The sequence below is a fragment of the Komagataeibacter intermedius TF2 genome (assembly GCF_000964425.1).
GTDB lineage: Bacteria > Pseudomonadota > Alphaproteobacteria > Acetobacterales > Acetobacteraceae > Komagataeibacter > Komagataeibacter intermedius.
This window is the reverse complement of the sequence record NZ_BANF01000041.1, coordinates 1-44,224: the sequence shown is the minus strand read 5'-3', so window position 1 is coordinate 44,224 and position 44,224 is coordinate 1. Positions and strand designations below refer to the sequence as shown.

General features: G+C 57.3%; 38 protein-coding genes and 3 pseudogenes. 25 read left to right on the top strand and 16 right to left on the bottom strand.

Going from position 1 to position 44,224, the window contains the following annotated elements:
• A pseudogene (locus B7449_RS19730) lies at positions 1-100 on the top strand (IS5-like element ISMex42 family transposase); the annotation flags it as partial.
• Positions 101-209: 109 nt separating this feature from the next.
• A pseudogene (locus B7449_RS22805) lies at positions 210-533 on the top strand (IS701 family transposase); the annotation flags it as partial.
• Positions 534-654: 121 nt separating this feature from the next.
• Here B7449_RS22805 and B7449_RS08235 read toward each other — a convergent pair.
• The 5 genes from B7449_RS08235 to B7449_RS08215 form a co-directional block, all read right to left on the bottom strand.
• Entirely contained in the window at positions 655-1,221 is a 567-nt protein-coding gene (locus tag B7449_RS08235; protein WP_235721155.1) for a MarR family winged helix-turn-helix transcriptional regulator, read from the bottom strand.
• A 188-nt stretch (positions 1,222-1,409) separates the two neighbouring features.
• The gene (locus B7449_RS08230) at positions 1,410-2,090 is read right to left on the bottom strand and encodes a DUF2848 domain-containing protein (RefSeq protein ID WP_039735335.1); all 681 of its coding nucleotides are present in this window, start codon (positions 2,088-2,090) and stop codon (positions 1,410-1,412) included.
• 11 nt (positions 2,091-2,101) lie between these two features.
• The gene (locus tag B7449_RS08225; RefSeq protein WP_199858369.1) at positions 2,102-2,440 is read right to left on the bottom strand and encodes a cupin domain-containing protein; all 339 of its coding nucleotides are present in this window, start codon (positions 2,438-2,440) and stop codon (positions 2,102-2,104) included.
• A gap of 66 nt (positions 2,441-2,506) precedes the next feature.
• Positions 2,507-3,943: a 4-hydroxyphenylacetate 3-hydroxylase family protein gene (locus B7449_RS08220; protein ID WP_039735333.1), complete on the bottom strand. Its 1,437-nt coding sequence runs from the start codon at positions 3,941-3,943 to the stop codon at positions 2,507-2,509.
• A complete protein-coding gene (locus tag B7449_RS08215; RefSeq protein WP_048883555.1) occupies positions 3,940-4,464 on the bottom strand; it encodes a flavin reductase family protein in 525 nt (174 codons plus the stop codon). The genes B7449_RS08220 and B7449_RS08215 overlap by 4 nt, the downstream gene beginning before the upstream one ends.
• 333 nt (positions 4,465-4,797) lie before the next feature.
• Here B7449_RS08215 and B7449_RS08210 point away from each other — a divergent pair, with 333 nt between their 5' ends.
• From B7449_RS08210 to B7449_RS08180, 7 genes are all read left to right on the top strand, one after another.
• Positions 4,798-6,174 carry a carbohydrate porin gene (locus tag B7449_RS08210; protein WP_048883554.1) on the top strand — a complete coding sequence of 459 codons (1,377 nt, stop codon included), beginning with the start codon at positions 4,798-4,800 and terminating at the stop codon, positions 6,172-6,174.
• 61 nt (positions 6,175-6,235) lie between these two features.
• Positions 6,236-7,111, top strand: coding sequence for a branched-chain amino acid ABC transporter permease (locus B7449_RS08205; protein ID WP_039735331.1), 876 nt, complete (start codon positions 6,236-6,238; stop codon positions 7,109-7,111).
• Entirely contained in the window at positions 7,015-7,947 is a 933-nt protein-coding gene (locus tag B7449_RS08200; protein ID WP_307150521.1) for a branched-chain amino acid ABC transporter permease, read from the top strand. The genes B7449_RS08205 and B7449_RS08200 overlap by 97 nt, the downstream gene beginning before the upstream one ends.
• Positions 7,944-8,717, top strand: coding sequence for an ABC transporter ATP-binding protein (locus tag B7449_RS08195; RefSeq protein ID WP_048883553.1), 774 nt, complete (start codon positions 7,944-7,946; stop codon positions 8,715-8,717). The genes B7449_RS08200 and B7449_RS08195 overlap by 4 nt, the downstream gene beginning before the upstream one ends.
• A complete protein-coding gene (locus B7449_RS08190) occupies positions 8,714-9,433 on the top strand; it encodes an ABC transporter ATP-binding protein (RefSeq protein WP_039735328.1) in 720 nt (239 codons plus the stop codon). Before B7449_RS08195 ends, B7449_RS08190 begins: the two co-directional genes overlap by 4 nt.
• Positions 9,351-10,646: an ABC transporter substrate-binding protein gene (locus B7449_RS08185; RefSeq protein ID WP_158003686.1), complete on the top strand. Its 1,296-nt coding sequence runs from the start codon at positions 9,351-9,353 to the stop codon at positions 10,644-10,646. The genes B7449_RS08190 and B7449_RS08185 overlap by 83 nt, the downstream gene beginning before the upstream one ends.
• Positions 10,647-10,689: 43 nt before the next feature.
• Positions 10,690-12,072, top strand: coding sequence for an amidase (locus B7449_RS08180; RefSeq protein WP_039735347.1), 1,383 nt, complete (start codon positions 10,690-10,692; stop codon positions 12,070-12,072).
• Positions 12,073-12,501: 429 nt separating this feature from the next.
• Here the strand turns inward: B7449_RS08180 and B7449_RS08175 are convergent, their stop codons facing one another.
• Positions 12,502-12,897 (bottom strand): nuclear transport factor 2 family protein, encoded by a 396-nt coding sequence (locus B7449_RS08175; protein ID WP_039735326.1) that lies wholly within the window; start codon positions 12,895-12,897, stop codon positions 12,502-12,504.
• Positions 12,898-12,990: 93 nt separating this feature from the next.
• On the opposite strand from B7449_RS08175, the gene B7449_RS08170 reads away from it, so the two are divergent.
• Positions 12,991-13,803, top strand: a complete 813-nt coding sequence (locus B7449_RS08170; RefSeq protein ID WP_082084804.1) for an AraC family transcriptional regulator — start codon at positions 12,991-12,993, stop codon at positions 13,801-13,803.
• 181 nt (positions 13,804-13,984) lie between these two features.
• Here B7449_RS08170 and B7449_RS08165 read toward each other — a convergent pair whose 3' ends face one another.
• Positions 13,985-14,950, bottom strand: a complete 966-nt coding sequence (locus B7449_RS08165) for a LysR substrate-binding domain-containing protein (protein WP_199858368.1) — start codon at positions 14,948-14,950, stop codon at positions 13,985-13,987.
• A gap of 98 nt (positions 14,951-15,048) precedes the next feature.
• Between B7449_RS08165 and B7449_RS08160 the strand changes: the two genes are divergently transcribed.
• Complete coding sequence (locus tag B7449_RS08160) at positions 15,049-16,395, top strand: D-serine ammonia-lyase (protein ID WP_048883552.1); 1,347 nt, start codon at positions 15,049-15,051, stop codon at positions 16,393-16,395.
• Between the two features lie 307 nt (positions 16,396-16,702).
• Here B7449_RS08160 and B7449_RS08155 read toward each other — a convergent pair.
• Positions 16,703-16,995, bottom strand: a pseudogene (locus B7449_RS08155) (IS5/IS1182 family transposase); the annotation flags it as partial.
• Positions 16,996-17,048: 53 nt separating this feature from the next.
• The gene (locus B7449_RS08150; RefSeq protein WP_242407790.1) at positions 17,049-17,900 is read right to left on the bottom strand and encodes an aliphatic sulfonate ABC transporter substrate-binding protein; all 852 of its coding nucleotides are present in this window, start codon (positions 17,898-17,900) and stop codon (positions 17,049-17,051) included.
• Between the two features lie 43 nt (positions 17,901-17,943).
• Between B7449_RS08150 and B7449_RS22065 the strand changes: the two genes are divergently transcribed.
• The 5 genes from B7449_RS22065 to B7449_RS08130 all read left to right on the top strand — a co-directional run bounded on the left by B7449_RS22065 (position 17,944) and on the right by B7449_RS08130 (position 23,440).
• Complete coding sequence (locus tag B7449_RS22065) at positions 17,944-18,108, top strand: hypothetical protein (RefSeq protein WP_199858373.1); 165 nt, start codon at positions 17,944-17,946, stop codon at positions 18,106-18,108.
• Between the two features lie 43 nt (positions 18,109-18,151).
• On the top strand, positions 18,152-19,018 hold the full coding sequence (locus B7449_RS08145) for an ABC transporter permease (RefSeq protein WP_082084803.1): 867 nt from the start codon (positions 18,152-18,154) through the stop codon (positions 19,016-19,018).
• Positions 19,015-19,752: an ABC transporter ATP-binding protein gene (locus B7449_RS08140; RefSeq protein WP_048883551.1), complete on the top strand. Its 738-nt coding sequence runs from the start codon at positions 19,015-19,017 to the stop codon at positions 19,750-19,752. Before B7449_RS08145 ends, B7449_RS08140 begins: the two co-directional genes overlap by 4 nt.
• 324 nt (positions 19,753-20,076) lie before the next feature.
• Positions 20,077-21,204, top strand: coding sequence for an LLM class flavin-dependent oxidoreductase (locus tag B7449_RS08135; protein ID WP_039735324.1), 1,128 nt, complete (start codon positions 20,077-20,079; stop codon positions 21,202-21,204).
• A 46-nt stretch (positions 21,205-21,250) separates the two neighbouring features.
• Complete coding sequence (locus B7449_RS08130; protein WP_039735323.1) at positions 21,251-23,440, top strand: TonB-dependent siderophore receptor; 2,190 nt, start codon at positions 21,251-21,253, stop codon at positions 23,438-23,440.
• 227 nt (positions 23,441-23,667) lie between these two features.
• Here the strand turns inward: B7449_RS08130 and B7449_RS08125 are convergent, their stop codons facing one another.
• From B7449_RS08125 to B7449_RS08115, 3 genes are all read right to left on the bottom strand, one after another.
• On the bottom strand, positions 23,668-24,231 hold the full coding sequence (locus tag B7449_RS08125; RefSeq protein WP_141654797.1) for a flavin reductase: 564 nt from the start codon (positions 24,229-24,231) through the stop codon (positions 23,668-23,670).
• Positions 24,221-24,919, bottom strand: a complete 699-nt coding sequence (locus B7449_RS08120; protein WP_039735321.1) for a peroxiredoxin-like family protein — start codon at positions 24,917-24,919, stop codon at positions 24,221-24,223. The genes B7449_RS08125 and B7449_RS08120 overlap by 11 nt, the downstream gene beginning before the upstream one ends.
• 98 nt (positions 24,920-25,017) lie before the next feature.
• On the bottom strand, positions 25,018-25,911 hold the full coding sequence (locus B7449_RS08115) for a LysR substrate-binding domain-containing protein (RefSeq protein WP_048883550.1): 894 nt from the start codon (positions 25,909-25,911) through the stop codon (positions 25,018-25,020).
• Between the two features lie 145 nt (positions 25,912-26,056).
• On the opposite strand from B7449_RS08115, the gene B7449_RS08110 reads away from it, so the two are divergent.
• The 5 genes from B7449_RS08110 (at position 26,057) to B7449_RS08095 (ending at position 31,011) form a co-directional block, all read left to right on the top strand.
• Entirely contained in the window at positions 26,057-27,145 is a 1,089-nt protein-coding gene (locus B7449_RS08110; protein WP_039735319.1) for an LLM class flavin-dependent oxidoreductase, read from the top strand.
• 73 nt (positions 27,146-27,218) lie between these two features.
• Positions 27,219-27,818 carry a cysteine dioxygenase family protein gene (locus B7449_RS08105; protein WP_039735318.1) on the top strand — a complete coding sequence of 200 codons (600 nt, stop codon included), beginning with the start codon at positions 27,219-27,221 and terminating at the stop codon, positions 27,816-27,818.
• Positions 27,815-29,434, top strand: a complete 1,620-nt coding sequence (locus B7449_RS08100; RefSeq protein ID WP_039735317.1) for a rhodanese-like domain-containing protein — start codon at positions 27,815-27,817, stop codon at positions 29,432-29,434. Before B7449_RS08105 ends, B7449_RS08100 begins: the two co-directional genes overlap by 4 nt.
• 151 nt (positions 29,435-29,585) lie before the next feature.
• Positions 29,586-29,717: a hypothetical protein gene (locus tag B7449_RS23510; protein ID WP_264996658.1), complete on the top strand. Its 132-nt coding sequence runs from the start codon at positions 29,586-29,588 to the stop codon at positions 29,715-29,717.
• Between the two features lie 469 nt (positions 29,718-30,186).
• On the top strand, positions 30,187-31,011 hold the full coding sequence (locus B7449_RS08095) for a transporter (protein ID WP_373321524.1): 825 nt from the start codon (positions 30,187-30,189) through the stop codon (positions 31,009-31,011).
• A 1,155-nt stretch (positions 31,012-32,166) separates the two neighbouring features.
• On the opposite strand, the gene B7449_RS08085 is transcribed toward B7449_RS08095, so the two are convergent.
• The 4 genes from B7449_RS08085 to B7449_RS22060 all read right to left on the bottom strand — a co-directional run bounded on the left by B7449_RS08085 (position 32,167) and on the right by B7449_RS22060 (position 35,584).
• Entirely contained in the window at positions 32,167-32,670 is a 504-nt protein-coding gene (locus B7449_RS08085; protein ID WP_039735316.1) for a YciE/YciF ferroxidase family protein, read from the bottom strand.
• 108 nt (positions 32,671-32,778) lie between these two features.
• Entirely contained in the window at positions 32,779-33,057 is a 279-nt protein-coding gene (locus B7449_RS08080) for a hypothetical protein (RefSeq protein ID WP_039735315.1), read from the bottom strand.
• Between the two features lie 707 nt (positions 33,058-33,764).
• Complete coding sequence (locus tag B7449_RS08075; protein WP_373321519.1) at positions 33,765-35,216, bottom strand: sugar porter family MFS transporter; 1,452 nt, start codon at positions 35,214-35,216, stop codon at positions 33,765-33,767.
• A gap of 161 nt (positions 35,217-35,377) precedes the next feature.
• On the bottom strand, positions 35,378-35,584 hold the full coding sequence (locus B7449_RS22060; RefSeq protein WP_209426714.1) for a hypothetical protein: 207 nt from the start codon (positions 35,582-35,584) through the stop codon (positions 35,378-35,380).
• A gap of 695 nt (positions 35,585-36,279) precedes the next feature.
• Between B7449_RS22060 and tkt the strand changes: the two genes are divergently transcribed.
• From tkt to zwf, 4 genes are all read left to right on the top strand, one after another.
• Positions 36,280-38,397 (top strand): transketolase, encoded by a 2,118-nt coding sequence (tkt, locus tag B7449_RS08065; RefSeq protein WP_048883549.1) that lies wholly within the window; start codon positions 36,280-36,282, stop codon positions 38,395-38,397.
• A gap of 92 nt (positions 38,398-38,489) precedes the next feature.
• A complete protein-coding gene (locus tag B7449_RS08060) occupies positions 38,490-41,357 on the top strand; it encodes a bifunctional transaldolase/phosoglucose isomerase (protein ID WP_039736250.1) in 2,868 nt (955 codons plus the stop codon).
• Positions 41,358-41,471: 114 nt separating this feature from the next.
• Complete coding sequence (gene gnd, locus B7449_RS08055) at positions 41,472-42,473, top strand: phosphogluconate dehydrogenase (NAD(+)-dependent, decarboxylating) (RefSeq protein WP_039736249.1); 1,002 nt, start codon at positions 41,472-41,474, stop codon at positions 42,471-42,473.
• A gap of 94 nt (positions 42,474-42,567) precedes the next feature.
• The gene (zwf, locus tag B7449_RS08050) at positions 42,568-44,100 is read left to right on the top strand and encodes a glucose-6-phosphate dehydrogenase (RefSeq protein WP_039736248.1); all 1,533 of its coding nucleotides are present in this window, start codon (positions 42,568-42,570) and stop codon (positions 44,098-44,100) included.
• Positions 44,101-44,224: the final 124 nt, after the last annotated feature.

Sequence of the window (44,224 nt, the reverse complement as noted above, 5' to 3'; positions counted from 1 at the left end):
CAAGGAGTGCCGCGCTGTCGCAACCAGATATGAAAAAACAGCAACGTCGTTCCTCGCCGTCATCCACATCGCTGCCGCAGCAGACTGGATCAAGCCATAACAGGCCCTAGTCCTGAGCAGAGGGGCTGAGGTGCAACTGGCACTACGCCATTTACTGCATCCCATCGGCCCGCATGTAGTCCAGGGTGGCGTCCAGACAGGCCGTTACCTTGCCGGGTGAAGCGGGCCAGCGTTCCACCGGCGAACGGAAATACGACCTGTCCAATCTGTCTGCCTATACATCCCTCAGGCTAATGGCCGCTGCGATTACGACCCGATGAGTCTGCGAACAGGCACATCGGCAACTCAGGGAGGAACCGGGCCTCGATCACTTTGAGGGGCGATCATGGACAGGCTGCACCGGCACGCCCTGATATCCATGTTGGCCTGCGCCCTTCTCCAGTCTCGGCGCCTCACGGCGGCAGGATGGAAAAAAGAGTCACCAGTCCTCTTCCGCAGCCCGGCCTGCCAGCCATACGACAGGCCATTCCTGATCGCATCCTGTGACTACCCACCGGGGTAATACCCGCACTGTGGAAATTTTCTACCCCAGACCCCGCGACGCATTCTGCCAAAGTAGTGCCATGCAGGGCTGATCATATTCCAGGTTTCAATTCATTTTCGGTCAGATTCTTGGGGCTCAGGAGCATCCATTAGTCGTAGGGAGGCGTTGGAGCCGTGCAGCAGAAGTGGCAATATTCTCCTGAGTTGCTGCATTTGTTCATGGGTAATATCACGAAAGATTGTATCATTAACCGGAACCTGAATTTCGGTCAGTTTTTTAAGACTTGCACGGCCTTTGGCTGTCGTATGAAGTAGAATACGTCGGCGATCATGCGGGTTGACTTCTTTTTTTACCAGTCCCGCCTCAACCAGCTTGTTGACTTCAATCGTGACGAATGCCCCGCTGAGATGGATGTGCTCGGCAATCTGTATGATGCCGACTTCTTCGATTTCCATATGCGCAATGGAAATCAGAATAGTGTATTGCGTGCCGCTCAGACCAATATGCCGTCCAAGACGACTGCGATTTTCTTGAATCCGGGCCGAAAATGCCAGAATATTGTGCAGCATTTCACGGAAAATACGATCTGATCCATTAACCAGAAGTTCAGGCCGCGATACCGTCAGGGGATGCGCCTCGTCAAATGGTTCAGTCAGGACCGGAGAGTGGTCACGCATTTTGGGTCCGGAAGTTTTTTTCGCTTTCATTCTGACGTGATAGCATGCCGTATTTTCCTGTCGATCGAAAAAGCAGGACCAGAGCTATTTTCGGAAAGGCGGAAAAAAGGAAGCGTAAAATCTGGATTGGGTATTTCTGGTATATTCATGCATGGTCCCAATCCAGTTAAGCCATGCTGCATGGCCCCTTATGAAACGACGGGCAACATATCCAGATCATAGGCATGTCTTATGGACCGCTTGAGGACAGGATCCTCCAGTTCCATTTCGAAACGCTGGGCAGGGCGAATGCCGCCTTTTACGGACAGGGTCCCGCAGAACATCATGTCGCCTGGTGTAAATGCGATTGTATCTGGCAGGTTATCCACCAGATTATCCGGCGCGCGCAGGCTGTTGACCGGACCTTCCTGGTAAAGGACCCGCATGCCATCAATCGTAGCCCAGGAACGCATGATGAGCATATCCCAGTGGTCGGCGACATCCTCCCATTTCCACAGAACCCTTGATACCGGCTTGCAGCAGAGCTGTTTGGATAGCGCAATTCCGATTGTTTCCGCTTCTCGATCCGTGTGGTCCGAGCCAATGCCGACCCACCACCCATCAGCTAGGGCAAGTAGAACAGGCTCAACCTCACCCGATGACGTGCTGCCCAGAATCTGCACCCGATCCGCCTGCAGGAGCAGGTCCCGTGCCACACGGTAATAGACCGGCACAGACGATGGGCGAGGAACCCCGATTGCTTCAAGTTCCACGATATGTTCTTCAATCGCAGCCATGTCTCGCCCCGCCCAGCCCGCTATGATCAGCCGGTTGGGTGCGCAGGTGATATGGTCCTGCCCGTCTTGCGTCATGCGTGTAAAATGCAGCATGCCCCTAGCTCCTATGCCGGATCGTAGTAATGAATTTCCAGAAGAAGGCAGCCGCCATTCGATTTGAAAGGGCCATGTACCGCACCGGGTGGCCGCACGGCATAGGTATTGGGACCGAAGGCTTCGCCGCCTTCGCCATTTTCATCATTACCTACGGTCAGGTCACCGGAGATGAGATATACTTCCTCCCAATAATCATGCACGAAAGGTTTTGTTGTGTAGACACCGGGTGAAAAGCGCAGGAGGCGGGTGCGGCTGCCTTTTTTACTGACTTCATCCAGTGCCCCGGACAGGACCTTTTCTCTGACGTCCACCTTGTATGCTGCGGGGCGTTCCCATCCATTGTTCATGTCAAGGGTATGGAATTCGTCATGTGCCTTGTTTATAGCCATGTGTTTGATCTCCAGTTGTCAGGTTCAGTAAGAAGCCAGCATGGTATCGACGCGGGTGGCAGAACCATTCCAGTCAAAGGTGCGGAAGGAATGGTTTTTCGGCACATAACTGGCGCCTGCGTAAAACATTTCATACTGGGTATGGCGCGATCCGAATTCGGAGCCGATGGCGTCCCACATCAGCTTGAAAAATTTGACCCGGTCATGCGCATCCACAATGGGGGAGGACTGGCTTTCGTTGATCCATTTCATGATTTCAGGATTGTCAAAATCCTTTATGGATGAAGGCAGCATGATTACGCCGCCACCGGCCAGATTACGCAGCTGTTCGATAAAGCGTGGATACAGTTGCTGCGTAAGCGTCTGGGCAGCATAGAGGGAATGGCGATCCGGGATGAAGTATGGGCCAACTTCGCTGCCCTTGGCTTCCATGCCAGCCACCATGGCATCAAGCATACCCACTTCGGCTGCAAGTTGTCCCAGTATTTCCCGAACCTGGGGAAAGCGTGCCGTGCAGTTGATTTCCGTAGTGCGATGCGCCAGGCCAACCAGGAACAGCAGCTTGGTTTTAAGGCGGATCATGGCCTGATAGTTCTGGTACACATGCGCCGGTGTCGCCATGAACTGCTTCTGGCACATCTCGCGGTTATCAATAATGAAAACCCGCTCCCACGGTATGCTGACATTTTCGAAAACCAGCACGGCATCATTTTCGTCAAACCGGCTGGACATGGGATAGTCGAAAACCGAACCGGTCCCTGTTTCATAGGATTTACGCGACAGGATGCGCAGGCCCGGTGCATTCATCGGCACCACGGCAGAGAAGGCCAGGGCTTCATCACCCACAGGTAGGGGCTGGATGCAGGTGACCAGCACCTCATGTGCCATCACACCACCGCTGGCCAGCATCTTGGCGCCGTTGATGACAATCCCGCTGCTGTCCTGGTCCACGATGGATGCGGCCAGGCGTCGCCTGCCGGCCGTTTCTCCTGATGCCGGAAGTTCCCCCTGCGGGTTAATGATGACATAGCTCAGGAAAATATCATTGCTGGAAGCATAATGATAGTAATCACCCAATGCTTGCGCCCGCTTGGGGTCGTAGGCATTAAATATATCGCGGCCCATATACATGCCAGCAATACAGGATGCGACATGATCGGGGGAGCGGCCGAAGAAGCCTGCATGTAGCTGTCCCCATGCCTCAAGTGCCTTCCGCCGCTCGACCAGGTCATTATAGCTTTTAGGCAGTTGCCATATACGGTTGATTCTGTCTTCATCAGTATTCTGGCATGTCATGAGGCGTTCATTCTGTGGAGATGATGAAAAATCGTACATCCGCGCCACTGTGTCTATGGCGTTACAGAAAGCAGGGTGGGTCGTTACATCTTCAACCTGTTTCCCGTCGATATAGACAGTGCGCCCATCCTTCAGGGAATCCCGGTATTGCTGCCCAGTTTTCATACTACTTTTTTCTCCTGTTGTGCAGGTAGCAGATCGTTGAACGGCACAGTTGTATGGTACTGGCCATTATAGAAAATAAGGGGTCTGCATCCCTCTGATGTCAGGATTTCCTGTATTTCACCAATAAACACGACATGGTCGCCTGCCCCATGCGCGGCATAGGGGCGGCAGTGCAGGACCGCCAGGGCGTCCGACACGCCACGCATGCTGTGGCCACACATCTCGGTCAGTTTTATTGCACGTTCTTTCAGTCCCGTGTTCCGCCCGAACATGTCGGATAATGGAGCATGGTGCAGCCCCAGAACATTCACTGTATAGGCATTCGCGCCGGACAGGATATCGCAACTGCGCGCCCCCTTGCGTACGCTGAACAGGATCAGTGGCGGGTCGAGCGATACAGTATTGAACGAGGTGGCCGTAAATCCGAAGGGTTCGCCGGTAATGTCCCGCCCTGTGATGATCGTCACGCCTGTAGCGAAGCGTCCCAGCACATTCCGAAGTTTTTTCTGATCCAGTTTCAAGAACGTCTCCTGTGCAGGCAGAAGGAGTGATTTGACATATAGCTTTGTATGAAAGCCATTATGAATGTGTCAACAAAATTCATGCCGGATTCATAACATGATATTTATTCTGTATAATTACCGTATATTGGCAGTATGTTACGAAAAATATTTGAGAATCTTCAAGATTCAAGTTGACATCAAAAAGAACCAATTATTACGATCCCATTGCAACATAGCTTTCATAAAAAGGTGTTAGAGATCATGGGTGCCAAGATTTGCCTACCTACACCGTTACGACCACGAAACATAACCGCGGTCTGCTCCGCGTTTGCCCTTCTGTCGGTTAGCGGCATGTCCCATGTGGCATGGGGGCAGACCGAGGACGAACAGGAGGTCCCCCAGTACACGGCTGAGAAAGAGCCCGAAGTCTCCCCGGTCGTTTCCTTTTCTCGCTATATTGGTCTTCAGGGAATTACGCATAACCTGGCGAACAGGGGCATATATTTTAACGGATATTATGCGGGAACGTCCTATTCGCAGGCATCGGGTGGTCGAAAAAAGGGAACTGCCTTCCTGCATGACTTTGCCTATGGCATGGATCTGGACCTCGAAAAACTGGTCCATCTGCATGGCGGGCAGATCCATATCGGGCTGGATTCACGTTTCGGCACGTTCAACGCGGGCGGCCTGAATACCTTTAATGGAAGCGCCATGGACTATCAGGGTGGCGTGACGGGACCAAGCAACAATACGCGACTGTCGGAATTTTCATATGAACAGAATCTTTTCAATCGGATCATCAACATCCGTCTGGGCCGTATCGCACCGACCAAATACCTGACCAACCTGCCGACCGACTGTCAGTTTGTCTCTTTCGTATGCGGCAATCCTGGAGGCTGGAGCTTCAATGCAAACCAGTCACACTGGCCGGTTGCAACGTGGGGTGGCATGCTGACCATCCGCCCGGCGACGAACTATTATATCCAGACGGGCGCCTATGCGGATAATTCGTGGGGATTTACACGGACAGGATTCCCCTTTTCGGGGAACTGGTCGGAAGCCCATGCCAATGGCACGTTCATCCCGGTCGAAGGTGGCTATTCCTCGACGTATGAAACGGAAGCCTATCCTAAAAAATATGTAGTCGGCTTTTATTATGACTCCCATAATTTTAGCGATGCCTACCTCAATACAGCGGGCAAGCCGCTCCTGACCAATGGCGGCACGCCCATGAATGATGGTGCGCATACGGAAGTTTATGGTGAATTCATGCAGACGGTATGGAAACCCAACCGTAAATCCCATGAGGACCTGCAGATATTTGGCGGGGCATATATTGGTTCATCCGGTCACCCCACTGTCAATGCTTACTATACGCTTGGTGTTCTCAAACATGGCCTGCCGCGCCGCCCGCATGATTACATGGGGTTGATTGGTGTTGCTTCGGTCTTCAATCAGCGCGTGACGGCCGCACTCGATACGGCGGTGCAGGTCAATGGTGGCAGGGGCAATTTTGCACGCAGCACGGAAGGGGTCGAGTTTACTTATGGTGCCGAAGTCCTGCCTGGGGTTCTGTTCCGCCCCTATATCGATGCGGTTTTCCATCCTGACCAGGAACTCTATGCCTATGTGCCCGATCCAAAGATCCACTATTCTGTAGGTGGGGGCGCGCAGATCATGATCCGCTTTAACGAAGCATTTGATCTGCCCGAAATCAAGCCGCTGTGATGGAGAGTGTGCCGGCGCGGGATGAATGCTGCCATAATGGAATACTGCATGGGAAACATGAATGATGTTGATGCAGCAGATCGTGAATGGTGCTCTGTTGGGTGCGGTCTACATGCTTGTTGCGCTGTCTTTTACAATAATGATTGGCGTACTCAATTTTCTGAACTTCTCCCTGCCGGGACTGTTCGCTCTGGGGGGCATGCTGACATGGATATGCCTGCATGCGGGGTGGGGGCCTGTATGGGCAATGGTCCTGGCACCGGCAGCTGTTGTCGCGGTTGCGCTTGTAACGGAATGGCTGGTTTACTGGCCTTCTCGCCTGCGTGACCCGACGCTGCCGCTGGTTAGTTCGCTTGCCTTTCTGGTCCTGATTGAAAATCTTCTTGTTGCCATCTGCGGTTCCGACCAGCAGGCGCTCCCACCTGTCGTGACCGGCCTGAACATTCATGTGTCCGGTCTGGTCATAAGCGGAATACAGGTGGGCAGCCTGCTGCTGTCCATCGGGGTTGTCATCTGGCTTTCATGGTTCCTGCGTGCGACCGGTATGGGGCGACAGATACGCTGCATGGCGGAAAATACCGAGACAGCCCTGCTGCTTGGTTTCAATATCGTGCGTCTGGTCAGGATGCTGTTCATTATCAGTGCTCTGCTATCCGCTGTGGCTGGCATCCTGTTTGCCTGTAATTACCAGCAGGTTTCGCCCTTCATGGGCGAGGAAGTCGGCTTCAAGGGGCTGGCTGCCATGATTATTGGTGGCGTAGGTAGTATCTGGGGAGCCGTTCTCGGGGGTATGCTGCTGGGAATGGTCGAGGTTGCTACCATTTCCTGTGCTGGGGCGGAATGTGTCAATATTGTTGTTTACGGCATTCTCCTTCTTCTTCTTGTCATGCGACCAGCGGGACTTCTTGGTTGTGCCCCACAACAGGAAAAATTGTGATGAGTGGATACTTTTCGGGCCTTCTCATAATATTCTGCTTTAACCTGATCGGGGCCAGTGCGGCATATCTATCATTACTTGCAGGCCAACTAACGCTGGCAACAGCGGCCTTCATGGGGGTCGGGGCTTATGCTACGGCCTATATGTGCAATACATGGAACCTGCCTGTTGCTGCCGATATACTTGCAGGTGGCCTGGCTGCAACCGCGCTGGGTGCATTGGCGTCGTTTCTGACGCTAAGGGTTCGTGGTATCTATTTTGCCCTAAGTACCTTTGCGCTGGGTGAAATCATCCCGGCCGTCTTTCTTGATATGGATAGCGTGGGTGGGGCATCCGGTTACCCCCTGCCTGCCTATATATCACCCGCCGTTGTCTATGCGGCCAGTGCGGCTGTACTGGCCGTGATCGTGTATCTGGGCTGCACGCGTTTTACATTATACCTGACAGCCATCCGTACGGATCCACTGGTCACCAGCCTTATGGGCGTGCCAACCCGTGGGTTGAGCATTGTGGCCTTTATCATGGGGGCCGCAATTGCAGGTCTCGGGGGCGGACTGTATGCGGCTTCCTACAGTTTTGTCGAGGCGCAGCATTTCAGTATCATGCTAAGCATATACTACGTTTTGATGGTACTACTGGGCGGGATCGAAACGCCATTCGCCCCTGTTATCGGTGCTGCAGCATTTACATTCCTGCCTGAAATCTTCAGGGCTTCGGAGCAGTGGCGGTATGCGATCTTTGCCGCCGTGCTAATTGCATGCATGCGTCTGCGCCCTGATGGGGTACTGACGGCGCATCTTCTGTCACGGCTTACCCGCAGGGGGGCACAATCATGACGATGGCGCTTGTTCTTGATAACATTACCAAATCATTCCACCAGAACAGGGTTGTCGACAACCTTGACCTGACTGTGCACCAAGGACAGGCGATTGCCCTGATTGGCCCCAATGGGGCGGGCAAGACAACGGTATTCAATCTGATCAGTGGTATTTATCCATTGGATCAGGGCAGAATTTACATTGATGGAACAGATGTAACCAATATTTCGTCTGGCCGCCGTATTCGCGCAGGCGTCGCGCGTAGCTTCCAGAATGTAAGGCTTATGCCATATCTCAGTGTTATGGATAACCTGTTGCTGGGGCAGCATCTACAGGCATCCGGTGTGGGCACATTGCTGGCGCCTTTCCGGCTCATGCCCCATAACCGGTGGCGTGAGGCTGCACGTGAGGCGCTGGAAACCTATGACCTGACCGGAATGGAAAACAAACCGGTGGGTGCGCTGCCGTATGGCATCCGCAAGCGCGTAGACCTTGTGCGTGCGACACTGACGGGCGCGCGCCTGCTTTTACTTGATGAACCTGCGGCCGGACTGAACCCCAGCGAGACGAATGCGCTGCGTCAGCATCTGGACCGCATGCGCATCGATGGCATGACCCTGGTGGTTATCGAGCATGACATGGGTTTTATCGAACGTGCCTGTGATCATGTGGTGGTCCTGAACTTTGGCGCGAAAATTGCCGAGGGCACATTGGCGCAGGTGCAACGCAATCCCCTTGTCCAGCAGGCCTATATCGGCACCACGGCGCAGCAGGAGGTGATGGCATGACCCTGCTTGATGTTTCCGGTCTGTGTGTACGTTACGGGCGTATCGAAGCATTGCATGATGTTGGCCTGCAGGTCAGGGAAGGGGAAATCGCCACTGTTCTGGGCGCTAATGGTGCGGGCAAGAGTACGTTGCTGCGTACGGTACTGGGTGCTGTCCGGCCGGACGCAGGCGAAATTACTTTTGCGCAGCAGGCGATAACTACACTTTCCATCATGCAGCGGGTCGCATGTGGCATAGTGCTCGTGCCGGAAGGGCGCCGGATCGCCATCTCCATGACCATAGAGGAAAACCTCCTGCTCGGCGCGCATCGCCGCAGTGACAGGCAGGTCGTTCGTATGGAAATCGATAACCTGTATGATCGCTTTCCAAATCTTGCTGCCCGCAGGCATGGTCTTGCGGCAGGGTTGTCCGGTGGTGAGCAGCAGATGCTGGCGATTGGCCGGGCCATGCTGGCCCGGCCGCGCCTGCTGATGCTTGATGAGCCATCACTTGGTCTTTCACCATTATTCGTGCAACGCCTGTTTGATCTGATTGTGGAGATCAATCGTAACGGGACGACCATCCTTCTGGTGGAACAGAATACCGCGCAGGCGCTACGTGTTGCCACGTGCGCCACCGTATTGGAACTTGGCCGTGTCGTCATGTCAGGCGATGCAGCCACACTTACGAACCATCCTTATCTTCAGGCCGCCTATCTGGGGCATGGTCAGACATAGACCTGCGCAAGAAATGCCTGTCAATCTGACCTGGAAGGAAAACAGAATGAAAGCATTAACACTGACCTGTGCCGTCATGTTTGGCTGCATGCCTCTGGCTGCCCATGGGGCAGATGACCTGACCCTAGGCTTTTTGACAGCTCATAGCGGGCCATTTGCCAGCCTGTCCCGCACGAATGGGATTGCAGTTGACATGGCGGTGGAACAAATAAACGCCAGTGGCGGCGTAAATGGCCATAATCTGCGGGTTATTACCTTTGATACGGCGGGCGATGCCCGGCAGGCTGCATTGGGCGTGCGGCAACTGGCACAGGATAACCAGGCGCTTGCCGTGATCGGCCCTTTTTCCTCCAGCGAGGTCAGGACCGCCTTCCCGACAGGTGAGCGGCTGGGCATAGCAGAAATGGCGATTGCGTCCTCGGCTCCCGGACTGGCAAAAAGCTACAGCTTTGCATTCCGCAACACGACAGATGAAGGTATCGTGGTCGATCAGGTCATGGCGGCACTCAGGACTGCCCATCTGCCTATGGCAACAGGCGCCGTGGCTTATGCAACGGATGATGTTGTTTCCAAGACAATGGGTACGACCGTTCTGCCGCAGGTGTTTCATAAATACGGTGTGGAGATGAAAGGCTCGATTGATTTCCAGCTCGCGGCCTTTGACCTTTCATCGCAGGTTTCGCAATTAAAGGAGATGCATCCCGATCTGCTGGCGCTGGGTACGCCGCCCGAAGTCGCCATCAACCTTGCACGTGAAATGAAGCGGCAGGGCGTAGATGCACGTATTGTTGGCGGCACTACCGTTGCAGACCCGGAACTGCCCGCGCGCCTGCAGGGGAATGGGGAAAACCTGACAATTGGCACGACTTTTTATGCCCAGCATGACGAACGGACCCGGTCTTTTGCCCAGGAATTTTCCAGCAGGGCCCATGCGGTCGGTATGACCCGCACGGTTCCCAACCAGATGGATGCCGTCGCGTATGATATTGTCTACCTGTATGCACAGGCCATGAAGCAGGGCCGGTTGACGGGCGATAAAGCACACCTGGCGGAAGAAAGAACCGCTATGCGTGATGCATTGGCCAAGATCTCTGATTTTCCGGCTCTTGAGGGAAATATCACGATCAATGCCGAGCACGATGCCATAAAACCCGTTTATGTGCTCGAAATTTATGATGGGGCATGGAAACTTCTGCCCGCAGGCACGCCGTAACATTCAGTATATTCATTATTGATGGATGACGGGGTTGGATTACATGAATACTGTTATTGATTTTCTTCATGCCGGACGGCAGCTTGAAACGGGTGAGATATCAAGCCGGGAACTGGTTGAAAGATGCCTGGAACGCATTGCGGATCCGGCGGGCGAGGGAGCCCGTACCTTCATGCAATGCCATGCTGGCGCGGCAAGGCGGGCCGCCGATGAAACAGACCGGCTGCGGCAGGCCGGACGGACGCTGCCGCTTTTTGCCGGGATTCCTTTTTCTGTAAAGGACCTGTTTGATGAAGCCGGTTCGGTCACGCAGGCCGGATCTACCGTATTGGCCGATGCGCCTGCGGCTCGGTCTGATGCGCCTGCCATATTGCGACTCAAACAGTCTGGCATGATCAGTATCGGTCGCACCACCATGACAGAATTCGCGTTTTCCGGCGTCGGCATAAATCCCCATTTCGATACGCCAGCCAATCCGTGGCAACGTGAGCGCAGGCATGTGCCCGGCGGTTCATCTTCGGGTGCTGCCATTTCCGTCAGTGATGGTATGGCCTGCATTGGCATAGGAAGTGATACGGGAGGATCATGCCGTATTCCCGCAGCCCTGACCGGAATGGTTGGTTATAAACCTACAGCGCGTCGTATTCCGACCACGCATATCATACCATTATCGACAACACTGGATTCGATAGGATCCATAGCGGGCAGTGTGGCGGGATGCTGGGCCGCTGATCGGGTCATGGCAGGTCATGATATTTCGATGTCGCAACTTCCAGATGGTAGGCAGGACCGGCAACTCACACTGGGTATCATGCAGGAAGAATATGTTATGCGGGGGGCAGATAGTACGGTCATTTCCATTTGGGAGAAAACCTTGCGTCGACTGGGAAAGGCTGGCGTACAACTGGTGGACTGCTTTTTCCCGGATCTGGACCGCCTGCCCGGGATCAATGCAAAGGGTGGTTTCCCCGCGCCAGAATCCCTTGCCTGGCACCAGCATCTGATTGCCGCGAAAAAAGAGCAGTATGACCTGTTCGTACTTCGCCGTATTTTGCGCGGGCTTGAGCAGAGTGCAGTTGATTACATTGAACTGATACAGCAACGCCAGCAGATGATTGATCGTGCTGACGTCATGCTGAATGAGTATGACGCCATTATCCTGCCTACTGTTCCGATTGTGGCACCCCGTATGGACGATCTTGATGATGATGACGTGTATGCGAATACTAATCTGCTTCTTTTGCGGAACGCGACGATTGTAAATTTTCTGGATCGATGTGCCATCAGTCTGCCCTGCCATGACGAAGGGGAAGCCCCTGTAGGATTGATGATTGTGGGAAAACGGATGCACGATGATGCACTGTTCCAGATCGCCGCGCAGATTGAAGGCCTGCTCAGGGCTGGACAGAATGGGGCTGCGGCATAGATCCTTTCCATTCGGATAACTGATTGCCCGGACAGGGGGAGCGTAAGTGAACCGGTTTCCTGCACGGCCGGGAACGGTCGTGGTATCCTGCTGCAGTCGTAAAACAGGCTGGCATAAACCGTCTTTTGATAACGCTCCCATTCACAGGGCGGAAGGCGCTCTGGCGGCTGGATCGCGGGGGTGAATGATGGTCAAGGGGAGCAGACAGTCATGAGGCGTACGGTTTTGCGACCACTGGGGACAACTCGTCCTGCAATATAAGCCGTACACATCGCTCCCTGCATTTTATGACCCAGCGCAGCCAGAAACGGCTTGAGTCATCCTTCCGGATCCGAGTCCAAATTTTCTGCCAAATTCAGGATAGACCCCTTTGAAGGCGGACACTCTACATCTGAAAAAAGAACATCTACTCGTCTTGACTGGGTTCTCTCATTGTAGCGCCCCAAGCATCCGATCGCTTCCACTCCCTTCGAGAACGTGCGTCAGTTCATCCACAAGGCAGATGCGCCCTTTTCGAAACTGATAAAAGGCAACGACCTTGATCAGACTTTGCTCGCCGGAACGATGTGTTGCACGGGCCATGTGAACGGTGGCTGCTTTATCGTCTTCACATACGACATGCTGAATATCTATTTCCAATGCAGCAAGAGTGTTGCGTAAGGCGTGTGTGTGGGCCTGGAAGTCGCCCAACGTCATTTCACGTCCATCGACAAACTGTCGATAGTCCGGCGTCATGAAATCAAGCAGCCTATCCGGAGTTGAACCAAAATCCGTGAATGTGGCGAACATTTCCCGGATGATCTGCTCGTGATGTATGGAAGACATGGAACCCCTTATAATCTTGTGGATTGAGTGGACCAGAAGATTTTAAAGGAAATACTTTTGGCATTCTGCCGATAGTCGGCCATAATTCGACTCATGCACGCCAAACCGTTTTGCTTTTTATCAGAAGATACTGCTCCGTCATGTGGCGCTCCCTGGCTATCTGGAAGTCCCGTAAGACAGACGAACCGCCGCACCACTGAGCTGCATGTTCACGGAAGAGGACAGATATTCGTCGTGGAAAGTGGTGTTATGGCCGTGACGATCCAAAATTCTTACTGGCTGATCGGGCCGGGACAGCTTCTCTGGCTGCCTTCTGGCTGTGTTCATGAGGCGCGATCCCATGGTGCTATCGCAGGCTGGAGTCTGTATATTACTGCTGGGAGATGTTCTTCAGTTGCACACAAGCCTTTTCTGGCGGACTGCACGCGATTACTGATGGCTCAGGTTGAACGTCTGTCGCAAAATGCCAAAGGGGCAGCATGGCAGGACAGCTTTACAAGGCTGGCCGAAAGCTTCTGGGACGAATTCCTGTCCATTCCGCGTCATTCTGTTTCACTGCCTTTTCCCGAAGATGCCCGGCTAAAGCGGGTCGCAGAAGCCCTGAGCGCCACTCCCGCGGATCCGCGAGGGCAGCAGGAGTGGGCGGATATGGCAGGAATGTCTTTGCGGTCGTTCATTCGGCATTTTACCGCCGATACGGGAATGCAGTTTTCAGTCTGGCGGCAGCGCCTGCGTATTCTTAATGCGCAGGAGAGGCTGGCGCGACGTGAGCGTGTGACCGATGTCGCCGCCGCAGTCGGTTACGAAAGTCTGGGCGCGTTTGCTGCGGCCTTTAGAAAAAGCACCGGATATAGCCCCAGCGCCTATGTACAACGCTGCCGGGTTGGAACAACTGACCCAATGTGAGCATGATCTGGTAAACTTCGTCATTGATGGGCATTCAGTAGGCGGACTACTACAGGCGTATATCAGTCATTTGGTAATTTATTTTTAAATACTTTTATGTGGGTAGTGTTTTCCTACGGTGTCAGCACTTTTTTGATCTTGTCTTACGCGCACTGGTACCCCTGCCGGGCGGGCAGGTCAATCATCTGTTTTTCAATGAACGGCTTTCTGTTGGCATGGATTTTAACATGTTGTCTCGCTGTCGCCGGAAATGGGCACATTCAGTTTTTAACCAATGCGTGAAAACACTTACTCTTCTGTCTGCCGCATCACGGCAGATCAGGACATAACGCGCGCTTGCAGGTATCGCCTTGCCAAATGGGAAAACAAGTCTTCCAGAAAGAATGTCGTCATACACCAGGGCCATTCTACCCATTGCCATACCCTGATTTTTCAGGGCAGATCCCAGCGCGAGACTGGACAGGTTAAACTGTGATCCGCCAATCGTGCATTTGTAATCGTCCGTATTTTCTTCTATCCAGTCATTCCATTCACAATATTCAGGGGCGCCCGTCCACGGTTCGTTATCGTGCAGAAGGTGGACATTTCTTATTTCCAGTGGCTGTGCTTTTTCTGCAAATGATGGTGTCGATACAGGAATAATAAACTCATCAAGCAGGTCTTCCGCCGCCACATCATTGTATTTTTTGGGATCATAACGAATGGCGATATCAATACGGCCGCGTGCAAGTTCCTCGCAATCCAGATCCTGAAACTCCGCAACAAGTCGAACCGGGACATGGGGATGCTGTGCGTTAAAATCTGCAAGACGGGGCGTCAGCCAATGCAGGGCAAACGAAGGCGAGCAACTTATCTGCAGAGGCGCATCGGGTGTCTGTAGTTCTTCAAGAATAGCCTCGGTATCCGAGAACACACGTGTCATGACTTTGTGCAATGCCTCCCCTTTTCCTGTTAATGTCAGGGTGCGCGCGGAGCGTATGAACAATCTGAGTCCAAGATGCTGTTCAAGCAACCTGATCTGTTGACTGACCGCTCCCTGGGTTACGCACAGATCGGCGGCTGCCTTCGTAAAGGATAGCTTCGTTGCGACGACATGAAAGCTGCGAAGCGCTCCCAGAACTGATGTTGAGGGCAGAGGCATATCCATTAGCTCCACTAATGCATCAATTAGAATATATCGTTTCCACGTAATGCCACGACGCGCTACACATCGCCGCCAGAACCGCATCATTCAGGCCGCGTGAAATGACGAATAGCAAAGATTATAGCCATATTATAGATTGCTTGCGCACGAAAAAGCGTTGTCTCTGGCTGAACGAGTGCCTGCTTCCCGACTGCCACCCTGACCAGTCCATATTAGCTGGAATTGCTGATGCTGGCGCGCGCTTCAGGCGGTGTGAACCGCTTCTGGCAGCGCTCTTCAACGAGTTGGGTCCGACAGATGGTCGCATTGAATCTCCCCTGACCGAGGTAGGGAAACTGGCTGCATGTTCGCCTGTAACCGCACCAGGCGCGTGGTTCATCAAACGTGACGACCTGCTTCCGGTCGCAGGTTCGATCAAGGCGCGGGGTGGATTTCATGAGGTTCTCGCCTATGCCGAAAAACTCGCGCTTGATCATGGCATCATCAATCCCGCCTCTGACAGGCGTTCTCTGGCAGGAGAGGCGGCCAGAGAACTTTTTTCCGCACATAAGATCCTTGTAGGCAGCACTGGAAATCTGGGCCTTGCAATCGGTACCCTGTCGGCTGCCCTTGGGTTCAGATCGGAAGTCCATATGTCTGCCGATGCCAGGCAATGGAAAAAAGATCGTCTTCTGGCGCGGGGCGTGGCTGTCGTTGAACATCAGGGGGACTATTCCACCGCAGTTGCGACAGCGCGTTCGCTCATGAAGGAGTCCGACTACTTTGTCGACGATGAAGCATCCGCCCTTTTGTTTTACGGCTATGCAACCGCAGCGCTGGAACTGAAAATGCAATTGCATGCGGCCGGTCGCAAGGTGAATAGCCAGACGCCGTTGCTGGTTTATCTACCATGCGGGGTAGGCGGTGCACCTGGGGGGATTACGGTCGGGCTGAAAGCGATTTTTGGCCCAGACGTGCACTGCTTTTTTGCCGAACCGGTTGCGTCACCTTGTATGCTGCTCCAGTTATGTTCTGGACAAACGGGGCCAGTTTCCGTTTCGGAAATCGGACTGGATAACAAAACGGAAGCCGATGGACTTGCTGTCGGACAGGCGTCGTTGCTTGTCGCGCGTCACATTCAGGACATGCTGGCAGGTGTATTTACGGTTTCCGATGACGAATTATATGAAAATATGGCCCTTGTAGAAAAATATCTGGGATTTTTACTGGAGCCATCTGCAGCGGCCGGACTGCGCGGACCAATGTGGCTTAATGAAACCGAAGCAGGGCGGGAATATCTGAAGACACATCAGATCGTTCCAGATCACGCGACACATGTTATCTGGGCAACAGGGGGTTCTCTTGTTCCGGAGCTCCAGCGCATTCATTACAGGGATATGGCTGAGATGAAGCTAAGGGCGTTAGAAAGAAAAGAGATGCGTCCCTCATCCTTCAGTCTGGTCGGCTGACTTTTTTGACTCTGGACAGCATGTCTGTTCGACGGCCCTCCCCATCGAACGGGCAACATGCCATGGGCATTTCCAAAAGAAACTGACACGGTAGTCATCGTTCTTGCCCTTACTGCTCATATCTTTCATGACAATCAGACTGAGGCTGGAAATCTTAAGATTGTGCGGCCCATTACCGGTTTTTCTTGACGTAGGGAGTGGGAGCGGCCAGCGGTGAAGGCATGGATACCATCAGCCTCCAGCCGGGCGCAGGCTTCATCCAGCTTCGCTTTCAGCGTTTCGCGCGCCAGAAGCAGGACCTGTGTCAATGTAGGTTCGCCGCCATGAAGCGTATGCCGATATCACGATATGTCGCCCGCTTGATCCGGCGTGACAAAAAAATCCTGTTTGCATAGCTGAAGATCAGAAGTGCGCGCATCAGGCGCGGATGATACCGCGCCTTGCCACCCGTGTGCACCGGCACGGAAAATACATTCATCGGAACCCGCTCAACGGCGGCAACAACGAAATGCGCCATATTGTCAGCCGGAAGTCACGACTTCAGATCAGGCGGCAGAAGATATGGCTGAGGCCGGTCTTAAACGGGATGAAGCTGCTCATCACGTCACCTTATAACCTCGCCGCTTCACAGGGTACCCCAACCCGACAGGCTGCTAGGGCGCTTCACCGTTCAGATCGAATGCGTTTTCGAACGACGTCGTGGGATGGACAAGCCCTGCCTGCTTATAAGTATCGAGCGTCACCTGTTCCGCCCTGATGACATCCCGTGACACGGGAACCGGCGCTGCGATCAGTTTTTCCGCCACGGCATTCGCTACGTCCTGTGGCATTCCCGTCTGGTGCGCAAGGATCCGGGCGTACTGGTCCTGATGCGTCATGCCCCATTCATAGGCTGCCGTAACGCGCCTGTAGAAATCCTCGATCTGCGTGCGCTTGGTGGCAAGTGCCGCATCGCTGGCCACGAACACGCTGTTGTTGGGCATAAGCCCCGCTGCATCGACAACGATATGGCCGTGATGCCCCACGACTTCCAGCGACACATAGGGTTCCCATGTTGACCACGCATCGACGCGGCCCGTATCCAGCGCCGCCTTGGCCTGTGCGGGCAGCAGGAATACGATCTGTGGCGCAGGGGGCGGAATGGCGCCGGTGGCCAGCAGGCGCAGCAGAAGCAGATGGCCGATTGAACCGCGTCCGGTTGCAATGCGCTTGCCGGACAGTTGCGCAGGCGTCGTAATGGGTGAATCCTGGGCGACGACAATCGCCGTCGCCTTGCCGGCACCACGCGGGGGAATGATGTACGCCGCCTTGATCGGGACACCTGCGCCCCACGCGAATATGAACGGTCCGTCCCCTGCAATTCCGGTATCAACGGCACCGGCGGCCAGAGCCTGCAGCAGGGGCGCGGCAGCTTCGAAATCCACCCATTTGATGGAATAGGGCAGGTTCGCCGATGCCCCCGATGCGTCCATCAGCGCCCTCTGCTGGCCCTTCTGGTCAGCCACGATCAGTTCATCAGCGGCACGTCCTCTGGCCGGGAACAGGAAAATGGCTGTCAGCAGCGCCAGCGCTGCTACAGGCCAGACGGAACGGTGGGATGGGATTCTGCGCGTCATCATGCCGCAAGACAGAGCATGCCTGCGGATGGAAGACAATCAAATCACGTTAAATAATGATATGAAATTAATTTACCTGACTTTGTTTGGAAAATAAGGGACAACCAGATAGCACGAGTCTGACAACGGAGCCTGATCTCATGTCCGGAACTGTCTTCTGGTCCCCCACGAATTCCCTGACGGACACACCGGCGGCGGAACCGGCCATTAATCCACGATGGAAAGTTGTAAAACAACGCCTCCGTCCGCTGGTGCGGTACGTGTCTGCTGTGCTGTTCGTGGTCCTGTGGCAGGTTGCCTGCACGACGGGGCTGATTTCGACCAGGCTTGTCGCATCCCCGTTCCAGATTGCATCGACAGGCTGGTCACTGATGCGCGACGGCACGCTTCCCGCCAATCTGGGTATTTCCCTCCTCCGTGCTGTCTCGGGTCTTGTTCTGGCGCTGGCTGCCGGTATCACGCTGGCGCTGGTGTCCGGGCTGTCACGCATGGGCGAGGACATTGTGGATGCCCCGATACAGATATTGCGGACGCTCCCGGTTCTGGCGCTTGCGCCGCTTTTCATTCTCTGGTTCGGGATCGGGGAAACGCCGAAGGTCCTGCTTATTGCGCTGGGTTCGATGTTTCCGATCTACCTCAACCTGCATAAGGGGATCCGCTCGATTGATCCCAAGCTGGTCGAAATGGCCCGGACATTGCGGCTGACACGCCTGCAGACCATCCGTGACGTCATCCTGCCCGGTGCGTTACCGGATCTGGTGGTCGGTATCCGTTTTTCCGTCGGGATATCATGGCTGCTGCTGGTGGTGGCCGAACAGGTGAACGCCGATAGCGGTATCGGGCATATGATGATGGATGCACAGGACTTCCTGCGCACGGATATCATCCTTGTTGGCCTTGTCATTTACGGATTTTTTGGCCTTGTTTCGGATCAGGCTGTCCGTTTTCTGGAAAGCCGTGTGATTGCCTGGCGACCGGCGCGGCAGAATCAGGGTGGTGCAGCATGAACGCCATCCCGCAGGCATCCGTGCGGACACCCGTGACCGGACCGGCTGTCAGCGTCCGTGACCTGACACGACGTTTCGGCAATGGCCCTGCTGTCCTCGACCGTCTCAGCCTGGATATTGCCCCCGGTGAATTCATTGCCCTTCTGGGGCGCAGCGGTTCGGGCAAATCGACACTGCTGCGTACGCTGGCCGGGCTGGATGCCGTAACGCAGGGCAGTGTCATGCGTCCTGCGGAGACATCGGTCGTGTTTCAGGAAAGCCGTCTCCTTCCGTGGAAAAAGGTCTGGCAGAATGTTGTTCTGGGGCAGGCAGGGGCCACGCGCGACCATGCGGTGGCCGCGCTGGAGGAAGTCGGGCTTGGCCACCGTCCGGATGCGTGGCCACTGACCCTTTCGGGTGGCGAATCCCAGCGTGCCGCGCTGGCGCGTGCGCTGGTGCGTGAACCGCGTTTCCTTATGCTGGATGAACCTTTCGCAGCGCTCGACGCCCTGACACGCCTGCGCATGCAGGATCTTGTGCATGGGCTGTGGCAACGTCACGGAAGTGCCGTGTTGCTGGTGACCCACGATGTGGACGAAGCACTGCTGCTGGCCAACCGGGTGGTGGTTCTTGATGCAGGTCGCATCCGCATGGAACTGCCTGTTCCGCTTTCCTATCCGCGCCGCCATGCCGATCCACGTTTCGAGGACCTGCGCACGCGGCTGCTGCGCACGCTGGGTGTCGGGGACAACTGACCGACCGTTCCGGTTGTCTCCGGGTATGCCGGAGACGGGAACCCGGTTGTGACGGACTGCTTTCATAACCGGCCGGTCGAAACATGTTCTGCATGACGTGCGTGTGTCAGACGGGTGCATGCGGGCACCTGCAGGCGCTGCCTGCCCATAATCCGCGTTGTGGTGGGCACGCGCGGATCGCATCCGTCCATATTGTGCCATTCCGACACCGTGACCGATTGCCATCATTAACAAATATCACATCATTCATGATGATTACTGACGTGATTTCACTGTGTATAATGATGAAAATAACAACCAACGACAAACAGTGGTTGTATAGAAATGCCCATAGAATTCATCGGATATGTCAGCGCACGCGAACAGACGGAAATCCTTGATCCCACAGGACCGTCGGTGGATGCGGCCTATATCGCCGCGACGGCCCTGCTGCATGAACGCGCGGGCTTTGATCGTGCCCTGATCGCGTTTCATTCCACGTCCCCCGAAAGCCTGCAGATCGCGCAGCATGCCGCATCCGTGACATCGCGGCTTGGCCTGCTTGTAGCCCACCGTCCGGGTTTTACGGCGCCTACCTTGGCCGCCCGGCAGTTCGCGACGCTGGACAACCTTACGGGCGGGCGTGTGGCCATGCATGTCATCACTGGTGGCAATGACAGGGAACTGCAGGCCGATGGCGACAACCTGACCAAGGCCGAACGCTATGCCCGGACGGCCGAATACCTGCAGATCATCCGGCGGGAATGGGAAGGGGGCGCGCCGTTCGATCATGACGGACGCTTCTATCGTATCCGGGGGGCGCATTCCTCGGTCCTGCCACGAAACAGGGGCAGCATTCCCATCTATTTCGGCGGTGCGTCCGAAGACGCACTCGCCGTCGCCGGGCAGTATGCGGATGGCTATGCATTATGGGGTGAACCGCTGCGCGGGGCCGAGGAACTCGTCAACCGTGTGCGCGCCGCCGCCCGTGCGCATGGACGGACGCTGAGGTTCTCGATTTCCTTCCGCCCCATCATTGCCGATACCGAAGGGCAGGCATGGGAACGCGCCGCGGAAATCGAAGCCCGGCTCCGTGCACGGCAGGCGGAAGACGGCGATGCGACAGGGATCGCGCTTGATCGTGCGGGACAGCGCCCAACAGACGGCACGCTTCCGACCAATGAAGGGTCACGCCGCCTGCAGGCCATCGCCGCACAAGGGGCGCGGCACGACGAACGTCTGTGGACTGGCGTTGCGCAGGCAACCGGAGGGCGCTGGAATTCGACTTCCCTTGTCGGCACGCCCGATCAGGTGGCGGAAAGCCTGCTGCGGTACTATCGCCTCGGCATCGAGACCTTTCTGATCCGTGGGTTCGATCCATTGTCCGATGCCATTCTGTACGGACGTGAACTGATCCCGCGCGTCAGGGCGCTGGTGGAAAAGGAGGACGGATGTCGGCGTCTTGTGGGCTGACATCTTTTCTCCACAACACCGCTGCTTTACTAGGAATTACCGTGTGATGACCCGTTTCGGGCTGCGCGCCCTTCTTCTCGTCTCCCTTCCCGGCCTGTCGGCGCATGCCGCCACGACTGGCACGGACCAGACATCCCATCCCCATCATGACGCGGTGCATCCGCGCACGCCTGCGGCTGGAACACAGGCCACCACGACTGCGAAAAAAACGTCGTCACCGACAAGGGGAGGCGTCGAATTCCTTCACGTGCAGGGAACGCGTCATGCGCCCCGCCTCGCCCGGCATGTCCCGCTGGGCGCGTTCGGGAACCGGTCCGAATTTGATACGCCGTTTTCCGTAAGTACTGTGTCGGCCGCGCGCATTTCGGAAATGCAGGCCACGGACATCAACGACGTCATGCGATACGAACCCGGCGTGCAGGCCAATTCCAACGGGGCCTCGACAGCGTCGGGATCAAGCGTGCGCGTGCGGGGGCTGAACCTTGACTGGACCAACGGCTACAAGATCGACGGACTTGCCATTCCGTTCTGGTATATCGACCTGCCGGTCGCCAATTTTGATGCGATCCAGGTCGTTAAGGGGGCATCTGCCTTCATGTATGGCTTCGGCTCGCCCGGTGGCGTGCTGGACTATCGTCTCAAGGCCCCTGTGAGCGAGCGGAAACTGTCTGTTGAAGCCGGATACCGTTCGGATGCGGTCTTCCGCCAGATGGTGGATGCCGGCGGCGCGCTGGATAAGGCCCACCGGATTGAAACACGCCTTGTCTTCGCCAGCGAGGTTGGCAATCAGTACAATGACAGCTTCGTGCGCAACCTTTCAATGTCCTTTACCACGCGCGTGCGCCTGACAGACACGTTGCATTGGCGGTTCAACAGTTTTTACCTCAATACGCTTCAGAAGGGCATGGTGAATACGGTGGCTGTCGCCTCGGGCGTGGGCGCCGTGACCCCGATCAGTGGACGGGCGGCCCTTGGCGCCGCGGGATCGTGGAAAACAAACGACCTGAAACGGTTCAGTACCGGGTTTGACTGGGATTTCGCCCCCAACTGGACCGCAAGCCTGACCTATGGCTACACCCATCTGGACGAACGCTTCCCGTCAAACCAGCTGACATTCACCAGCGCGGATGGCGATTATTACAGCCAGCCCTTCCAGCAGACCCGTGTGCTGACCTATCACCAGGTCGATGCCATGACACAGGGCCATTTCCGCACCGGCCCGCTGCGTCATGACGTGATCGCCGGTATTACATGGCTGCGTCAGATGTTCGACGCGGATGCCGCTTCTGGCACGACGTCAGCCATTGAATACGGGAATATTTATTCCAGCCGGCCTGTCCTGACAAACGCGTCGGACTATAACCCCCGGCTGTACCGTTATATCGATTATCAGCAGGTCGCCCCGTTCTGGAGCGATACCATGAGCTATGGCCGCTGGTCCCTGATGGCGGGCGCGCGGTACACGGATTATCTGGAAAACGATTACGCCAGTTCGGGCCAGCGCACGGCAGCACACCGCAATAACCCGGTTACGCCGCTTGTTTCGCTCAGTTACAAGGTCACCCCGGAAATCAATACCTATTTCAGCTGGGTTCAGGCGATGCAGTCCGGCGGGCAGGCGGGGCCGACCAATGTGAATTACATGCAGGTGTTCGGGCCGATCCGCAGCAATGAATATGAACTGGGCGTCAAGGTGCAGAAGAAGCGGTACAGTGGAACGCTGGCTGTTTTTCGCATGGATACTGGTGCGGCCTATACCAATGCACAGAATTATTATGTTCAGGATGGCATGTCGCGCTATCAGGGCGTGGAAGCCGCCGCGTCCTGGCTGGTGGTGTCAAACCTGAACGTTAATGCCAGCCTCGCCTATCTTGACGCGCGGTATGTGAAGGCAGCGCCAGGCTATGCCGGACATCGTCTTGAAGCGGTTGCCCCGTTTCAGGCGGCCCTTAATGCCGATTACCGGTTCATGGCAATCCGGGGACTGAGTGTGAATGCAGGGTTCAATTTTGTTTCCGGAAGCTGGCTTGATGCTGCCAATACTGTTCGGCTGCCATCCTATATTGTTGGAAATGTGGGCGCGTCCTATACGACCCGTGTGGGCGAACATCAGATGGTGTTTCGCGCGGCCGTCGAAAACATTGGCAATGTCCGTTACTGGCTCAGCCGTGGGAACCTGAATATCTTCCCCGGTGCGCCCCGGACGGTCACGTTCAGTGCCCGCTTTGACCTGTAATCATACCAGGGGATGATGTCTGGCGCGGCACCTGCGGCCCGGTTTCCACAAAGCGACGGCAGGGCGGTTCGGCCCTGCCGTTTTGCGTATGTGTCCCGCGCTGGCGTCTGGATGCGGTTTGAAAAGCCTGTCTGAAAAACATCCAGTAATCATAAGGACGTTTCCGGGGACGCTTTTTTCAGGAAAGGCAACACCCGGAAACTGTTCGTGTTGTTATCAATGATGGTCTACCGGCCGACCAGCCGGTCGTAGCGCGCATCACCTGCGGATGGTAGGCTGTGAAACCGTCTGCCGAACCATGCAAGCCCCGTTTCACCCGCAGGATGGATATGGATGGCTTTTACCGCACAGAACATGACATCATGACTGCCTGACATATGGACTGTCGAAATGGTGCAGTCGAATGTTGCCAGTGCATCAACCAGCAGCGGCGCACCGGTGACATCGGCATGCCATGCGCCCATGGCGAACTTCTCATCCGCGCTGCGTGTGCTGCTGGCAAACGTGCCGGCAATATCCTCATGCCCCTGTGACAGCAGGCTTATGCCGATCACGCCATTCCGCACGAACGCTTCATGTGAACGATTGGCACGGTTCAGGCAGACAAGAACCGTGGGGGGTGTATCGCTGACACTGGTCATGGCGGAAACGGTCAGGCCCTGGCGCCCGGCGGGGCCGCTGGTGGTCACGATGGTCACCGGTGCGCCCAGCCTGCTCATGGCATCACGGAACAGCGTTGTCGTGACGGCGGGTTGCAGCCGCGCGGTGTCAGGCATCGTATCAGGCTGCATGCGGGTGGACCTTTGCCGGAATATCCAGGGCCTTCAGGATCACGGGCGTTTCGGTGCGGTCCATCCAGTCGGGGGAGATATCGACAAACCGCACCACGCGGCCGGAGCCGATGACAATGATCGCGGGTTTGGGCAGTTCCCAGTCATCCGTGCCGTTAAGGGCATGACTGGTGCCGCCCTTGGCCTGCGCCGCTTCGCGGGACGCATCATCATAGACATAGGTAATGCCCAGCGTACGGGAAAGCGACAGGGCAGGATCCGTTACAATCGGGAAGGGCAGGTCATGGCGGGTCGCAATATCGCCCAGCAGCACTGCTGGCTGCGGTGAAATCGCGACAAGGGGAATATGCGCGGCCGCAAGCGCCGGCCACAGCGTATCGCGGTAATGGGGCAGGGCAATGTTGCAGGCCGGGCATCCCGCGAAACGGAAGAAGACCAGCACGGCCGGTCCATCCGTCACCAGGTCATCCAGGGACACCTGCGTGCCATCGGTGGCGGTCAGTGTCGTGGCGGGCAGGACATCGCCCACATGGACATGGGGCGTGCGACCGTGTTCCGTCACCAGCGTCGTGCGCTGGTTGATATTGATGGCCAGCGCCTGTGGCGGCCACGTACGCCTGCGTTCATCCTCCACTTCCCTGAAACGGGCACGGAGCGAGGGGGCAGAAGGTGTCTGGTCAGAGCTCATATCCGGGTTTCCTGAAACAATGATTGGAAACCGGAGCTATGAACCAGGTACATCACGCACGACAAAGGAGTTTCCCTCAACCGAGGTTTTGAAATTTCTTATTTATTCCCTGCGGCTTCGGCCAGAAGGTCCCCAAGGTCATGCGCCACGTCGGAAGCATCGTTGCGACGGACAAGCATGGTTTCGATTTCCGGCACGTCCGGCAGGGCGCTGGCGGGCAGCACCGGCAGGTCTTCCGCCGCAGCAAAACGCCGGGTGCGGCAGCTTATGCCCAGCCCCCCGCGCACACCGGCCCGTAGCGCAGGCAGGTTGGGTGTTTCAAGCATGATACGGTAATCACGTCCCGCCTGCCCCAGCGTGCGTAACGCGGCATCGCGGAAGCGGCAGGGAGGTTCCAGCAGCACAAGGGGGACTTCCTCGTACTCGGTATTGGCCGGATCGCCCAGCCACACCATCTGGTCGTGGCCAACAATGTCCCACGACGCGCCGGGGCGGTCGCCATGCTGGCCAAGGCACAGCACCAGGTCGAGGCGGGAACGGTCGAACAGGTCCAGAAGTTCGATCGAGCCGCCGACACGCACGATCAGGCGCGCGCGCGGATGTTCCAGCCGGAAGCGGCCCAGCACGTCAGGCAGGATGGTATCCGCAAAATCCTGTACCATGCCCACGGTAATCGGTTCGGGATCGGTCTGCTGCCCAAGATTCTGCATGATCCGGTCATTCAGGGCCAGAAGCTGGCGGGCATAGGTGACCAGTTCCTCCCCCGTGGCCGTCAGCAGCAGCCTGCGTCCGTCGCGGCGGAACAGCTTCTGCTGGAGCATGTCTTCCAGCCGCTTCATCTGCAGGCTCAGTGCGGACTGTGTCAGGAAGATCGTTTCAGTTGCCTGCGCCATGGATCCGGCTTCGACAATGGCGACAAACGACCGCAGCAGTTCCGTTGGCACATTCCTGGCCATCCGCTGGGGCAGGCGGGAGGGAAGGGGGTGAGACACGGCGCCGTACTCCGTTGGCGAGAGGTTACATATTAACGAATGAAAATCGTCATATGATTATTTTAACATTGTATTTTATATCATGGCGACCGTAAATGACATCCAATCACGTAACATAATAGTTTAATAAGAGGATGTGTCGGAAATGCCTGTTGAATTCATCGGCTACATCGGCAGCCGCAACCAGTCGGAAACCATTCCTCCCGCAGGGCCCGTCGTTGACCTCAACCACGTGGAAACAGCGGCGAAGATTCACGAAAACGGTGGGTTTGACCGCACGCTCATCGCGTTTCATTCCAATTCCCCCGAAAGCATCCTGCTGGCCCAGCATGCGGCGGCAGTCACGCGGGATCTCGGGGTGCTGATCGCCCATCGTCCGGGTTTCAACGCGCCAACCATTGCGGCGCGTCAGTTCGCCACGCTCGACCATCTGACGCGCGGGCGGGTGGCGGTGCATGTCATTACCGGCGGCAGCGATGTCGAACTGCAGGCGGATGGGGATCACCTGACCAAGGCCGAGCGTTACGCCCGCACCAGCGAATATCTTGATATCGTCCGGGCGGAATGGGACAGCCATACGCCATTTGATTACAGCGGCCGGTTCTATGACGTGCGTGGCGCCGGTTCGCTGGTGCACCCGTACCGGGAAGGCGGCATCCCGGTTTATTTTGGTGGTTCCTCGGCCGAAGCGATTGCCGTGGCGGGCCGACATGCCGATGTGTACGCCCTGTGGGGTGAAACCTATGAACAGGTCAGCGAGACCGTGCAGCGTGTGCGCGCATCTGCCGCCCGGCATGGCCGTGCGCCGCGCTTTTCACTCTCGCTGCGTCCCATTGTGGCGGACACGGAAGAGGCGGCATGGGCAAAGGCGGACCATATTCTGGAAACGGCGCGCGCCCTGCAGGCACGGACCGGTTATGTGCGGGCCGCTGAAATTCCCAATGAAGGGTCGCGCCGCCTTCTGGCTGCCGCGGCACAGGGAAGCCGACTGGACAAGCGACTGTGGACGGGCATTGCGGCGCTGACCGGGGCGCGCGGCAATTCGACATCGCTGGTCGGCACGCCTGACCAGGTCGCCGAAGCCCTGCTGGATTATTACCGGCTTGGCATCAGCACGTTCCTGATCCGCGGCTTTGACCCGCTGCTTGATGCCTATGAATACGGGCGTGACCTGATCCCGCGTGTCCGTGCCCTGATCGCGGCGGAGGATGGACAGGTAACGGCTGCGGCCTGATGGACGGCCCGGCACCCGTCCGGGCGGTTATTTCAGTTTCCAGACCGGAACCCGATTGACTGGATTGAATCCCATGACGACCATTTTTCCCCTGCGTGATTTCGTAACCGGTTTGACAGGGCTGTATGAACGTGGCCTTTCGGCCACGGCCATCCAGCACGAAGGCAGCGGGTTGTTGCGCCAGCTGGTGTCCCGCGATGACTGGCTGCCGGAGCCCTTTACCCGCCCGCATCCGGACCGTTACAGCCAGTATCTACTGCACTGCGATCCGATGGAGCGTTTTTCGGTCGTGAGCTTTGTCTGGGGCGCAGGGCAGAAGACCCCGCTGCACGATCACCGTGTATGGGGGCTGATCGGCATGCTGCGTGGACGTGAAAGCGAAACCCAGTTCGTGCGCGATGCCGGTGGCCGTTTCCATGCAACGGAAACCACCTTTCTTGAACCCGGACAGGTGGCGTTCCTGACACCGGGGATCAATGACTACCATCTGGTCGCCAATGCGCTGTCGGACCAGACGTCGATTTCCATCCATGTCTATGGCGACAATATCGGCGGTGTGTCGCGCGCGACCTACGACATGCAGACAGGGGCGGAAAAAAACTTCATTTCCGGGTATTCGAACGACGAGGTTCCCAATCTGTGGGACCGTTCCAGACGTGTGGAGGCAGCATGACCGTGCTTGATCTGGTCAGGCCGCGCGTGACATCGGTGCAGGCGGTACAGGACAGCCTGCGTGCGGGGCGGGAAATCGCACTGCTGGACCTGCGTGAGGAGGGGCCGTTTGCCGCCGCCCATCCGCTTTTTGCCGTGAACCTGCCGCTGGGACGGATCGAGGAACGCATTGCGGCACTGGTGCCGCGGCGTGATGCGCCCGTCGTGGTGTATGATGATGGTGAAGGCCGTGTTGCGCGCGCCCTGCCGGTACTGGCGGCATTGGGCTACGGCAATGTCAGCGTGCTGGAAGGTGGCCTGGCAGGCTGGCGGGCGGCTGGTGGGGAAATCTTCATTGACGTCAATGTCCCCTCCAAGGCGTTTGGGGAACTGGTGGAACATGTCCGGCACACGCCGTCCATCCCCGCGCGGGAACTGAATGAACGGCTGGAACGCGGCGATGATCTTGTCGTTCTCGATGCCCGGCGCTTCAGCGAATACAATACCATGTCCATTCCAGCCGCGCGGTCCGTGCCCGGTGCGGAACTGGCATTGCGGGTGCGTGATATTGCCCCTTCGCCCGAAACGACGGTGGTGGTGAACTGCGCGGGGCGCACGCGGTCCATCATCGGGGCGCAGTCGCTGGTCAATGCCGGTATTCCCAATCCCGTCTTTGCCCTGCGGAACGGTACGATCGGCTGGACGCTGGCGGGACTGGAACTGGATCATGGCGCCACGCGCAGGGCAGGGGCGCCATCATCGGCAAAGCTGGCGCAGGCCCGTGCGGTTGCCCGATCCCTTGCGCGGCGCACGGGTGTGCGTGTGATCGATGCGGAGGGACTGGACGCATTGGCGGCTGACCCACGGCGCAGCCTCTACCGTCTTGATGTACGTTCGCCTGAGGAATATGAGGCCGGCCACCTGGCGGGTTTCCGCAGCGCACCGGGTGGGCAGCTTGTGCAGGCGACGGATGAATGGGCTGGCGTGCGTCACGGCACGATCGTGCTGACGGATGATGATGGGGTGCGCGCGCGCATGACGGCGCACTGGCTGCGGCAGCTTGGCTGGCGGGAAGTTTATGTGCTGGATGACCGGGCGGACCTTCCACGCGCCCGTGGTCCCGAACCGGTCGTGCTGGCCACGGCCCTGCCGGATGTGGAGACGATTTCCGCACGGGAACTGTCGAACGCGCTGCACGGCGTGGATGCCCCGCTGGTCATTGATCTTGCGACCAGTCCCGTTTTTCGCAAGGGGCATGTGCCAGGAGCGGTCTTCGCCATCCGTGGTGACCTGCACAAACATGGGCGGCTGAAGGGGGCGGATATTGTCCTGACGTCTCCCGATTCCATTTCCGCCTGTTATGCCGCGCCGGACCTTCGGCGGCAGGGGGCGCATGTGCGGGTACTGGCCGGGGGAACAAAGGCGTGGCAGGCTGCGGGGCTGCCCCTTGCCGTCGGGCTGGATGAGCATGTCGCGCTATCGCGTCCCGATGATGTATATAAACGCCCCTATGAAGGCACGGATAATGCCGCCGCTGCGATGCAGGCCTATCTGGACTGGGAATTCGGGCTTGTTGGTCAGCTTGAACGTGATGGCACGCATGGTTTCCATGTGCTGGAGGAGGAGCAGGACCTGTAAAGATTTCCTGCCGGAAGGCTGTCCCGCAACGCCCTTCTGGCTGTGAATGGCCAGCGGACATTGCCATGGTTTCGGTTTTTCAGGCGGCAGGGCGACAAGGGGGCCAATTCCCGATTGGCCCTGTCATCCGGACGTGATGTTGGAAAAGATCGTGCCAGGCTTTGATGCCGCCCAGGGCGCAGACACATGGGGCATGAACCCGGGGGCCGTCAATACGGACATCGTGTATGGTGGCTGCGCCACGCATCATGTCGCCATTGCCGTTGCGTGTCCCGGGACGTAGTCATTCCTGCTGCATGGAGAGTATGGCATGACAGCATGCCATGGCATCGGGTTCATATACACAATAATGTGTCCCTGTACGTGGGTGAATACAACGTCGGTGGCAATATCGTGACCCGGGATGGCGTTGTATTCGTCTGTGTTACAGCGGATGGTGTGCGCGCACATCTTCGGGCCTGCTACCGGCAGGATGACGTGGCGTGACTGTCCATCTGCCAGTGGCGGGCGAAGTCCATGTCTTGCGAAGGGTGGGGATGGCCGTGATGGCTTTGGCACACCCGGAGCGGAGATGACATCATCGCCTGCACGGATACTGGTGCCCACGCAGATCATGCCGCCCGGTCATGAACACTGCAGGTGGCGGGACAGGCCCGGCGCCTGCCCTTTTCCGGGGAACCCTTCCCATGCGTCTGCCGGCACGATCGTCCGGGTTCAGCGTCCTGTTGCCTGTCATCCTTCCTTGCGTTGTGATGCTGTGGGTATCCGGCGTGCGCGCTGCGGATGTCACACTGGGTATTATCGGTCCCCATGAATATGACCTGCCAGTTGATTTCAAGCCATTCAATGTGCTTGTGCAATATGGCGACGGGAATGCGGCTGGCAATTCCTATAACAGTCTTGGTCAGCGCAGGCCCGGTGGCGGCAGCCATACATGGTCAGGCATGACCAAATATGTCCATTTTCGCAGTTTTGATGCCATTCCCCATGTCGGTTTTGCGTTCGAACTGATCCAGACCGAAAGCTACAGCCTGGCGGATGGCACGGATTATGGTGGCCTTGGTCCGACCATTGTCGGGCCGGCAGCATGGTTCAAGCCCAACAGGCATAGTACATTCGGCATACAGACCTTCATGCAGACGGCTGTTGGCACGCGCGATGCAACCTCGCCGAATTACTGGTCAAACATATCCAGTTTTATTTTTGATTATGAATGGACGCATTTCAGCTTTGATGGCGATGCCGGGACGGTTGCGGGGGCGGCAAAGCATGTAAAGGGCGGTCATACCTATTCACCCGGCGTGGTCTTTTATACCAACCTGCGGTTCAGCTGGAAGGCAACGCGGCTGTTTGAACCTTTCTTTGCGCTGGACTGGCAGAATGTCAAAGGCACCTATGACCGGACGGCGGGCCAGTATCTGGATGATTCAAACAGTCGTGAAATAACGCTGGGTCTTGGTGCCATGTTCAACATAACGAAGCATGTTTCTTTTACCACGCGGTATTCGCATTCCGTTGACGGGCGCAATATTCCGGAAAGTAATGCGTATTACGTCAAATTTGTCTATCTATGGTAACCGGGGCAGCCGGTTCTTTCATATGGAGGGAGGCGTGCTGCCGGTTGGGTCCGGGCACGTCTGCAACAGAGGGTTCTGGTATTTCCGAACATTGAGGGACCGGACGACCGACTTTGCCGTGGCATTGGCAACGCAATGGATACGGGCGGTCGATCTGGTACGGCACTGTCCGGGTGTCCCAGGTTTTTCCAATGGGCAGGATGAACGCCAGCAGTTCCTTTGCCGAACCCATAATGACGCCTGCCCGTTCCGGTTCCGTAGGGAGTGATGTCAGGAAAGCCCGGGCCTGCTGTAGGGTGACGTGTGGCGGCAATGGCGGCATATCGGGGTCGGCGTGTGCCTCCAGAATGACCGGATGGTCGGCGGTCAGCGCTTCCTCCCACGCAGCGGCGATGGGCGCGGGATCGTCAACATAGATACCCCTGTAGATCCAGCAGCCCGGTATGGCGATGGTAGGGAAAGTCCGGGATGGACTGGATTGAATCTGTCTTGCCTGCGCCAGACTGGATACGTTCTGTCCATGTGAACTGATTATGCGGCACCAGCACGATCAGTCGCGGGTTGGACTACTGTTTCCAGTATCTGGAAATCGTGATCATCACGTTCAGGCCGTTTATCTGCATGGGCCCTGTCGCCCATGCAGGCAATTACGGTCGTTCGGGATAGGCCATCTTGGCCGCCATGGCATAAGGTGTCCCTGCCCCGAGCGAGGCCAGGCTACCGGATAGGGAGGCTTTCATGCCCCGGCCCGGGCAGGAATTTCGTCCCGTGTCTCTGCATATGGATGAATATGTCGCCTGCAGTTGCAGCGTGTCTGGACAGTATCCGGAAACATTACTGGCGGATCACCATCCGATGACGGAAGTTTTTCCAGAGACAACATGGGGACACGGCACTGCCTGTGCCAACAGGACAGGTTCACGACAGGCCATTATTGCCAGATGCCTGTCAGGCATATGATCGCTGTATGCGATGGCAGTGATACGATGCTGCCCATACAGGTCTGAACGACCGGGGCATCATCGGGAACGCGGTGCCAGCGGTACAGGTTCGACCGCCACGCTTTTTTGAGAAAGACCTGTCAGCTATCGTCCTGGCTTCCGTGTGTTTATGTATCCGGCGGCGGTCTGTCTGGACCTTGCCGGGAAAAATATATCAGGCGGCATGCTGGTTTACGCCAGCCCCGGCAATGCGCGTCAGTTTCTGGTCGGCGGATTTTTCTTCCTCCAGCGTCTGCTGCAGGACGGTCGCGCAGTCCGGGCGGCCAAGCTGTCTGGCATAGGCGATCAGGCTGCCATAACGGGTTATTTCATAGTGCTCGACAGCCTGGGCAGCCGAAAGCATGGCAGCGTCACAGACCTCGGGATCATCGCAGTCACCGATCATTTCTTTCGCTTCGCTCAGGATCCCATCCATTGCCTGACATGTCACGCCTTTCACTGGCTGGTCATGCATCTGGAATACCTGTTCCAGCCTGCGTACATGGCCTTCCGTTTCCGTCAGGTGGTTCATGAAGGCGGCCTTCAGTTCCGGATCAGTGGCCTTTTCCGCCATTGTGGGCAGGTTTTTGACAATCTGGTTTTCGGCATAATAGATGTCCTGCAGGGTATGCACGAACAGGTCATCAAGCGTCTTTATCGGTTTCGAAAACAGGCTCATTGATTTTCTCCATTGTCCAGGGCGACCGGTCGCCTGACTGCCAAGAGGCGCATCTGGCTTCCGGGGGGCGCCAGCGTAATGCTGACGCCCCCGGTATCCTGCACGGTGTCAGGTGTTCTTATGGCTCTGCTGTCCAGCCTTGACGTGCTGCTCATGCGTGCCGCCACGGGTGCCGGCGCTGTGTTCCCCCGCGTCTTTCTCACCATGCGATGTGCCGGTGTTCTTGTGGCTCTGCTGTCCAGCCTTGACGTGCTGTTCATGCGTGCCGCCACGGGTGCCGGTGCTGTGTTCCCCTGCGCCTTTTTCGCCATGCGACGTGCCGGTGTTCTTGTGGCTCTGCTCGCCGGCCTTGACGTGTTGTTCATGGCTGCCGCCCTGATTTGCCATTTTTCCATTCCTTTGTCTGATAGGGGACGATCGTTCATCCGACCGTCACATGACAAACCGCCCGACCCGAATGCAGTTTCAAAAATTCGGAGAAAAATATAATATTTATATAAATAAAAAATAGAATATGTCTTTTTGGTATTATATTTATCAATTTTAATTAAATGGTTTTTTCTGTAATTATTGTGGTGCATCAAGAAGGTTCGGGTCGGCAGCATGACAATGCAGACGGATATGTCTGTCGTCCGCACGGGCATGTGGCTGGAATACTGTCCGGGCATGTCACCAGTATGTACCTGCATGCCGTGGGCCTCTACCCCATGGTTCCCATGGGGCGCGCCAGTAGCCTGCCTGCAATATCAGGCCCGAAAACGGTTTTATACAGCAATGCCAGTATTTACCTGTTGGGCCATCATCAGGTGCCGCCTTACATGCGGGAACCCTGTGAAATGACGGGTTCAGGATTTTTTAAGTGTCCGTCTTCGTGCACGAAAACGCAACAGGCGGTGTCCTGAAACCTTAAGTTGTTTTAGAACTGACCGAGCCAGATGCTATTTCAGGCATGGTCATGCGGGCGGTCACGAAGGGGGTCAGTCCTTTCTGTTTCCACAAAACCCGGGGCAATTCACTGATCTCTGTCGCCTGCGGTACGGGTGTGGAAAATGGCTTCCGAAATGGTTCGGAAGCCGTTTTCTGTCTGGAATCCCTCAGGGTAAAGGATTGGTGGAGACTTTACCGCCCTGCGGCAGGGCACGCGCCCCCAGGTCACGCAGGGGCCAGCCTGCAAGCAGGTGGGATTCAATGTCTTCCAGCGAAACCCCTTTTGTTTCCGGCACATAAAATAGCGTGATGGCGATAAACAGGGCGTTCATGCCAGCAAACAGCCAGAATGTATGGGCTTCCCCCAATGTATCGAGCACGCTGAGGAATGTATTGCTGACCGCCCAGTTGGTTGCCCAGTTGGTAAAGGTGGAACAGACAATGCCAAAGTCACGCCCCCGCAGAGGCTGGATTTCAGCACATAATGTCCAGACCAGTGGCCCGGCGCCAATGGCGAACCCCAGCACGAATACCAGCAGTGACCCCACCATGGCGATCTGGGCCACGGTGTCATGGCCGCCATATTCAACCAGGCCACCCGCCAGCAGCATGCTGCCCGTCATGATGGCGCAACTGAGCAGCAGGAGCGGCCGACGGCCCCAGCGGTCAACCGTCACGATCGCGACACAGGTGGCAACAAGGTTGATCAGGCCGATCAGCGCCGTGGCCCAGCCAGCGGCGGACGCGCCAAAACTGGCGGCCTGAAAGACCTTGGGCGCATAATACATCAGTACATTGATGCCGGTCAGCTGCTGCATGACCTGCAACACGATACCCAGCCCGACCGAACGCCGGAAATTGGCGTTGTGGCGGAAAAACGTAAATCCCTCAGACCGGCCCCGGGTCAGTTCCGTCGCAATATCGGATATTTCCCGGTCGGCCTGCTGCGGGGTTGGGCGCAGGTAGCGCATCACCTTGCGTGCGCGCAGCCGTTCACCGCGCATCATAAGCCAGCGCGGGCTGTCAGGCAGGAACAGGCAGCCGATCAGGAAGACCGTGGCTGGTACTGTCATGAGTCCCAGCATCCATCGCCAGTGCGCGCCATTCGCCAGCACGCCATCGGTGACATAAGACAGGAAAATGCCACCCGTCATCATCAACTGGTAACACGCGATCATGGAGCCGCGCTGCGCCACGGCGGAGACTTCGGATATGTAAAGGGGGGCCGTAAAGGCCGCGATCCCGACTGCAAAACCAAGGAAAATCCGGCCGATAATGAGCATGGCAACGGAGGGGGCAAGCGCACTGATCAAGGACCCGGCAAGAAACAGGATGGATGACCCCAGCAGCGCGCGCCGTCGGCCAAAACGGAACGAGATCGTCCCCGCAATCAGCGATCCCACCGCCGCCGCCGCCATCATGGAGGAAACAATCCATTCCTGCGTGCGCGGTGATGCATCGAAATCCGTTCCGATAAAACGCAGCGCGCCCGCGATCACCCCGGTATCCAGCCCGAACATGAGACCGGCAAGTGCCGCCAGCACCCCCACGACCATGGCATGCCCCGGTGTGGCGACCCCGGGGGGTGTTGCCTGGTCCTGTGGGGGCGCATGCGCCATGTCACGGGTCAGCAGATCGTCTTCAGGCATTACGGGGTACCTTCTCGTTATTATTTATTGAAATACGCCTGTCTGGCTACATGATTGCCGTTGTCGCTTCGGGATGATCCGGCCCGGTCATGATGAAGCCGCAGGCCATTACAGACGCTGGTATGCCTGCATCAATGCATATATTGCCCCATGCTGAACAATAGATATGAAGCCGGTCGCCAACATTTTTCTGTGACCCGGATATCTAATATTTTTATATAAATAGAAGAAAATCCTGATAATGGCGGCAGGGCGCCGCCAGTCGCCATCCCGACATTCATCATGGTCGGTATGCCGGGCGAAAAAACTGGACCGTAATGGTAGACGTGGCGTGTCATGTGCATTGCGCATTGCAGGAATAAGTAACAAAATCGGTATTGAAATAAGAATCGGTCACGGACCGGAATCGATTCTCCAGACGTATTTCATGTTTACATATAATATATTCGGAAATCATAAAAATATATTCGATTCGTGCCTTGTGTTATTTTATGAATGTATGATTTTGCACATATTTTTGTGTACGGAAGATGTATCCATGTCTGTTTCAGGGCATCCGGCCTGGCTGTGTGGCCGTGCATTCGTGGCCCCTGTTGCCTGTTGTAAAATGGCAGGAAACCGTGTGTTTTTGAGGCGCGACATATCTTGTTACATTCCCATGACGGCATATGAAAAATGTATGTCCATGCGCGGAAAGAATAAATGCGTATCGAGAACTCGTGAATGAACGAGGGTGGCATTGGGTCGGAATTGGGACTTCAATGCAGGAACTGCCGCGCCAGACATGACGCACTGTTCCATATCAATAAACCGCAGGACTGAATGAATTACATCCGGCCTGCGGGTTATACTGGATAGATGTCGGCGCATCGGTCCCTGTACTGTCATGGATGGCAGCAGGGTAATGGATCTCGGCACAGGTATGTGACGTACGTGGCATGCAGGCATGACCGGATGGATGCCGTCCTTTCATGCAGTTCCATGTAACGCCCGTAGCGAACAGGGCTGGCCGTGACAACGGAGGACGGTTTTCATGCGTTCATTATTTCCCTGTCCCGTATGGGCACCCGACGGTGCCGGAAATGCACGGGCGGATATGGATACCCTCTGCATCAATACAATCCGCACATTGGCTATGGATGCGGTGCAGAAAGCCAATTCCGGCCACCCGGGCACACCCATGGCGCTTGCCCCGCCGGCCTATGCCCTGTGGCGCGAAGTCCTGAATTACGATCCCGCCAATCCGCTATGGCCCGACCGTGACCGTTTCGTACTGTCGATCGGCCATGCCTCCATGCTGCTATATGCGCTGATCTACCTGTCCGGCATCCGTGATGTGAAGGACGGACGCGTGCTGGCGGACAGGCCGGCACTCACGCTTGCGGATATCGAGCAGTTCCGCCAGCTGAATTCCCGCACACCCGGCCACCCGGAATACGGGCACACCGCAGGCGTCGAGACCACGACCGGCCCGCTGGGTCAGGGCTGCGGCAATTCCGTTGGTATGGCCATTGCCCAGAAATGGCTGGCCGCGCATTTCAATAAACCCGGCTTCGACCTGTTTACCTATCATACCTATACGTTCTGCGGTGATGGCGACAACATGGAAGGCGTGTCGAGTGAAGCGGCCTCGATCGCGGGGCATCTGAAGCTGGGCAACCTGACATGGATCTATGACAGCAATCATATTTCCATCGAGGGGAATACCCGCATCGCCTTTACCGAAAGCGTGCACAGGCGCTTCGAGGCTTATGGCTGGCATGTGCTGGAACTGAAGGATGCCAACGACACGGGCGATTTCCGCCGCCTGCTGGCCGAAGCGAAGGCCGAAACATCACGGCCCACGCTGATCATTGTCCATTCCATCATCGGCTGGGGATCGCCGCACAAGGCGGGCACGGCGGCGGCGCATGGGTCCCCGCTGGGTGTTGAGGAAATCCGTGAGACCAAGAAATTCTACGGCTGGCCGGAAGACAGAAGCTTCTACGTGCCCGATGGCGTGCCCGAACATATGCAGCAGGGCATCGCCACGCGTGGGGCCGCCGCCAGTTCGGCGTGGTATGACATGCTGGCCCGCTATCGCACGGCGCATCCTGATCTCGCGGCGGAACTTGATCTGATCCTTGCGGGAAAGCTGCCCGCAGGCTGGGATCGCCAGATCAGCGATTTCCCTGCCGATGCGAAAGGACTGGCCTCCCGCGGCAGTTCCGCGACCGTGCTCAATCAGGTCGCGGCCAGCTATCCGTGGATGATCGGCGGATCGGCCGACCTGTCTCCGTCCACCAAGACACACCTGACATTTGACGGCGCGGGTGATTTCCAGCCCCCGCAATGGGGCGGCACCTATGGCGGGCGCAACCTGCATTTCGGCGTGCGCGAGCATGCGATGGGATCGATCTGCAACGGGCTGGCGCTGTCTTATATACGGCCTTACTGCTCCGGCTTCTTCATTTTTTCCGATTACATGAAGCCCCCCATCCGCCTTGCAGCACTCATGAAGCTGCCGGTGCTATATATATTCACCCATGATTCCATCGGGGTGGGGGAGGACGGCCCGACCCACCAGCCCATCGAACAGCTCGCCCAGCTTCGCGCGACACCGGGGGTGACGCTGATCCGTCCGGCAGACGCCAATGAGGTCGCACAGGCCTGGCGCACCCTTGTCCCGCTGGCTGACCGCCCTACGGTTCTGGTGCTGACACGCCAGAACCTGCCCACCATCTGCCGCAAGACCTATGCCTCGGCCACCGGTCTGGCAAAGGGCGCTTACGTGCTGGCCGACAGCGGTACCGGCACACCCGATATCATCCTTATGGCGACCGGCAGCGAGGTCGGGCTGATCGTGAAAGCGTTCGAGCAGCTCAAGGCCGAAGGGGTCAGGGCCCGCATCGTCTCCATGCCGTCATGGGACCTGTTCGAGGCACAGCCACAGTCCTACCGCGACAGTGTGCTGCCGCCCGACGTTACCGCGCGCGTGGCGGTGGAACAGGCAGCACGCCTTGGGTGGGAACGGTATGTCGGCCTGCGGGGGGAGACGATCGTGATGCACACATTTGGCGCATCCGCCCCGGCGGGCGAACTGGAGGTCAAATTCGGCTTCACGGTGGACGCCGTCCTGGCCGCCGCCCGCAGGCAGCTTGCCGCGCGCTGATCGCGCCACATCACCATAACTGCGACGCGACAGCCGCCACGTGCCCCTGCCGGGCGGCGGTCCTGCCCGCAATATAATGAAGGAAACACACCATGACTGCGTATGACGCCGGTACCAGTGAAGCCGCCAACCCGTTAAAGCAACTGGCCCGCTTCGGTCAGTCCCCATGGCTGGATTTCATCCAGCGGTCCTATACCGAAAGTGGCCAGCTGAAAAAGCTGGTCGATGAGGATGGGCTGAAGGGTGTCACCTCCAACCCGTCCATCTTCCAGAAAGCCATGGGCCACGGTACCGATTACGATCCACAGATCCGCCAGATACTTGAACACCAGATCGTTGATGCCGGAACGCTGTATGAAACACTGGCGATCCATGACATCCGTGCGGCGGCGAAGGTGCTGCACCCGGTCTATGAACAGACCGCGAAAGTGGATGGCTACGTCAGCCTTGAGGTCTCGCCCTATCTGGCGCGTGATACCGCCGCCACCATTGCGGAAGCGCGGCGGCTGTGGCTTGCGGTGGGCGCGCCCAATCTCATGATCAAGATCCCCGGAACGGATGAGGGCGCACCCGCCGTGCAGGCCGCCATCGCCGGGGGGATCAATGTCAATGTCACGCTGCTGTTCTCGCTGAATGCGTACAGGAAGGTGGTGGAAGCCTATATCGCCGGACTGGAAGACCGCCTTGCACGTGGGGAGAGTGTAAAGGGGATTGCAAGCGTCGCATCCTTTTTCGTCAGCCGCATTGACGTGAAGATCGATAAAGAAATCGATGATCGTGTCGCGGCGGGGGACAAAGACGCAGCCGCGCTGAAGGCGCTGCGCGGCAAGGTGGCCATCGCCAATGCCAAGCAGGCCTATGAATACTGGCAGGGCGTGGTGAAAAGCCCGCGCTGGCAGAAACTGGCGCAGGCCGGTGCGATGCCCCAGCGCCTGCTGTGGGCCAGCACCAGCACGAAGGACAAGACGTTTAGCGACGTGCTGTATGTCGACGGTCTGATCGGCCCCGAGACGGTCAATACCATTCCCCCCGCCACCTTCGATGATTTCCGCGATCACGGCAGGGTCGCACCGACACTGACGCAGGACGTGGCGGACGCGAATAATATCATAAGCGAGGCCCGGCGCCTTGGCCTTGATCTGGATGGCGTGACCCGGACCCTGGTGGACGAGGGGGTACGCGGTTTCGAGGATGCGTTTGATGCCCTGCTCGGCTCGATCGCGGCCAAGCAGGCGGCGTTCCTGGGCCACAAGGTCACCACGACCACGCTCAACCTGCCTGCCGACCTTGATAAGGCCGTTACGGATGAACTCGAGACATGGCGCAAGGCTGGCGATGTCCGCCGCCTGTGGGCAAAGGACGCCACGCTGTGGACCGGCCATGACGAGGCAGGCTGGCTGAAATGGCTGAGCATTGTCGATGACCAGCTGCTTGACCTGTCGAAGTTCGAGGAATTCCAGGCTGAGGTGAAGGCGCGCGGCTTCCGTGATGCGCTGCTGCTGGGCATGGGTGGTTCCAGCCTCGGCCCCGAAGTCCTGTCGGTGACATTCGGCAGGCATGACGGCTTCCCGCACCTGTATGTGCTCGACAGCACCGACCCGCAGCAGATCCGGGATTTTCAGGACAGGATCGATATCAGCAAGACCCTGTTCATCGTCTCGTCCAAGTCCGGCGGTACGCTGGAGCCGAACATCCTCAAGGCCTATTTCTTCGATCAGGCAAAAAAGGTGCTGGGTGACAGGGCAGGTTCGCACTTCATCACCGTGACCGATCCCGGTTCGCACATGGAAGATGTTGCGAAGAAGGACGGGTTCTGGAAAATCTTCTACGGCAATAAGCAGATTGGTGGCCGGTATTCCGTGCTGTCCGATTTCGGCATGGTGCCCGCGGCCGTTGCCGGCCTGCCACTGAAGCGGCTGCTGGATGCTGCCCTGCGCGGCGAGAAATCCTGTGCCGCCTCCGTCCCGCCCGCGCAGAACCCCGGCGTGGTGCTGGGTGCCGTACTGGGTGTCGCCGCGCGGTCGTTTGGCCGGGACAAGGTGACGCTGCTGGCATCGCCTGCGATATATGACATGGGGGCATGGCTGGAACAGCTTCTGGCGGAATCAACGGGTAAGGACGGCCGGGGCTTGATCCCCATTGATGGGGAAACGGCGGGACCTGCATCCGTCTATGGCAGGGACCGTGTTTTCATCTACCTGCGTCTGAGCGAAAAGCCGTGCGAGAAACAGGACGCCGCTTTCAAAAAGCTGATTGATGCGGGCGAGCCGGTCGTAACGATCGAACTGCATGACCGGTACCAGATTGCCGAGGAATTCTTCCGCTGGGAATTCGCCACCGCCGTCGCCGGGTCGATCATCGGCATCAACGCCTTCAACCAGCCTGATGTCGAGGCATCAAAGATCGAGACAAAAAAGATCACGACCGCCTATAACGAAACCGGCAGGCTGCCGCCGTATGAACCCTTTGCAAAAGACGGCACGTTTGCATTTTATGCCGACCCGAAAAATGCTGCGGCACTGAAGTCGGGCGGTACGGCGGAAGGTATCCTGAAGGCCCATTTCGCCCGTGGGAAGGCTGGCGATTACGTCGCCCTGCTGGCCTATATCGACCGTGATACGGCCACGCGTGAATGGCTCCAGACAGTAAGGCTGTCCGTGCGAGACGGGCTGAAACTGGCCACGGCGGCGGAATTCGGGCCGCGTTTCCAGCACTCCACAGGCCAGGCGTACAAAGGCGGCCCCAACACCGGCGTGTTCGTGCAGATTACCTGCGATGACGCCGTGAACCTGCCGGTGCCGGGGGAAAAATATACCTTCAGCATCGTCAAGGAAGCACAGGCCCGCGGTGATCTGGAAGTACTGGGCGAACGCGGTCGCCGCGTGCTGCGTGTGCATATCCATGGCGACCTGAAATCCGGCCTTGAAAAACTGGCGCAGGCCATCAGCCGCGCCGTCTGATCGCACACCACATCAACCCCGCCATGGTCATCACAATGGCGGGGCCATTTTTTACCAGCCCGAACGCGGGTTGAAATGCGGGGGCATGCCCCCGCCACGGGAGAAGCAGGAATCATGCAGATTGGTATAGTGGGTCTGGGCAAGATGGGGGGCAACATTGCCATCCGCCTGACACGTCACGGGCACGATGTGGTGCTGTATGACCGCACGGCCGCCGTTATGACCAAGGTCGCGGAACGGGCCGAGGCTGGAAAGACCATCGCGTCATCCGGGCTGAAGGACATGGTGTCAAAACTGACGGCGCAGCGTCGGATCATCTGGCTCATGCTGCCCGCAGGCCACGTGACGGAAGATGCGGTAAAGGAACTCGGCGGCCTGCTGGGCAAGGGGGATATCCTGATCGACGGCGGCAATTCCTTCTACAAGGACGATATCCGCCGCGCTGCGGAACTGGCGAAAAAGGGCATTCACTACGTCGATGTCGGCACATCGGGCGGTGTCTGGGGACTGGAACGCGGGTACTGTATGATGTACGGCGGCACGAAGGACGCGACCGACCATATCGATCCGATCCTGTCGGCCCTGGCGCCGGGAATTGGCGATATTCCGCGCACGCCAAACCGCGATAAACCCGGTTTCGACCCGCGCGCCGAGCAGGGCTACCTGCATTGTGGACCGTCGGGTTCAGGCCATTTCGTGAAAATGGTCCATAACGGCATCGAATACGGCATCATGCAGGCCTTTGCCGAGGGCTTCCATGTCATGAAGTCCAAGAACTCGACCGATCTGCCCGAAAACCAGCGTTTTGAGCTGAACATGGCCGATATTGCCGAAGTCTGGCGGCGTGGCAGCGTGGTCTCGTCGTGGCTGCTGGACCTGTCGGCAAGCGCGCTTGCGGGCAATCCCGACCTGTCGAACTACAAGGGCGACGTGGCGGATTCCGGCGAGGGCCGCTGGACCATCGAGGCCGCGATTGAAGAGGCAGTGCCCGTTCCGGTCATGACCGAAGCCCTGTTCACGCGTTTCCGTTCACGCACGGGCAACAACTTTGCCGAAAAGATGCTGTCCGCCATGCGTTTCGGCTTCGGTGGCCATATCGAAGGCACGAACAACTGATAATGCCCCGGCCGCCACGGACCATGTTGGCACGCAACGACCACGGGCGGGCGGGCCGGATTTTACACGCTGGAAAAGTTCAGGGAGAAGCAAGATGGAGAGCATTGTCGCATCCGCGTCCTCGCAGATTGACGATACGCGACATGAAAACGTGCCGCGTCGCGGGCCGCCGGGGGTATTTGTCATATTCGGTGGGGGCGGCGATCTGACGCACCGCCTTCTTGTGCCGGCACTCTACAATCTTGCCAATGCGAGGCTGCTGGACAGCCATTTCTCCATCATTGTGGTTGACCGGGCCGATGTCTCGGCGGCCGACCTGCGCCAGAGCTTCCATGATTCACTGGAAAACTTCGTAACCAGCCGCGGGACTGAAGCCGTCAGTCTGCATGATGATGTGTGGACGCGCCTGTCCTCCAGCATTGATTACGTGCGCGGCTCGTTCGAGGAGGCGGCGACATATGATGCCCTTGCCAGAAAGATCGGCAACCAGAACTGTATCTTCTACCTTGCGGTCGCCGCCCGTTTCTTTGGCACGATCGTGGACCAGCTTGGCGTGTCCGGCCTTGCGAAGGAAAGCGGGAAGGTCTTTCGCCGTGTGATCATCGAAAAACCCTTTGGCAGCGACCTCGCCTCCGCCATTGCGCTGAACGAACGGCTGCTGCGCACGCTTGATGAAAGCCAGATCTACCGGATCGACCACTATCTGGGCAAGGAAACGGTGCAGAACATCCTCGCCCTGCGTTTCTCCAACGGTTTTTTTGAACCTTTGTGGAACCGCGACAATATCGACCATGTCCAGATCACCGCAGCCGAAACGGTGGGCGTGGAACAGCGTGCGCGGTTTTATGAAAGCACGGGCGCCGTGCGCGACATGGTGCCCAACCATGTCATGCAGCTTCTGGCCATGACGGCGATGGAAGCGCCCATTTCGTTTGACGCCGATGCCGTGCGTGATGAAAAGACCAAGGTGCTCAAGGCCATCCATGCCGTGCAGCACCATGACGTGGTGCGCGGCCAGTACGCGGCGGGCAGCATAAAGGAACAGCCCGTGGTCGGGTATCGTGACGAACCCGGCGTGGATCCCCATTCGCATACCGAAACCTATGTCGCGATGAAGCTCATGATCGACAACTGGCGCTGGGCCGGGGTGCCGTTCTATGTGCGCACGGGCAAACGACTGGCCGCGCGCAAGACGGAAATCGCGGTGCATTTCAAGTCAGCGCCCTATGCCCTGTTCCGCGATACGCCGGTGGACAAGCTGACACCCAACATCATGCTTTTGCATATCCAGCCAACCGAAGGGGTGACACTGCAGTTTTCCGCCAAGATCCCCGGTCCTACGGTGCATCTGGGCGGCGTGCGCATGAAATTCGATTATTCCGAATGGTTCCACGAAGGGCCGAGCACCGGCTACGAAACGCTGCTGTACGACTGCATGATCGGGGATGCGACGCTGTTCCAGCGCGCGGATAATATCGAGGCCGGATGGCGCGTGGTCCAGCCCGTTCTGGAGTGGATGCATGCCCCCGCCGGGCTGGATTTTTACGCCGCCGGCAGCGAGGGGCCAAAGGCCGCCGATGACCTTCTGGCCCGCGACCACCGGCACTGGCTGAAAATCGGTTCCTGACGCGTTCCCCCAGGAAACTGACTGAATGACACCGACAGGAGGACCCCCGCGTGTCTGAACCCGAAATACGTCTTGTACTTGCCGATGTGGACGGCACGCTGGTCACGAAGGACAAGATCCTGAC

Excerpts from the sequence above, each read along its gene's own strand:
- B7449_RS08235 (WP_235721155.1), bottom strand. The coding sequence starts at position 1,221 with ATGCGTGACCACTCTCCGGTCCTGACTGAACCATTTGACGAGGCGCAT.
- B7449_RS08230 (WP_039735335.1), bottom strand. The coding sequence starts at position 2,090 with ATGCTGCATTTTACACGCATGACGCAAGACGGGCAGGACCATATCACC.
- B7449_RS08225 (WP_199858369.1), bottom strand. The coding sequence starts at position 2,440 with ATGAACAATGGATGGGAACGCCCCGCAGCATACAAGGTGGACGTCAGA.
- B7449_RS08220 (WP_039735333.1), bottom strand. The coding sequence starts at position 3,943 with ATGAAAACTGGGCAGCAATACCGGGATTCCCTGAAGGATGGGCGCACT.
- B7449_RS08210 (WP_048883554.1), top strand. The coding sequence starts at position 4,798 with ATGTCCCATGTGGCATGGGGGCAGACCGAGGACGAACAGGAGGTCCCC.
- B7449_RS08205 (WP_039735331.1), top strand. The coding sequence starts at position 6,236 with ATGATGTTGATGCAGCAGATCGTGAATGGTGCTCTGTTGGGTGCGGTC.
- B7449_RS08200 (WP_307150521.1), top strand. The coding sequence starts at position 7,015 with ATGTGTCAATATTGTTGTTTACGGCATTCTCCTTCTTCTTCTTGTCAT.
- B7449_RS08195 (WP_048883553.1), top strand. The coding sequence starts at position 7,944 with ATGACGATGGCGCTTGTTCTTGATAACATTACCAAATCATTCCACCAG.
- B7449_RS08190 (WP_039735328.1), top strand. The coding sequence starts at position 8,714 with ATGACCCTGCTTGATGTTTCCGGTCTGTGTGTACGTTACGGGCGTATC.
- B7449_RS08180 (WP_039735347.1), top strand. The coding sequence starts at position 10,690 with ATGAATACTGTTATTGATTTTCTTCATGCCGGACGGCAGCTTGAAACG.
- B7449_RS08175 (WP_039735326.1), bottom strand. The coding sequence starts at position 12,897 with ATGTCTTCCATACATCACGAGCAGATCATCCGGGAAATGTTCGCCACA.
- B7449_RS08170 (WP_082084804.1), top strand. The coding sequence starts at position 12,991 with ATGCACGCCAAACCGTTTTGCTTTTTATCAGAAGATACTGCTCCGTCA.
- B7449_RS08165 (WP_199858368.1), bottom strand. The coding sequence starts at position 14,950 with ATGGATATGCCTCTGCCCTCAACATCAGTTCTGGGAGCGCTTCGCAGC.
- B7449_RS08160 (WP_048883552.1), top strand. The coding sequence starts at position 15,049 with ATGACGAATAGCAAAGATTATAGCCATATTATAGATTGCTTGCGCACG.
- B7449_RS22065 (WP_199858373.1), top strand. The coding sequence starts at position 17,944 with ATGGCTGTCAGCAGCGCCAGCGCTGCTACAGGCCAGACGGAACGGTGG.
- B7449_RS08145 (WP_082084803.1), top strand. The coding sequence starts at position 18,152 with ATGTCCGGAACTGTCTTCTGGTCCCCCACGAATTCCCTGACGGACACA.
- B7449_RS08140 (WP_048883551.1), top strand. The coding sequence starts at position 19,015 with ATGAACGCCATCCCGCAGGCATCCGTGCGGACACCCGTGACCGGACCG.
- B7449_RS08135 (WP_039735324.1), top strand. The coding sequence starts at position 20,077 with ATGCCCATAGAATTCATCGGATATGTCAGCGCACGCGAACAGACGGAA.
- B7449_RS08130 (WP_039735323.1), top strand. The coding sequence starts at position 21,251 with ATGACCCGTTTCGGGCTGCGCGCCCTTCTTCTCGTCTCCCTTCCCGGC.
- B7449_RS08125 (WP_141654797.1), bottom strand. The coding sequence starts at position 24,231 with ATGCAGCCTGATACGATGCCTGACACCGCGCGGCTGCAACCCGCCGTC.
- B7449_RS08120 (WP_039735321.1), bottom strand. The coding sequence starts at position 24,919 with ATGAGCTCTGACCAGACACCTTCTGCCCCCTCGCTCCGTGCCCGTTTC.
- B7449_RS08110 (WP_039735319.1), top strand. The coding sequence starts at position 26,057 with ATGCCTGTTGAATTCATCGGCTACATCGGCAGCCGCAACCAGTCGGAA.
- B7449_RS08105 (WP_039735318.1), top strand. The coding sequence starts at position 27,219 with ATGACGACCATTTTTCCCCTGCGTGATTTCGTAACCGGTTTGACAGGG.
- B7449_RS08100 (WP_039735317.1), top strand. The coding sequence starts at position 27,815 with ATGACCGTGCTTGATCTGGTCAGGCCGCGCGTGACATCGGTGCAGGCG.
- B7449_RS08095 (WP_373321524.1), top strand. The coding sequence starts at position 30,187 with ATGCTGTGGGTATCCGGCGTGCGCGCTGCGGATGTCACACTGGGTATT.
- B7449_RS08085 (WP_039735316.1), bottom strand. The coding sequence starts at position 32,670 with ATGAGCCTGTTTTCGAAACCGATAAAGACGCTTGATGACCTGTTCGTG.
- B7449_RS08080 (WP_039735315.1), bottom strand. The coding sequence starts at position 33,057 with ATGGCAAATCAGGGCGGCAGCCATGAACAACACGTCAAGGCCGGCGAG.
- B7449_RS08075 (WP_373321519.1), bottom strand. The coding sequence starts at position 35,216 with ATGGCGCATGCGCCCCCACAGGACCAGGCAACACCCCCCGGGGTCGCC.
- B7449_RS22060 (WP_209426714.1), bottom strand. The coding sequence starts at position 35,584 with ATGACACGCCACGTCTACCATTACGGTCCAGTTTTTTCGCCCGGCATA.
- tkt (WP_048883549.1), top strand. The coding sequence starts at position 36,280 with ATGCGTTCATTATTTCCCTGTCCCGTATGGGCACCCGACGGTGCCGGA.
- B7449_RS08060 (WP_039736250.1), top strand. The coding sequence starts at position 38,490 with ATGACTGCGTATGACGCCGGTACCAGTGAAGCCGCCAACCCGTTAAAG.
- gnd (WP_039736249.1), top strand. The coding sequence starts at position 41,472 with ATGCAGATTGGTATAGTGGGTCTGGGCAAGATGGGGGGCAACATTGCC.
- zwf (WP_039736248.1), top strand. The coding sequence starts at position 42,568 with ATGGAGAGCATTGTCGCATCCGCGTCCTCGCAGATTGACGATACGCGA.